The organism is Nonomuraea phyllanthi (assembly GCF_006334985.2).
Taxonomy (GTDB): domain Bacteria; phylum Actinomycetota; class Actinomycetes; order Streptosporangiales; family Streptosporangiaceae; genus Nonomuraea; species Nonomuraea phyllanthi.
The window spans coordinates 110,809-164,646 of sequence record NZ_VDLX02000023.1 but is presented as its reverse complement, the minus strand read 5'-3'; the positions used below and the strand labels follow the sequence as shown (position 1 = coordinate 164,646).

58 protein-coding genes, 1 tRNA gene and 1 pseudogene (1 of these 60 only partly in view) are annotated in these 53,838 nt (G+C 69.7%); 17 read left to right on the top strand and 43 right to left on the bottom strand.

What is annotated here, in order from left to right:
* From FH608_RS43110 to FH608_RS43095, 4 genes are all read right to left on the bottom strand, one after another.
* Positions 1–205 (bottom strand): hypothetical protein (locus FH608_RS43110; RefSeq protein WP_139629872.1); only part of this gene is annotated, 205 nt, incomplete at its 3' end.
* A gap of 437 nt (positions 206–642) precedes the next feature.
* The gene (locus tag FH608_RS43105; protein ID WP_193318944.1) at positions 643–1,140 is read right to left on the bottom strand and encodes a hypothetical protein; all 498 of its coding nucleotides are present in this window, start codon (positions 1,138–1,140) and stop codon (positions 643–645) included.
* Positions 1,137–1,637, bottom strand: a complete 501-nt coding sequence (locus FH608_RS43100; RefSeq protein WP_139636752.1) for a hypothetical protein — start codon at positions 1,635–1,637, stop codon at positions 1,137–1,139. Before FH608_RS43100 ends, FH608_RS43105 begins: the two co-directional genes overlap by 4 nt.
* A 316-nt stretch (positions 1,638–1,953) precedes the next feature.
* The gene (locus FH608_RS43095) at positions 1,954–2,535 is read right to left on the bottom strand and encodes a TetR/AcrR family transcriptional regulator (protein ID WP_139636750.1); all 582 of its coding nucleotides are present in this window, start codon (positions 2,533–2,535) and stop codon (positions 1,954–1,956) included.
* A gap of 88 nt (positions 2,536–2,623) precedes the next feature.
* Here FH608_RS43095 and FH608_RS43090 point away from each other — a divergent pair, with 88 nt between their 5' ends.
* Positions 2,624–3,019 carry a nuclear transport factor 2 family protein gene (locus tag FH608_RS43090; RefSeq protein ID WP_139636748.1) on the top strand — a complete coding sequence of 132 codons (396 nt, stop codon included), beginning with the start codon at positions 2,624–2,626 and terminating at the stop codon, positions 3,017–3,019.
* A 286-nt stretch (positions 3,020–3,305) separates the two neighbouring features.
* Here FH608_RS43090 and rplL read toward each other — a convergent pair whose 3' ends face one another.
* The 8 genes from rplL to FH608_RS43050 all read right to left on the bottom strand — a co-directional run bounded on the left by rplL (position 3,306) and on the right by FH608_RS43050 (position 8,557).
* Entirely contained in the window at positions 3,306–3,701 is a 396-nt protein-coding gene (gene rplL / locus FH608_RS43085; RefSeq protein ID WP_139636746.1) for a 50S ribosomal protein L7/L12, read from the bottom strand.
* 70 nt (positions 3,702–3,771) lie between these two features.
* The gene (rplJ, locus tag FH608_RS43080) at positions 3,772–4,296 is read right to left on the bottom strand and encodes a 50S ribosomal protein L10 (protein WP_139636744.1); all 525 of its coding nucleotides are present in this window, start codon (positions 4,294–4,296) and stop codon (positions 3,772–3,774) included.
* A 238-nt stretch (positions 4,297–4,534) separates the two neighbouring features.
* Complete coding sequence (locus FH608_RS43075; protein ID WP_226900418.1) at positions 4,535–5,356, bottom strand: LolA-like protein; 822 nt, start codon at positions 5,354–5,356, stop codon at positions 4,535–4,537.
* A gap of 609 nt (positions 5,357–5,965) precedes the next feature.
* Positions 5,966–6,685: a 50S ribosomal protein L1 gene (gene rplA, locus FH608_RS43070; RefSeq protein ID WP_139636742.1), complete on the bottom strand. Its 720-nt coding sequence runs from the start codon at positions 6,683–6,685 to the stop codon at positions 5,966–5,968.
* A 64-nt stretch (positions 6,686–6,749) separates the two neighbouring features.
* Complete coding sequence (gene rplK / locus FH608_RS43065; RefSeq protein ID WP_139636740.1) at positions 6,750–7,181, bottom strand: 50S ribosomal protein L11; 432 nt, start codon at positions 7,179–7,181, stop codon at positions 6,750–6,752.
* A gap of 119 nt (positions 7,182–7,300) precedes the next feature.
* A complete protein-coding gene (gene nusG / locus FH608_RS43060) occupies positions 7,301–8,065 on the bottom strand; it encodes a transcription termination/antitermination protein NusG (RefSeq protein WP_139636738.1) in 765 nt (254 codons plus the stop codon).
* Between the two features lie 95 nt (positions 8,066–8,160).
* Positions 8,161–8,406, bottom strand: a complete 246-nt coding sequence (secE, locus tag FH608_RS43055) for a preprotein translocase subunit SecE (RefSeq protein ID WP_193318943.1) — start codon at positions 8,404–8,406, stop codon at positions 8,161–8,163.
* Positions 8,407–8,484: 78 nt separating this feature from the next.
* Positions 8,485–8,557 (bottom strand) — tRNA-Trp (locus FH608_RS43050).
* A 161-nt stretch (positions 8,558–8,718) separates the two neighbouring features.
* On the opposite strand from FH608_RS43050, the gene FH608_RS43045 reads away from it, so the two are divergent.
* Positions 8,719–9,927, top strand: a complete 1,209-nt coding sequence (locus tag FH608_RS43045) for a pyridoxal phosphate-dependent aminotransferase (RefSeq protein ID WP_139636734.1) — start codon at positions 8,719–8,721, stop codon at positions 9,925–9,927.
* 13 nt (positions 9,928–9,940) lie between these two features.
* Here FH608_RS43045 and FH608_RS43040 read toward each other — a convergent pair whose 3' ends face one another.
* Both FH608_RS43040 and FH608_RS43035 read right to left on the bottom strand, forming a co-directional pair.
* Positions 9,941–10,456: a hypothetical protein gene (locus FH608_RS43040; RefSeq protein ID WP_139636733.1), complete on the bottom strand. Its 516-nt coding sequence runs from the start codon at positions 10,454–10,456 to the stop codon at positions 9,941–9,943.
* 31 nt (positions 10,457–10,487) lie between these two features.
* Positions 10,488–11,024 (bottom strand): hypothetical protein, encoded by a 537-nt coding sequence (locus FH608_RS43035; protein WP_139636731.1) that lies wholly within the window; start codon positions 11,022–11,024, stop codon positions 10,488–10,490.
* Between the two features lie 74 nt (positions 11,025–11,098).
* On the opposite strand from FH608_RS43035, the gene FH608_RS43030 reads away from it, so the two are divergent.
* Positions 11,099–12,121 carry an adenosine deaminase gene (locus FH608_RS43030; protein ID WP_139636729.1) on the top strand — a complete coding sequence of 341 codons (1,023 nt, stop codon included), beginning with the start codon at positions 11,099–11,101 and terminating at the stop codon, positions 12,119–12,121.
* Here FH608_RS43030 and FH608_RS43025 read toward each other — a convergent pair.
* Both FH608_RS43025 and FH608_RS43020 read right to left on the bottom strand, forming a co-directional pair.
* Positions 12,110–12,922 carry a hypothetical protein gene (locus tag FH608_RS43025; RefSeq protein ID WP_139636728.1) on the bottom strand — a complete coding sequence of 271 codons (813 nt, stop codon included), beginning with the start codon at positions 12,920–12,922 and terminating at the stop codon, positions 12,110–12,112. The two genes, FH608_RS43030 and FH608_RS43025, sit on opposite strands and share 12 nt — an antisense overlap.
* Positions 12,909–13,448: an RNA polymerase sigma factor gene (locus tag FH608_RS43020; RefSeq protein WP_139636726.1), complete on the bottom strand. Its 540-nt coding sequence runs from the start codon at positions 13,446–13,448 to the stop codon at positions 12,909–12,911. The genes FH608_RS43025 and FH608_RS43020 overlap by 14 nt, the downstream gene beginning before the upstream one ends.
* A 124-nt stretch (positions 13,449–13,572) precedes the next feature.
* Between FH608_RS43020 and FH608_RS43015 the strand changes: the two genes are divergently transcribed.
* The gene (locus FH608_RS43015; protein ID WP_139636724.1) at positions 13,573–14,316 is read left to right on the top strand and encodes a class I SAM-dependent methyltransferase; all 744 of its coding nucleotides are present in this window, start codon (positions 13,573–13,575) and stop codon (positions 14,314–14,316) included.
* On the opposite strand, the gene FH608_RS43010 is transcribed toward FH608_RS43015, so the two are convergent.
* The 5 genes from FH608_RS43010 to FH608_RS42990 all read right to left on the bottom strand — a co-directional run bounded on the left by FH608_RS43010 (position 14,309) and on the right by FH608_RS42990 (position 20,804).
* Positions 14,309–15,193, bottom strand: coding sequence for a carbohydrate ABC transporter permease (locus FH608_RS43010; RefSeq protein WP_193318945.1), 885 nt, complete (start codon positions 15,191–15,193; stop codon positions 14,309–14,311). The genes FH608_RS43015 and FH608_RS43010 overlap by 8 nt on opposite strands.
* A complete protein-coding gene (locus FH608_RS43005) occupies positions 15,193–16,077 on the bottom strand; it encodes a carbohydrate ABC transporter permease (RefSeq protein WP_226900417.1) in 885 nt (294 codons plus the stop codon). Before FH608_RS43005 ends, FH608_RS43010 begins: the two co-directional genes overlap by 1 nt.
* Positions 16,078–16,146: 69 nt before the next feature.
* Positions 16,147–17,421, bottom strand: a complete 1,275-nt coding sequence (locus FH608_RS43000) for an extracellular solute-binding protein (RefSeq protein WP_226900416.1) — start codon at positions 17,419–17,421, stop codon at positions 16,147–16,149.
* A gap of 200 nt (positions 17,422–17,621) precedes the next feature.
* Positions 17,622–19,493, bottom strand: a complete 1,872-nt coding sequence (locus FH608_RS42995) for an acyl-CoA dehydrogenase family protein (RefSeq protein ID WP_139636722.1) — start codon at positions 19,491–19,493, stop codon at positions 17,622–17,624.
* A gap of 66 nt (positions 19,494–19,559) precedes the next feature.
* Positions 19,560–20,804, bottom strand: a complete 1,245-nt coding sequence (locus FH608_RS42990) for an APC family permease (RefSeq protein WP_139636720.1) — start codon at positions 20,802–20,804, stop codon at positions 19,560–19,562.
* An 81-nt stretch (positions 20,805–20,885) separates the two neighbouring features.
* Between FH608_RS42990 and FH608_RS42985 the strand changes: the two genes are divergently transcribed.
* Positions 20,886–21,341: an Lrp/AsnC family transcriptional regulator gene (locus tag FH608_RS42985; RefSeq protein ID WP_139636718.1), complete on the top strand. Its 456-nt coding sequence runs from the start codon at positions 20,886–20,888 to the stop codon at positions 21,339–21,341.
* Positions 21,342–21,408: 67 nt separating this feature from the next.
* On the opposite strand, the gene FH608_RS42980 is transcribed toward FH608_RS42985, so the two are convergent.
* The 6 genes from FH608_RS42980 to FH608_RS42955 all read right to left on the bottom strand — a co-directional run bounded on the left by FH608_RS42980 (position 21,409) and on the right by FH608_RS42955 (position 27,810).
* Positions 21,409–22,554, bottom strand: coding sequence for an acetyl-CoA C-acetyltransferase (locus tag FH608_RS42980; protein ID WP_139636717.1), 1,146 nt, complete (start codon positions 22,552–22,554; stop codon positions 21,409–21,411).
* Between the two features lie 65 nt (positions 22,555–22,619).
* Positions 22,620–23,393 carry a hypothetical protein gene (locus FH608_RS42975; protein WP_139636715.1) on the bottom strand — a complete coding sequence of 258 codons (774 nt, stop codon included), beginning with the start codon at positions 23,391–23,393 and terminating at the stop codon, positions 22,620–22,622.
* A 33-nt stretch (positions 23,394–23,426) separates the two neighbouring features.
* A complete protein-coding gene (locus FH608_RS42970; RefSeq protein ID WP_139636713.1) occupies positions 23,427–24,191 on the bottom strand; it encodes a class F sortase in 765 nt (254 codons plus the stop codon).
* Between the two features lie 5 nt (positions 24,192–24,196).
* The gene (locus FH608_RS42965; RefSeq protein ID WP_139636711.1) at positions 24,197–25,471 is read right to left on the bottom strand and encodes a hypothetical protein; all 1,275 of its coding nucleotides are present in this window, start codon (positions 25,469–25,471) and stop codon (positions 24,197–24,199) included.
* A 150-nt stretch (positions 25,472–25,621) separates the two neighbouring features.
* Positions 25,622–26,416, bottom strand: a complete 795-nt coding sequence (locus FH608_RS42960) for a class F sortase (protein ID WP_139636709.1) — start codon at positions 26,414–26,416, stop codon at positions 25,622–25,624.
* Positions 26,413–27,810 carry a hypothetical protein gene (locus tag FH608_RS42955; protein WP_139636708.1) on the bottom strand — a complete coding sequence of 466 codons (1,398 nt, stop codon included), beginning with the start codon at positions 27,808–27,810 and terminating at the stop codon, positions 26,413–26,415. Before FH608_RS42955 ends, FH608_RS42960 begins: the two co-directional genes overlap by 4 nt.
* A gap of 86 nt (positions 27,811–27,896) precedes the next feature.
* On the opposite strand from FH608_RS42955, the gene FH608_RS42950 reads away from it, so the two are divergent.
* The 3 genes from FH608_RS42950 to FH608_RS52040 all read left to right on the top strand — a co-directional run bounded on the left by FH608_RS42950 (position 27,897) and on the right by FH608_RS52040 (position 30,716).
* A complete protein-coding gene (locus FH608_RS42950; RefSeq protein ID WP_394367737.1) occupies positions 27,897–29,111 on the top strand; it encodes an RNA-guided endonuclease InsQ/TnpB family protein in 1,215 nt (404 codons plus the stop codon).
* A gap of 226 nt (positions 29,112–29,337) precedes the next feature.
* Positions 29,338–30,483: an acyl-CoA dehydrogenase family protein gene (locus FH608_RS42945; RefSeq protein WP_139636704.1), complete on the top strand. Its 1,146-nt coding sequence runs from the start codon at positions 29,338–29,340 to the stop codon at positions 30,481–30,483.
* A 71-nt stretch (positions 30,484–30,554) separates the two neighbouring features.
* Positions 30,555–30,716 (top strand): hypothetical protein, encoded by a 162-nt coding sequence (locus FH608_RS52040; protein ID WP_193318942.1) that lies wholly within the window; start codon positions 30,555–30,557, stop codon positions 30,714–30,716.
* Here FH608_RS52040 and FH608_RS42940 read toward each other — a convergent pair.
* Positions 30,713–31,141 (bottom strand): MarR family winged helix-turn-helix transcriptional regulator, encoded by a 429-nt coding sequence (locus FH608_RS42940; protein ID WP_139636702.1) that lies wholly within the window; start codon positions 31,139–31,141, stop codon positions 30,713–30,715. The genes FH608_RS52040 and FH608_RS42940 overlap by 4 nt on opposite strands.
* Positions 31,142–31,161: 20 nt before the next feature.
* Between FH608_RS42940 and FH608_RS42935 the strand changes: the two genes are divergently transcribed.
* Positions 31,162–31,509 carry a helix-turn-helix domain-containing protein gene (locus FH608_RS42935; RefSeq protein ID WP_139636700.1) on the top strand — a complete coding sequence of 116 codons (348 nt, stop codon included), beginning with the start codon at positions 31,162–31,164 and terminating at the stop codon, positions 31,507–31,509.
* Positions 31,510–31,561: 52 nt separating this feature from the next.
* Here the strand turns inward: FH608_RS42935 and FH608_RS42930 are convergent, their stop codons facing one another.
* The 3 genes from FH608_RS42930 to FH608_RS42920 form a co-directional block, all read right to left on the bottom strand.
* The gene (locus FH608_RS42930; RefSeq protein ID WP_139636698.1) at positions 31,562–32,335 is read right to left on the bottom strand and encodes an alpha/beta fold hydrolase; all 774 of its coding nucleotides are present in this window, start codon (positions 32,333–32,335) and stop codon (positions 31,562–31,564) included.
* A 16-nt stretch (positions 32,336–32,351) separates the two neighbouring features.
* Complete coding sequence (locus FH608_RS42925) at positions 32,352–34,568, bottom strand: ATP-binding SpoIIE family protein phosphatase (protein ID WP_139636697.1); 2,217 nt, start codon at positions 34,566–34,568, stop codon at positions 32,352–32,354.
* A gap of 123 nt (positions 34,569–34,691) precedes the next feature.
* Positions 34,692–35,396, bottom strand: coding sequence for a metal-dependent transcriptional regulator (locus tag FH608_RS42920; protein WP_139636695.1), 705 nt, complete (start codon positions 35,394–35,396; stop codon positions 34,692–34,694).
* Positions 35,397–35,498: 102 nt separating this feature from the next.
* Between FH608_RS42920 and FH608_RS42915 the strand changes: the two genes are divergently transcribed.
* On the top strand, positions 35,499–36,116 hold the full coding sequence (locus FH608_RS42915; protein ID WP_139636693.1) for a UdgX family uracil-DNA binding protein: 618 nt from the start codon (positions 35,499–35,501) through the stop codon (positions 36,114–36,116).
* A 12-nt stretch (positions 36,117–36,128) separates the two neighbouring features.
* Here FH608_RS42915 and FH608_RS42910 read toward each other — a convergent pair whose 3' ends face one another.
* Together FH608_RS42910 and pdxH are read right to left on the bottom strand one after the other, a co-directional pair.
* Positions 36,129–37,364, bottom strand: a complete 1,236-nt coding sequence (locus FH608_RS42910; protein ID WP_226900414.1) for an MFS transporter — start codon at positions 37,362–37,364, stop codon at positions 36,129–36,131.
* Positions 37,365–37,374: 10 nt separating this feature from the next.
* A complete protein-coding gene (pdxH, locus tag FH608_RS42905; protein WP_139636691.1) occupies positions 37,375–38,028 on the bottom strand; it encodes a pyridoxamine 5'-phosphate oxidase in 654 nt (217 codons plus the stop codon).
* A 255-nt stretch (positions 38,029–38,283) separates the two neighbouring features.
* On the opposite strand from pdxH, the gene FH608_RS42900 reads away from it, so the two are divergent.
* Positions 38,284–39,390 (top strand): citrate synthase 2, encoded by a 1,107-nt coding sequence (locus FH608_RS42900; RefSeq protein WP_139636687.1) that lies wholly within the window; start codon positions 38,284–38,286, stop codon positions 39,388–39,390.
* Positions 39,391–39,410: 20 nt separating this feature from the next.
* On the opposite strand, the gene FH608_RS42895 is transcribed toward FH608_RS42900, so the two are convergent.
* The gene (locus FH608_RS42895; protein ID WP_139636685.1) at positions 39,411–41,996 is read right to left on the bottom strand and encodes an ABC transporter substrate-binding protein; all 2,586 of its coding nucleotides are present in this window, start codon (positions 41,994–41,996) and stop codon (positions 39,411–39,413) included.
* A gap of 143 nt (positions 41,997–42,139) precedes the next feature.
* On the opposite strand from FH608_RS42895, the gene serC reads away from it, so the two are divergent.
* The gene (gene serC / locus FH608_RS42890; protein WP_139636683.1) at positions 42,140–43,252 is read left to right on the top strand and encodes a phosphoserine transaminase; all 1,113 of its coding nucleotides are present in this window, start codon (positions 42,140–42,142) and stop codon (positions 43,250–43,252) included.
* A 39-nt stretch (positions 43,253–43,291) separates the two neighbouring features.
* Here serC and FH608_RS42885 read toward each other — a convergent pair whose 3' ends face one another.
* The 8 genes from FH608_RS42885 to FH608_RS42850 form a co-directional block, all read right to left on the bottom strand.
* Positions 43,292–43,906, bottom strand: coding sequence for a rhomboid family intramembrane serine protease (locus FH608_RS42885; protein ID WP_139636681.1), 615 nt, complete (start codon positions 43,904–43,906; stop codon positions 43,292–43,294).
* Positions 43,907–44,011: 105 nt separating this feature from the next.
* Complete coding sequence (locus tag FH608_RS42880; RefSeq protein WP_139636679.1) at positions 44,012–44,776, bottom strand: crotonase/enoyl-CoA hydratase family protein; 765 nt, start codon at positions 44,774–44,776, stop codon at positions 44,012–44,014.
* A gap of 7 nt (positions 44,777–44,783) precedes the next feature.
* Positions 44,784–45,557 carry an SDR family NAD(P)-dependent oxidoreductase gene (locus tag FH608_RS42875; RefSeq protein WP_139636677.1) on the bottom strand — a complete coding sequence of 258 codons (774 nt, stop codon included), beginning with the start codon at positions 45,555–45,557 and terminating at the stop codon, positions 44,784–44,786.
* A gap of 49 nt (positions 45,558–45,606) precedes the next feature.
* Complete coding sequence (locus FH608_RS42870; protein ID WP_051112646.1) at positions 45,607–45,945, bottom strand: STAS domain-containing protein; 339 nt, start codon at positions 45,943–45,945, stop codon at positions 45,607–45,609.
* A gap of 94 nt (positions 45,946–46,039) precedes the next feature.
* On the bottom strand, positions 46,040–46,777 hold the full coding sequence (locus tag FH608_RS42865) for an energy-coupling factor ABC transporter ATP-binding protein (RefSeq protein WP_226900413.1): 738 nt from the start codon (positions 46,775–46,777) through the stop codon (positions 46,040–46,042).
* Positions 46,771–47,526, bottom strand: a complete 756-nt coding sequence (cbiQ, locus tag FH608_RS42860) for a cobalt ECF transporter T component CbiQ (RefSeq protein ID WP_139636673.1) — start codon at positions 47,524–47,526, stop codon at positions 46,771–46,773. The genes FH608_RS42865 and cbiQ overlap by 7 nt, the downstream gene beginning before the upstream one ends.
* Before the next feature lie 3 nt (positions 47,527–47,529).
* Positions 47,530–48,534, bottom strand: a complete 1,005-nt coding sequence (locus FH608_RS42855; protein WP_139636672.1) for an energy-coupling factor ABC transporter permease — start codon at positions 48,532–48,534, stop codon at positions 47,530–47,532.
* A 93-nt stretch (positions 48,535–48,627) separates the two neighbouring features.
* Entirely contained in the window at positions 48,628–50,442 is a 1,815-nt protein-coding gene (locus FH608_RS42850) for a glycosyltransferase family 2 protein (RefSeq protein ID WP_193318941.1), read from the bottom strand.
* 312 nt (positions 50,443–50,754) lie between these two features.
* Here FH608_RS42850 and FH608_RS42845 point away from each other — a divergent pair, with 312 nt between their 5' ends.
* Both FH608_RS42845 and FH608_RS54770 read left to right on the top strand, forming a co-directional pair.
* On the top strand, positions 50,755–51,096 hold the full coding sequence (locus tag FH608_RS42845; protein ID WP_139636668.1) for a hypothetical protein: 342 nt from the start codon (positions 50,755–50,757) through the stop codon (positions 51,094–51,096).
* Positions 51,097–51,114: 18 nt separating this feature from the next.
* Positions 51,115–51,480: a ClpX C4-type zinc finger protein gene (locus FH608_RS54770; RefSeq protein WP_139636666.1), complete on the top strand. Its 366-nt coding sequence runs from the start codon at positions 51,115–51,117 to the stop codon at positions 51,478–51,480.
* Between the two features lie 174 nt (positions 51,481–51,654).
* On the opposite strand, the gene FH608_RS42835 is transcribed toward FH608_RS54770, so the two are convergent.
* Positions 51,655–52,224: a CGNR zinc finger domain-containing protein gene (locus FH608_RS42835; protein ID WP_139636664.1), complete on the bottom strand. Its 570-nt coding sequence runs from the start codon at positions 52,222–52,224 to the stop codon at positions 51,655–51,657.
* A gap of 72 nt (positions 52,225–52,296) precedes the next feature.
* Here FH608_RS42835 and FH608_RS42830 point away from each other — a divergent pair, with 72 nt between their 5' ends.
* From FH608_RS42830 to FH608_RS42820, 3 genes and pseudogenes are all read left to right on the top strand, one after another.
* On the top strand, positions 52,297–53,055 hold the full coding sequence (locus FH608_RS42830) for a class I SAM-dependent methyltransferase (RefSeq protein ID WP_139636662.1): 759 nt from the start codon (positions 52,297–52,299) through the stop codon (positions 53,053–53,055).
* A gap of 309 nt (positions 53,056–53,364) precedes the next feature.
* A pseudogene (locus FH608_RS54025) lies at positions 53,365–53,511 on the top strand (SRPBCC domain-containing protein); the annotation flags it as partial.
* Between the two features lie 59 nt (positions 53,512–53,570).
* Positions 53,571–53,838 carry the 5' portion of a nuclear transport factor 2 family protein gene (locus FH608_RS42820; RefSeq protein WP_193318940.1) on the top strand. It continues 332 nt past the right edge of the window, so the window shows 268 of its 600 coding nt (coding positions 1–268); the start codon lies at positions 53,571–53,573; the stop codon falls past the right edge of the window.

Sequence of the window (53,838 nt, the reverse complement as noted above, 5' to 3'; positions counted from 1 at the left end):
GGCCCGACTGCGTCGGGACGTCCCTGCGCCCGGCCTGGCGAGCCGCCTCAACCCGGGCCTTCCACTTCTCGTTTCCGAGCAACCAGTCGAAAGACTCGGTCTGCAGGGCCAGAAGATCAGGAACTTCAAGGGGCTCCTGGATGCGCGCGAAAGACACGCGACGGGGACCAGCGGGTACGGCGGAGGCGTTGCGCGAGGCTGCCAACAGATGTCCTTCCGAGGGCTCGCGGCGGACTGACTACACGCACGCCAGACAACCTCGCAACGTGAGCAAGCATCGCGGGTCGTCAAAGGGCAGCGCAAAGGGGCAGTGTAGCCGAACGGCACACGCCTGTCCACTTCGCTCTCGCTGCATGCTCCACGTTGGTCGCAGCATCGCCCGTTCAGGCGGAAACGTCAAGCCCACAAGCCCGACTTTTAGCCGACTAGGGGCCCGGACGCTGGGTTTTCTCCCCTGTGTGACCGGTCGCCTACCGCCAGGCCCCAAGACGATACCCGCGAACGGGGGCGGTTAACGCTCCGTCACACCGGGGGTCGAACCCATGCCGACAACCGGTGTAGCTGTGACTGAGGTACCCGTTCCTTAGGCTTCGCTAAACCTGATTTTTGGTAACAATTGAACGTAGCGGCGCGCCGGGGGCCTCAGGCGGTCCCGAGCAGGGTCGACATGTCGGCCACCAGCCAGCGCGAATCTTGCCGGACCATGACGAACCTGGCCCGGTTCTGGGTGAACTGTTGCTGGAGCCCGGTCTTGCCCGAGGTCTCCTTGACCGTACCCATGTTCACGAACAGCAGAACCTCTACGCGGTCGGGCTCCGCGCGCTCCACCCCGGCACCCGCCACGGCCACGGTCTGCACGATCTTCTGCGCCCTGGCCCTCGACACCAGGGACGTGGTCAGCTGCCTGTAGTGCTCGGTCAGCGCGCCGGTGGTGTGCGTGCCGGCCCGCGCCAGGTCCGCCTCCACCGTGCGGTAGTCGTACGACAGGAGGTCGGGCGCCGCCGCCCTGGCCGCCGCCACCGCCTCGACCGCCGCCGCCTCGGCCGCGCGCAGGTCCCGCAGGTTGAACCACATCGTGGGCACCAGCACACCGCCGACGAGCACGAGGACGCCCAGCAGCACGATCGCGAACGTCCTCACTTCACCTGCACCGCCTTCGACACCAGCCAGACGCCGCCGGCCTTGGTCACCTCCATCGACCACCGGTAGTACCGCTCCTGCGGCGGGCTCTTCGAGCCGTCCCAGCGGATCTCCACATCGGCCACGACCAGCACCTTCGCCGTCGTCCCCGTCATCGAGACCAGCCCTGTCGCGCGCAGCACGCCGTGCTGGACGACCCTGTTCTCGACCGTGGTGGACTTGAGCTTGGCCGCCGTGGCCTCGTACTCCTTCCTCGCCTCCCCCGTCGAGGACTCGATGATGCGCTTCACATCGGCGTCGACGGTCTTGTAGTCGAGCGAGATCAGATTCTTCGCGTGGGCCCCCGCTGCCCGGAGCGCCGCCCGCCTGTCGCCTGCCCTGCCCTGCTCCTCGCGCGCCTGCGCGGCGATCCACACGCCTGAACCGACCAGCACCGCGAGGACTCCGCTGAGGGCGGCGATCAGGATGCGGGCAGGCCGGGCGCCGAATCCTGCCACATCTGCTCCCCTCCCTCGGCCGGTCCGCCGGATCATAACGCGCCATCCGCGTCCGGAGCCCCTCAATCAACCGAGTAGGAATCGGTCAGGGAGTCTCCATCGCCGCAAACGCCTCCAGAAGGCTCTCAGAGGCCCGCTGAGCGTGCGTCACGCCACCGTGGGCGCCATGGACCGACCCCGAGGCGTCCGGGACTCAGCCGAGGCCGTGGAGGTGGAGGCCGGGCCGGGTCACGAGCCCGTCCGCCCGCGTGCGGCCCCCGGCCGCGGGGTCATGAGCGCGTCCGTACGGCCCTCAGGGGCGCTCCCGGCGGCGGGGTCACCCCGTTCGGTCGCCGGCCACCTGCTCGGCCGTCAGCGCCCGGAGGCTGGGCCGCAGCAGGCGGGCGATCTCGTCCGAGGACACGCCACGCAGCTCGTCGAGCTCCAGCAGCTGGTGGCCGACGGCTACGCCCAGCATGATCGTCGTCAGCAGCGCCGCGCGCAGCCGCGCGTCCTCCGCCGGGATGGCCGCCGCCAGCCGGTCGATCTGCTCGCCGAGCACCTGCCGCGCCGACGCGGCCGCCTCGGGGTGCGTGAGCATCGACCGCATCATGGCCAGGGAGCCCTGGGGCACCTCGCCCATCTTCACGGAGAGCGAGGCGAGCACGTGCTCGACGACCTCCTCCGCGGTCAGCTCGCCGTCCGCGACGGGCGTGACCCGCGCGGCCTGCTGGAAGAGCTCCTGCTTGGTGCCGAAGTACTGCATCACGAGGGCCGGATCGACCCCGGCCGCCCTGGCGATGGCCCTGATGGTGGCCCGCTCGAACCCCACTTCCGCGAAGAGCGTACGGGCCGCCCCCAGGATCTTCTCCTCGGTACGGCGCCGCCGCTCGGCCCGCGGAACCCCTCTCTCGCCCACGGCCCTGACTCTACATGCGTTGACCGAATCGCCTCCTTCGCTCTACGCTCGTTGAGTCAACGCCTGTTGAGCGAATGAGAGGTTCTCCATGTCCATCGACGAGATCGTCACCGCGTACCACGCGGCCATGCTGCACAAGTCGCCCGACGAGCTGGCCGACCTCTACGCGGAGGACGCGCTGCACGAGTTCCCGTTCGGGGGGCCGCCGCCGTTCGAGGGGAGGGAGGCGGTCCGTACGGGTTACCGCGCGATGTGGGGCGGGTCCGCGTTCGAGGCCGAGGAGGTGCGGCGGGTCGCGCTCCATCGGACGACGGATCCGGAGGTCGTGGTGGTGGAGCAGAACACGCACGTCGTGGCGGCCGGGCAGCGGGTCACGGTCCCCGGCCTGCTCGTGCTGCGGATCAGGAACGGCCGGATCATCCACACCAGGGACTACATGGACACCAGCGCCATCAGCCAGGTGAGAGCCGCAACCGCCCCCTGACCCCTGCGCGCCTTCAAGCGCCCCACGCCTCCCCCGCGCCTGCCGCCGGAGGGCTCCATCGCGGCCTCAGGCGCATCCGGCCGGCGTGCGCAGCGGGCGGCCGAGCGGCTGCCGCCGCGGGGCCCGGCGGGGCAGGTCGGCCTCTCGCACACGTCGGGCGCCCGGCCCACGCGGGCCGCTCAGACCCGGCCGGCCCCTAAAGGCTCCGGACATGCGAAAAGAGGCGGCACACCCGGCACCAGGGTGTGTCCGCCTCTTCCCGTAAGAGCTGTCGTGAAGGGGAAAGTTACTTCACGGTCACGGTCGCGCCGGCGCCCTCGAGGGCAGCCTTGGCCTTCTCCGCCTGCTCCTTGTTGACCTTGCCGTCGAAGACCGGCTTGGGAGCGCCGTCCACCAGGTCCTTGGCCTCCTTGAGGCCCAGGGACGTGAGGGCGCGGATCTCCTTGATGACCTGGATCTTCTTGTCGCCGGCAGCCTCGAGGACGACGTCGAACTCGTCCTGCTCCTCGACAGCGGCGGCCTCGGCGCCGGCGCCACCGGCCGCGGGGGCGGCGGCGACCGCGACGGGGGCGGCGGCCTTGACGTCGAAGACCTCTTCGAACTGCTTCACGAACTCGGACAGCTCGAGGAGGGTCATCTCCTTGAACGCGTCGAGCAGCTCGTCGGTGCTGAGCTTCGCCATGATGTTTTCCTTACGTTTAGGACTTGCAGAAAACTAGGAACGGGACCGCGGTGTTGCGGCAACCCCCGTGCTACTCGCCCGCCTCGTCGCGCTTGGCGCGCAGGGCGTCGGCCAGCTGAGCCATCTGCGTCGGCAGCGCGGCGAACACAGCGGCAGCAGCGCTCTGCTTCGCCTTGAGCGCACCAGCCAGCTTCGCGAGGAGAACCTCGCGGGACTCGAGGTCGGCGAGCTTGGTGATCTCAGCGGCGTCGAGGGTCTTGCCCTCGAGAACGCCACCCTTGATCACCAGAAGGGGATTGGCCTTGGCGAAGTCGCGCAGACCCTTGGCCGCCTCGACAACGTCGCCGTTGACGAAGGCGATCGCGGTCGGACCGGCGAGCAGGCCGTCGAGGCCCGCCAGACCGGCCTCGTTGGCCGCGATCTTGGTCAGGGTGTTCTTCGCCACGGCGAACTTCGCATTCTCACCGAGAGAGGTGCGCAGCTCCTTGAGCTGCGCGACGGTGAGACCGCGGTACTCGGTCAGAACGGCGGCGGCGCTGCCTTCGAACTCACGCTTGAGCTCGGCAACCGCTGTCGCCTTATCCGCCCTCGCCATGGGCCTCCTTCCAGATGTGCCACCGGGGGAAGGCCCAGAAATGAGAACAGCCCCGGGCGCAGGGCGCACACGGGGCTCGCACATGGATCACACCATGCAGGAAACTCGCATCACACCTGCGCGGGCCGTCCACGTGACGTGGATCCTTCGGTCGCCGGGCTTTGAGGCACCCGACGACGACCGGCGGTCTTCGGCAACGACCAGAGTACGGGCTGGCCGCCGAGTTTCCAAATCGTTCTCAGTTGGTTGTGCCCTTGGGCAGCTCTCCGACCTGGTCCGCGGGCGGGGTCTCGATGGCGACCTGCTCGTTGAAGTCCTTGAAGAGCAGGGTGGCGTCGAGCGTCGCACCCTCCTTGGAACCGTTCAGGGCGAGCTTGCGGGGGAGGCCGTCGGCGGCCACCCAGATGTCGAACTTGACGTCCTTGAGCTCGGCCAGGTTCGTACGGGCCTGCTCCTGCCTGTCGGCGGGCAGCAGCTGCACGGCCGCGTCGACCGGGAACGAGCCGCTGTAGTGGGTGGTGTCCTCGCCGTTGACGCTCTCGTTGCCGACCGACTTGACGTCCTGGGACGCGGTCACCAGCTTGGTCACGTTGCCGAGGTCGAACTGCTGGATCTGCGTCAGGTACTGGTTCACCTGGCCGGAGTCGCCCATGTCGCTGAGCGAGACCTTGATCCACGGCTTCGTGGCCCCGACGAGGTCCTTGAGGGCGTCGACCTTGACGTAGACGGTGTCGCCCTGCAGCACGGCGCGCGCACCGCCCGGCAGGCTCCTGCCGCCCATGTCGACGGTGTCCAGCGTCAGGTCCACGGCGAGCTGGGGCTTGCTCTGGTAGAGCATGTGCCCCTGCACCTTGCCCGAGCCCTCCTGCGGGTGCGTGACGTCGACCACGGCGTCGACCGTGTAGCTGGTGACCTCCGCGGTCTTCTGCGCGGCCTGCGCGAGCACCTCTGAGGCGGCCAGGTTGACCTGGATGGGCTGTGCGTTCGATCCACAACCGGCGACCGCCGCTACGACGAGCGCGGCACCGGCCGCGGTGAGTCCTATCGTGCGCTTCAGCATGTCTTGACCCTACGTTTAAGTTTCACCGCCGTAGCGACTTCCCCGCACATTTAGGGGAAAACCCAGGGTTATCCCCCACACACTCCACACATTCCCTTCACAACCCCGATTCCCACTGCGGGGCGACGGGACACGGGTGGGTGCCGGTGCCGGTCACCCACCCCGGCGCCGGCGGAACGCGAACGAGCTGCCGGCACCCGTCACACGGCCCGGCGACGACCGAACCCGAGCGGGCTGCCGGTGCCGTTCGCACACCGCGGCGTGGGCGGAACGCGAGCGGGCTGCCGGCAGTCGCACGGCCCAGCAGCAGCCCGACCCGGGCGGAAGGCGGGCACCGCTCGCACCGCCCAGCGGCGGCGAGGAAAGGCGGGTGGGGTGCCGGTATCGGTCTGCCGGGCTACCGTGCGCACGTCACGGCGGCCGGCCACGTGCGGGTCAGAGGCCGTTCTCCTGGAGGCCCTCAGCCCCGTACGGCGGGTGGCGGTCGCCACGGCTTGCCGTAACGATGAAAAAGGGGGGGCGGTCGCCTCAGCCTGCCGCAACGGGCAGAAAGGGAAGCGAAAAGCCCCGCCCGGAGAACCGGACGGGGCTCTGGTGCCGCTGGATCTGCTACTCGGCGGTCTCCGAGGTCAGGCCGCGGGTGATGTTGGGGTCGACCGGGACGCCCGGCCCCATCGTCGTGGAGAACGTGACCTTCTTCAGGTAACGCCCCTTGGCCGCGGACGGCTTGAGACGCAGCACCTCGTCAAGGGCGGCGGCGTAGTTCTCGATGAGCTGGCGCTCGTCGAACGACGTCTTGCCGATGATGAAGTGCAGGTTGGCCTGCCGGTCGGTGCGGAACTCGATCTTGCCGCCCTTGATCTCCGTCACGGCCTTGGCGACGTCGGGCGTCACCGTGCCGGTCTTCGGGTTGGGCATGAGACCGCGCGGGCCGAGCACGCGGCCCAGGCGACCCACCTTGCCCATGAGGTCGGGCGTGGCCACCACGGCGTCGAACTCGTTGAGCCGGTTGCCCTTGGAGATCTCGTCGATCAGCTCGTCGGCGCCGACGATGTCGGCGCCCGCCTCGCGGGCTGCCTCGGCACGGTCACCGGTCGCGAAGACCAGGACCCGGGCGGTCTTGCCGGTGCCGTGCGGGAGGTTGACCGTGCCGCGCACGATCTGGTCGGCCTTGCGAGGGTCGACGCCGAGGCGCAGCGCGACCTCGACGGTCGCGTCGAACTTCGTGGTCGAGGTCTGCTTGGCCAGCTTCGCGGCGTCGGCCGGCGAGTAGAGCTTGTCGCGGTCGACCTTGGCGGCCGCGTCCTTGTGCGCCTTGCTGCGCTTCATTGCTTTGACTCCTGAGTGGTACGGCGAGCCCGTGCGACGGGCCCTCCCACGGCTTGCGGAAAACCTAGTCGGCGACGGTGATGCCCATCGACCGGGCGGTGCCGGCGATGATCTTCTCGGCCGCCTCGATGTCGTTGGCGTTGAGGTCGGGCATCTTCGTCTCGGCGATGCTGCGCAGCTGCTCGCGGCTGAGCTTGCCCACCTTGTCGCGGTGGGGAACCGCACTGCCCTTGTCGAGGCCGAGAGCCTTCTTGATGAGCTCGGGGGCCGGCGGCGTCTTCGTGATGAAGCTGAAGCTGCGGTCCTCGAAAATGGTGATCTCAACGGGGATGATGTTGCCCCGCTGGGCCTCCGTCGCGGCGTTGTACTGCTTGACGAAGTCCATGATGTTGACGCCGTGGGGACCGAGCGCGGTACCCACGGGCGGCGCCGGGGTGGCTTGTCCAGCGGGGAGCTGGACCTTCACCAGGGCGGCGATCTTCTTCTTCGGAGGCATGTGTCCTTCTCCGGGTCCTGATTGCGATGCCTGTCAGGGCCGCGGATTGCGACCCGGACATGTCGGAGGCCGCCCTCGCGACAGGCGGCCAGCCGAACGTCTAAGTGTAGGTGATGGTCCTAGATCTTCGAGACCTGGTTGAACGAGAGCTCGACCGGCGTCTCGCGGCCGAAGATCGAGACGAGCACCTTGAGCTTCTGCGACTCGGGGCTGATCTCGCTCACCGACGCGGGCAACGTGGCGAACGGGCCGTCCATGACGGTGACGGACTCGCCGATCTCGAACTCGACCGTCGGACCCGTGGTCGTCTTGGCCGCGGCCTTCTTGGTCTCCTCGGTCGGCTCGGGCGCCAGCAGCTTGGCGACCTCGTCGAGGCTGAGCGGGCTCGGCTTGTTGGACAGGCCGACGAAGCCGGTCACGCCGGGCGTGTTGCGCACGGCGGCCCAGGACTCGTCGGTGAGCTCCATGCGCACCAGCACGTAGCCGGGCAGCACCCGCTCCTTGACCGGCACCTTCTTGCCGCTCTTGAACTCCTGGACGGTGTGCGTCGGCACCTCGACCTGGTAGATGTAGTCCTCCATGTTGAGCGACACGTTGCGGCTCTCGATGTTGGACTTCACGCGGTTCTCGTAACCGGCGTAGGAGTGGATGACGTACCACTCGCCGGGAAGGCCGCGCAGCGAGCTCTTGAACTCCTCGACGGGGTCGACGTCGGGAAGCACCGCATCGTCCTCGACGGCGGTAGCCTCGGCATCGGCTGCCTCGTCGCCCTCCGCGACCTCGGCCTCCTGGAGCGCCGCCTCGGCGGCCTCCTCGGTGGCCTCTTCCAGCTCGTCGCCCCACTCCTCGCGGGACTCGTCCGCCGGAACTGAAGACTCGGACACGGTGACTCTTCCTCTTTCGTCTCTTCGATCTGGAACGTATCGAATGGCGACTCCGTCAAGCGACACCGGCGGTGCCCGGGATCAATCGCCCGGGATCATTCGCCGCCGAAGACCTTGAGGACCGCCCATCCCAGGGCGCTGTCCAGCCCGTACACGACCGCGACCATGATCAGAACGAATATCAGCACGACCGTGGTGTAGGTGATGAGGTCCTTGCGGGTCGGCCAGATGACCTTGCGAAGCTCGTTGACGACCTGCCGGTAGAAAAGGGCAGGTGAAGTTCTGGTCTTCTTCTCGCCACCCGGCTTGCCTGCGGTCTCGCCGCGCGTGTCGATCGCCACAGTCCTCACCTGAAATCGTCGTATCCAACGCAGTTTTGCGGCGCGCTTACACGCCCATTATTGCGCGGACCGCACTCGCAGGGCACGAGGGACTCGAACCCCCAACCGCCGGTTTTGGAGACCGGTGCGCTACCAATTGCGCCAGTGCCCTATGTCGTCAGATCAGACTACCCTGATCGACTCACTGCTTGGACCGAACCGCTCGCCGACATGCTGTGCGGAAGGACCGAGCGAAAGCATACGGGGGATTGCCTGGTACGTCGAACCCATTCCTGATCCCCCAGGTCACCGAGCACATGCGAGCATGGACGCATGTCCGACCGACCCCGCATCTCCGCGAGAATTTCCGCGATCTCCGAGTCCGCCACGCTCGCCGTGGACGCCAAGGCCAAGGCGATGAAGGCGGCGGGCCGCCCCGTCATCGGCTTCGGCGCGGGCGAGCCAGACTTCCCGACGCCCGGCTACATCGTCGAGGCGGCGATCCAGGCGGCCCGCGAGCCGCGCTTCCACAAGTACACGCCGGCGGGCGGCCTGCCGGAGCTCAAGCAGGCCATCGCCGCCAAGACGCGGCGCGATTCGGGCTACGCCGTCGAGGCGTCGCAGGTGCTGGTCACCAACGGCGGCAAGCAGGCGGTCTACGAGGTGTTCGCGACGCTGCTCGACCCGGGCGACGAGGTCCTGGTCGTGGCGCCCTACTGGACGACCTATCCGGAGGCGGTCAAGCTGGCCGGCGGGGTGCAGGTCGACGTCGTGACCGACGAGTCCACGGGCTATCTGGCGAGCGTCGAGCAGCTGGAGGCGGCGCGCACGGAGCGGACGAAGGTCCTGCTGTTCGTCTCGCCGTCCAACCCGACGGGCGCCGTTCACTCCCGCGAGCAGACGGTCGCGATCGGCCGCTGGGCGGCTGAGCACGGCCTGTGGGTGGTCACCGACGAGATCTACGAGCACCTCGTGTACGGCGGCGCCGAGTTCACCAGCATCGCCACGGCCGTCCCCGAGCTGGGCGACCGGGTGGTGATCCTCAACGGCGTGGCCAAGACGTACGCGATGACGGGCTGGCGCGTGGGCTGGCTGATCGGCCCGAACGACGTCGTCAAGGCGGCCACCAACCTGCAGTCGCACGCGACCTCCAACGTCTCCAACGTCTCCCAGATGGCCGCGCTGGCCGCCGTTTCCGGCGACCTGTCGGCGGTGGCGGAGATGCGTTCGGCGTTCGACCGGCGGCGGCAGGCGATGGTCAGGATGCTCAACGAGATCCCGGGCGTGTTCTGCCCGGAACCGAAGGGGGCGTTCTACGCATATCCATCGGTGAAGGAGCTGATCGGCAAGGAGCTGCGCGGCAGGCGGCCGGGCTCGTCCGCCGAGCTGGCCGAGCTGATCCTGGAGGAGGCCGAGGTGGCGGTGGTGCCGGGCGAGGCGTTCGGCACGCCGGGCTACTTCCGCCTGTCGTACGCGCTCGGCGACGACGACCTGGCCGAGGGCGTCAGCCGCATGGGCAAGCTGCTGTCAGAGGCGCACTGAGGCGCACTGAGAATCAGTGAGCCGACCCGGCCGAGCGCGCCGGGCTGGGGGTGACGCCCGCGGCGATCTGCCTGATCTGGGCGGCCCAGCCGGGCGTCGCGGCGATGTAGACGGCGGTGCCGGGCCGCTCCAGCCACATGAAGTTGCTCAGGCCGGTGCGCGTGGTCCAGCGCAGCGCCGGCCTGCCCTTGTACGCCGTGAGCGTAGATCTGGCGACCAGCGTGGCGAACTCCTCGGCCCTGCGCACCCCGCACACCACGCCGACGTACACCCGTTCGTCGCTCTCCCGCCAGATCAGCCCCTTGACCTCCAGCGGCTGCCTGAGCGAGTCGAGGCGGCCGAACGAGCCCGCCCGGGTGAGCGCGCCCGGCATGGCGGGCAGGCGCACCCCGGAGCTCTCACAGGCCAGCGAGGGGCCCCTGAGCGGCGTGGGCGGCGCGGCGGGCGGCTCCTCCACGGTCACCGGCAGGTCGCCGCCGCGGCAGCCCGCCACCGCGCACATGAGGAGCACCGCTGCCAGACGCCGCATCGACCCCCCAGGAAACGCGTGGAAAGGGCTCCTAGTCTCCTACAGGACCTTTGACGGAGGCGGCAATAGGCACCAGTTCGCCGGCGAGCGAGTCGCTGACCCGGATCCAGGCGCCCGTGCCCGCGCGTTCGAGCCAGACGATCAGGCGGCCGCCGCCGGGCGCGCGACCGGCCACCGCGGGCCTGCCGCGCACGACGGTGGAGCGGGGGTCGAGCACGGTGGCCCGCCTCTGGTAGCTCGCCCAGTCGGCGGCCGGCTCCACCTGCGCCTCGACGAACCGGCCGGCCGTGCCGAACCTGGCCCACGCCCCCGACGGCTCGACCGCTCCCCCGCCGCTGCGTTCCAGCCCGGCGGGCAGGTAGGTGAGCCAGAGGTCGCCGGAGACCACGGCGAGCGCGGCCCTCTGCGGCGCCGGCACGGCCGCGGGGGCGGCCACGGCGGCGGGCCGGGGACGGCCGAAGCCGGAGGCGAAGAGCAGATAGATGATCAGCGCCGTCACCGCGAACGCCAGCAACGCGAGCACCGCCCGCCGTCCCTGCCCGGCACCGGGTGGCTCCTCGGGGATCATGCCTTCTTGATCCCCCGTTCGGGGTTGTCCGTACCACCGGATGTTCCCCCGGGGTGAAGTGGCAAGATATGCGAATGGCAAGGCCTCTGATCGCGCTTCCCAAGGCCCATCTGCACCTGCACTTCACCGGATCGATGCGGCATTCCACGCTGATCGAGCTGGCCAGGGATCAGGGGTTGCACCTGCCCGACGCGCTGGAGCAGGACTGGCCGCCGCGGTTGCGGGCCACGGACGAGCGCGGCTGGTTCAGGTTCCAGCGGCTGTACGACATCGCGAGGTCGGTGCTGACCCGCCCCGAGCACGTCTACCGGCTGCTGCGCGAGTCGGCCGAGGACGAGGCGGTGGCCGGGTCGCGGTGGCTGGAGATCCAGGTCGACCCGTCGGGTTACGCGCAGCGCTTCGGCGGCCTGACCGCCACGCTGGAGCTGACGCTGGACGCGGCCCGCCAGGCGTCCGAGCACGCGGGGGTCGGGATCGCGATCGTCGTGGCCGCCAACAGGACCCGCCACCCTCTCGACGCGAACACGCTGGCCAGGCTCGCCACCCAGTACGCCGGCAAGGGCGTGGTCGGCTTCGGGCTCTCCAACGACGAGCGGCGGGGCGAGGCCAGGGACTTCGAGCGGGCGTTCAGGATCGCCAAGCGGGGCGGGCTGCTGGCCGTGCCGCACGGGGGCGAGCTGATGGGCCCGCGCAGCGTCGCGCAGTGCGTGGACGACCTGGGCGCCGACCGGGTGGGCCACGGGGTGCGGGCGGCGGACGACGACCGGCTGATGCAGCGGCTGGCCGACCGGCAGATCTGCTGCGAGATCTGCCCCACCTCCAACGTGGGGCTGGGCGTGGCGGAGCGGCCGGCCGACGTGCCGCTGCGGCGGCTGTTCGACGCGGGGGTGCCGATCGCCCTGGGGTCCGACGACCCGCTGCTGTTCGGGGCGCGGCTGTTGCGGCAGTACGAGCTGGCCCGGGAGGTCCTGGGCTTCAGCGACGCGGAGCTGGCCGAGCTGGCCCGCCAGTCCGTACGGTCGTCGACGGCCCCCGAGTCGGTGCGCAAGGAACTGCTCAAAGGCATCGACGACTGGCTGACGAGCTCATTCGAGTGATTCGGCGACGCGGACGGCCTCGTCGCTGGTCTTGAGCCCTTCCAGGCGGTAGCCCGTCGTCCCCTGCTGCCAGACGAGGGTGGGCCCGGCCTGGCGGAGGGGCAGCTCGGTGCCGTCCTCGCGGGTGAGGTAGCCGAGCGGGTGCGCGCCGGGGATCCACCAGGCGGTGCGGCCGGCGACCTTGACGTAGTCGGGCCAGGGCGGGCCGAGCTTCTTGAAGAAGACCGGGTCCAGGGTGCCGTCGAACTGGTCAAGCCGGACGCCGCCGGGCCAGAACATGGACACGACCCTGCCGTGGTCGGCGACGGTGGTGCGCTCGGGCGGCCCGAGCGCCTTCGGCGTCCTGACCGGGAACGGCGCGGTGTCCGCAGGATGCTCGCCGGGGATGGGGGCGGTGGTCCGCACGGGCGGGGGCGGCGTGTCGCCGATCTGGAACTCGACGCCGGCGAAGCGCAGCACCCGCACGACGGCGGCCCGGCCCTGGGGGGTGGCGGCGGTGATGGCGACGACGGCGATGACGACGGCCGCGACCACCTTCCACCTCGCTTTCCACCTCGCACGCCGGCGCACCGGCGCATGGGGCTCGGGGGCATGGGGTGCAGGGGCAGGGGGCGCGGCAGCGAGGCGGGCGCGTACGGCGGCGGCGACGTCGGCGGGCGGCGGGGCGGGCACGTCGAGGTCGTCCCCGAGCGCCAGCAGTTCGGCCTCCAGCGCGTCCAGGCCGCCCGGCCCGCTCAGCTCGCCCGGCACACCCGACTCGTCCGGTCCGTCCGGCTCGTCGAAAGGCTCACGCGAACTCATTGCCCACCTCCTCCCTCAGCCGGGCCAGCCCCCGATGCGTCCTGGACTTGACGGTGCCGACGGGCCAGTCGAGCACCTGTGCCGTCTCCGCCTCGGACAGCTGTAAGAAGTACCGGCAGACGACGGCCTGGCGTTCCCGCTCGGGCAGCCGGCGTACGGCGTCGAGCAGGCGGGAGCGCCGGTCGGTGGCCAGCGCCGCGCCCTCGGGGTCGTCGGGCGCGGCCACGGGAGCGGTGGCGCCGAGCCGCAGCGCGAGCTCCGAGCGGCGCCCCCGCGAGCGGGTGAGGTTGTGGGTCTCGTTGGCGACGATCCGCAGCAGCCACGGCCGGAACGGCGCGTCCCTGCGGAAGCTCGCCAGGTGCCGGTACGCCTTGACGAAGGCCTCCTGCACGACGTCCTCGGCCTCGTCGCCCGCGCCGAGCATGGCGGCGGTACGGTGGGCGAGCGCGCTGTAGCGGGCGACCAGCGCCTCATAGGCGGAAAGGTCACCGGCGAGCGAGCGCTCGACAGCCTCGTCGTCGTCCATGGCGAGTCAGATTCCACCCCATGAGGGCCCTCGGGGGGAAGGCTCTTTCCGCATGATGTGAACCCTGCCGGTGATCGGGGCATTAGACTCGGGCAATCCATGAGCCCCTTGAAGGAACGGGACTATGTCTTCTGGGTATGACCGTGTGGTGCAACCGGCGGCCGGTGACGAGGCCTTGGAGAACCACCTCGGTGGCGACGAGGCCAGGAACTATCGGCAGTACGAGTTCGACATGGTCGCCCCGCACGTCGGGCGGTCGATGCTGGAGATCGGCTCGGGCCTCGGCCACTTCGCCGAGCAGTTCCTGCCGCGCCTCGACCGGCTGGTCGTGAGCGATTTCGACCCCTACTGCGTCGAGCAGTTGGAGAAGCGGTTCGCCGGTCGCGACGAGATCGGCGTGCTGCAGTTCGGCCTGCCGACCGACATCCCGCTCGAGGACAAGGTCGACACGGTCGTCATGATGAACGTCCTGGAGCACATCGAGGACGACGCCGAGGCGCTGCGCTCGCTGGCGCGGGTCACGCTGCCGGGCGGGCGGATCATCATCTGGGTGCCCGGCTACATGCAGCTTTACGGCGACTTCGACCGCAAGGTGGGGCATGTCCAGCGCTACACGCCCAAGACGCTGGGCGCGACGGTGGCGCGGGCGGGCCTCGACGTCGAGGTGCTCAAGCCGATCAACTTCCTGGGCGGCATCGCCTGGTGGGCGGCGGTGCGCCGGGGCGGCGTCGGCTACCCTGACCCGCGTCTGGTCAAGATCTACGACCGCACGGTGGTCCCGACGACCCGCCTGATCGAGCGGTTCATCAGGCCACCGTTCGGCCAGACCGTCTTCTGCGTGGCCAGGGTGCCGAGGCCGCTCACTTGATGGACCCGGCGGTGAGGCCGCCGACCACCTTCCGCTCGATCAGCGCGAAGAGGATGATCACGGGGATGGTGGCGATCACGGAGCCGGCGAACAGGTTCTGCCAGTCGACCTGATACTGGCCGATGAACGAGTTGAGCGCCACGGTGAGCGGCTGGTTCTCGGGCGTCGTGGTCAGCGTCAGGGCGACCACGAACTCGTTCCACGCGGCGATGAACGTGAAGATCAGCGCCGTGATGACGCCCGGCATGGCCAGCGGCAGCGTGATCCTGAACAGCGCGCCGAAGCGCCCGTTGCCGTCGATGAACGCGGCCTCCTCCAGCTCGCGCGGGATGGAGGCGAAGTAGGCGTTCAGGATCCACACCGCGAAGGCCAGGTTGAACCCGGCGTTGACCAGGATGAGCGACCAGACCGAGTCGACCAGCCCGAACTGGTAGAACTCGCGGTAGATGCCCACGAGCATGGCCGTCGGCTGGAACATCTGGGTGATCAGCACGAGGATCAGGAACGCCGTGCGCCCCCTGAAGTTGTGCCTGGCCGAGTAGTACGCGGCGGGCAGCGCCACCAGCAGCACCAGCACGGTCGAGCCGCCGGCGACCTTGAGCGTCACCCACAGGTTGCCTGCCAGGCCGCTGGTCCAGAAGTTGGCGAGGTTGGACCAGACCCACTCGTCCGGCCAGAACGCCACGTCGCGCAGCGACTCCTGGGCGCGCAGCGAGGTGAGCAGCATCACCACGTACGGGAACAGGAAGATCAGCGCGATCACGTACGCGGCGGCCGCGACGACGACGGTCCGCAGCCGCGGCATCCGGCGCCGCGCGACCGGCCTGGCGTGCTGTTTCGGCCTGGCGGGTGCGGTCCGTACGGTGTTGACGGCCATCACGCCACCTCCTTGTTCCAGCGCGAGACCTTGAGGAAGATCGCTGTCAGGACGATCACCATGCCGAAGTTGACGACGGACATGGCCGCGGATTCGCCGATGTCCGAGCTCTTGAGGATGAACATGAGGATCGTCGAGGTGGCCGTGGAGTAGCCGGGCTGGCCGTGCGTCATGGCCCAGATGATGGGGAAGCTGTTGAAGACGTTCATGACGTTGATGAGGGCCGCCACGGTGAGCGCGGGGCGCAGCAGCGGCAGGGTGATCGACCAGTAGGTCCGCAGCCGCCCGGCCCCGTCCATCTTGGCCGCCTCATAGACGTCGGCGGAGATCGTCGACAGCCCGGCCAGCAGCGCGTACGTCGTGAACGGCACGGACACGAAGACGGCCACGAACACCAGCCACGGCATGGCGGTGGAGGCGTTGCCGAGTTGGTCGGCCGCGGCCCCGCCCATCGCGTCGATCAGCCCGAGCTTCAGCCGGATCTGGTTGATCACGCCGACCTCGGGGTCGAGCATCCACTTGAAGATGATCGCGGTCATCAGCACCGACGCGGCCCACGGCGCGATGAGCGCCCAGCGGGCGACCTTGCGCAGCGGGAAGCGCTGGTTGAACAGCTGGGCGAGGGCCAGCGAGATCAGCACGGTGAGCGCGACGACCGCGACCACCCAGATCACGCTGCGGACCATGATGTCGGCGAAGTCCTTCTCGCCGAAGAGCTTCTCGTAGTTGGCGGCGCCGTTGCTCCCCTGGACGATGCCGAACCGACTGATCTTGAGGAACGACGACCTGATCATCTCGATCACGGGCCAGAGCACGACCACCGCGATCAGCACCACGGCGGGCCCGACCCACGCGAGGGGCTCCAGGGCGCGCAACCTTCTCATGAGCAACCTTCCCAAGACGGTGCGGCCGGCGCGCGGGAGAAGGCGCCGGCCGCACGGACCCCCGACGGATCAGCCGGCCGCTTCGGCGGTCTTCTGCAGATCACCGAGGACCTTGGCGGGGTCGTCGGACACGGCCCCGCCGATGGTCTGCTTCACCTGGGCGCTGACCGCCTCCCATTTGGGGTCGGTGAAGGGGTAGAAGCTGGCGTTCGGCAGCGCGTCGAGGAACGGCTTGAGCTTCTCGTCGCCCTCCAGCTTCTTGATGCCGCCGTTGGTGACGGGCAGCAGCTTGTAGGTGTCGGAGATCTTCTGGGCGGCGCTGCCGGTGTAGAAGAAGTCGAAGAACTTCTTGATCTCGGCGGCGTGGCCGTTCTTGTTGAACGCCATGATCCAGTCCATGACGCCGAGCGTGGTGTCGAGCGGCCCTGCCTTGCCGGGGATGGGCGCGACGCCGTAGTTCTTCAGCCCGGCCGCGTCGAAGATCGGGATGGACATGGGGCCGCCGTTGACCATGCCGACCTTGCCGGCGCCGAAGTCCTCCCAGACCGTCTTGCGGTCCTTGGTGCCCGGGTTGGGAGTGGTCAGGCCCGCCTCGACCAGGCCCTTCATGTACGTGAACGTCTCGACGTTCTGCGGCGAGTTGATCGCCCACTTGCCGGAGGCGTCCTGGTAGCCGCCGCCGTTGCCGAGCATCCACAGGAACGACTCGGCCTGGGCCTCCTCCTGGCCGAGCGGCAGGCCGAACGGCTGCGTGACGCCGGCCTTCTTCAGCTTCTCGGCGTCGGCCTTGAGCTCGTCCCACGTCTTCGGCGGCTCGGCGATGCCGGCCTTCTCGAACAGGTCCTTGTTGTAGAACAGGGCGCGGGCGGAGGAGACGAACGGGATGCCGTACGCGGTGCCGTCGACCTTGCCGAAGTCGGAGAACTTCTGCAGCATGTCGCCCGAGACCTCCGGCGACAGCACCTCGTCGACCTTGTAGAGCAGGCTGTCGTTGACGAAGCCGGAGTAGCCGCCGGTCTGCAGGATGTCGGGCACCTGACCGTTCTGGATCATGGTGGCGACCTGCTTGTCGATGTCGTTCCAGTTGATGACCTGGACGTCGACCTTGATGTTCGGGTTGGCCGCCTGGAACTCGTCCACGACGCCCTTCCAGAAGTTCTCGCCCGAGTCGGGCTTGCCGGGGCCGCTGCCGTAGTCGGCGGCGACCATCTTCAGCGTGACCTGCCCGCCGCCGGACGCCTGGTCATCGCCACCGGAACCGCCCGAACCGCCGGATCCGCAGCTGGACAGGACCAGCACCGTGGCAAGGCCGAGAGCGGCGCCGCCCACAAGCTTGATGTTCACTGGTGATACCGCCTTCTCGTGGGGCGGGCCGCTGGTCCGTACCAGCTGACGGGCCACGCCCGGGGGATGAGGCGCGCGAGCGCGCGGCTCGACGCGTTTGCGCCAGCGTAAGCCTGGGCCGCGGAGCCGGTCTATACCGGCTCGTATCAGTTTGGCAACACCAAGACGGCTGAAAGGCGACGACCGGTCTAGACCGGACGTCAGAGGATTTTCCTCCGCACGCTCTCGCCACCCTCGGGCGTGCCGATCCACGGCCCCTCGATGCTGGGGTCGAGGATGCCCTCCTCCAGGAAGTCGTAGCGGCCTTCGAGCACGTAGCCGGCCAGGCGCACGTCGCCGGCGTCGCTGTTGTCCCAGAGCTCGTCGAACAGCGATTCGACGCGGCGCCGCGCCTGGTGGCAGAAGGTGTCGGCCAGCTCGTACGGCCGGCGCCCCAGGTCGCCCGCGTCCTCCTCCGCCTTGACGCAGGCGGCCGTCATGGCGAACAGCTCGGCTCCGATGTCCACGATCCGGCCGAGGAACGACTGCTTGTGCTCCAGCCTGCCCTGCCAGCGGGACATGCCGTAGAAGGTGGACCTGGCCAGTTTCCTGCTGGTCCGCTCCACGAAACGCAGGTGCTGGGCCAGCGGGCCGAAGGCGGCGTACGAGGTGGGCAGGTTGCCGGTGCCGGCCACCAGCGTGGGCAGCCACTTGGCGTAGAAGCGGCTGGCCCGGCCGAGGGCCTGTGCGCGCTCCTGGGCGGAGGCGTCCGGGTTGATCAGCTCGCCGGCGGCCGACAGGTGCGCGTCCACCGCCTCGCGCGTGATCATCAGGTGCATGATCTCGCTGGAGCCCTCGAAGATCCGGTTGATGCGGGAGTCGCGCAGCATCTGCTCGGCGGGCACGCCGCGCTCGCCGCGCGCCGCGAGCGACTCGGCGGTCTCGTAGCCGCGCCCGCCCCTGATCTGGACCAGCTCGTCGAGCGCCCGGTACGACAGCTCGGAGGAGTAGAGCTTGGCCAGCGCCGCCTCGATCCTGATGTCGTTGCGCTGGTCGTCGGCCAGGCGGGCGGTGAGCTCGCTGACGGCCTCCAGTGCGTACGCGCTGGCCGCGATGAATGCGATCTTGGTGGCCACGGCCTCGTGCTTGCCGACCTTGCGTCCCCACTGGACCCGCTCGCAGCCCCACTCCCGGGCGATCTTGACGGCCCACTTGGTGCTGCCCGCGCAGGTGGCCGGGAGCGACAGGCGGCCGGTGTTGAGCGTGGTCAGGGCGATCTTCAGGCCCTGGCCCTCCTGGCCGATCATGTTCTTGGCGGGCACCCTGACCTGGGTGAACTCGGTGACGCCGTTCTCGATGCCGCGCAGCCCCATGAAGCCGTTGCGGCGCTTGACCGTGATGCCGGGAGAGTCGGCCTCGACCACGAACGCGCTGATCTTCTTGCCGGTCCGGGCCATGACGACGAGCAGGTCGGCGACCACGCCGTTGGTCGTCCACAGCTTGACGCCGTCGATCACGTAGTCGTCGCCGTCGCGGACCGCGGTGGTGGACAGCCGGGCTGGGTCGGAGCCGACGTCGGGCTCGGTCAGCAGGAAGGCGGAGATCTCGCCCCGCGCGCACCTGGGCAGGAACTCCCGCTTCTGCTCCTCCGTGCCGAACAGCTTGAGCGGCTGCGGCACGCCGATCGACTGGTGCGCCGACAGCAGGGTGGCCAGCGCCGGGCAGTACGACCCGACGAGCATGAGGGTGCGGCAGTAGTACAGGTAGGGCAGCCCGAGCCCGCCGTACTCCTCGCCGATCGTGATGCCGAACGCACCGAGCTCCGCCAGGCCCTTCACCACCTCGTCGGGCACCTGCGCGGTCCGCTCGATGAGCGCGGGGTCCACGCTCGTGTCGAGGAAGCGCCGCACCGCCCTGACGAACTCCTCGCCCCGCGTGGTCGCCTCGTCGGAGAGCCGCGGCACGGGATGGACCAGGTCCAGCCGGAAGTCGCCGAGGAAGAGCTGCTTGGCGAAGCTGGGCCGCGTCCACTCCTGCTCGCGAGCCTGCTCGCCGACCTCTCTGGACTCCGCGTACTTGGTGTGCTCGGTCATGGCACCTCCCGACGATGCGCCGTCATGTGCTAGGAGTACTGCCCCTCCGACGGCACCATGCGCCGTTTATAACCGGAATTTGTACGAACGGCGAGCATTCGCTTTCAGCACCACGACCGCCACCAGCGCCAGCACGGCGGGAACCACGAGGTAGACGCCGCAGAACGCGAGCGCCGCGAACGACATCCCGGCCCCCACGACGGCGGTGTTCCTGTGCCGCCCGGCGGGCAGCATCCGCACGGCCGCGGCCACGCCCACCGCCGTCACGGCGGCCAGGCACGCCGACGTGGCCCGCATGAGCAGGTCAAGATCCACTCCCCACATCACCACGGGCCAGACCAGCACGGGCACGCTCAGCACGACCAGCAGCCCGAGACTCCGGTACGGCGTCTCCCCCGGCGCCCCTCCCCTGGCGAACCAGCCGGGCAGCGCGCCGTCCCTGGCCAGCGCCGCGCCGAGCCGGGCGGCCCCGGCGACGTAGGTGTTGACGGCCCCGAACGTCAGCAGCACCGCCACCACCCCGGTCACCGGCCGCGCGGCGGGACCGATGCCGATCTCCAGCATGTCGCTGAGCGGCACGCCGCCCATGTCGGCGCCGAGCACGGCGACGGAGGTGACCGAGACGCCCGCGTACAGGACGGCGATCACGGCGAGACTCACCACGGTGGCCCTGACCAGGCCGTTCTTCCCGCTCCCGAACTCCGCCGACAGGTGGCTGGCCGCCTCCCAGCCGACGAAGGCGAACATGAGCACGCCGGCCGCGCCCGCCACACCCGCGGCGCCGTACGGGGCGAACGGGGTGAAGTTGGCCGGGTCGGCGTGCGGCGCGGCGGTGACCACGGCGGCGGCCAGCAGGGCGACGAGCAGGCCGACGAGGACGATCTGCAGGCGTCCCGAGGTGCGCAGCCCCACGGCGTTGGCGCCGAAGGCGGCCAGCAGGATGAAGCACGCCACCAGGACGGCGGGCACTCCGAGGGTGGCCTCGACGTATCGGCCGCCCACCAGCGCGCCCGCGACGGTGCCGATGGGCACGGCGCCGTAGAACCACCAGCCGGCCACGGCGGCGGCCGGCCGGCCGAACGCCAGCCCGGCGAAGCTCGCCACGCCGCCGCCGTCGGGGTACCTGGCGCCGAGCGCGGCGAACGTCAGCGCGACGGGCACGCTCAGCGCGAGCAGCCCCGCCCAGGCCAGCACCGACGCGGGCCCGGCGGCCTCGGCGGCGAGGTGCGGCAGCACCAGCATGCCCGGCCCCAGCACCGCTCCGACCAGCAACGCCGTGCCGTGCCCCGCACCGATCCGATGTTCCGACATGCGGCCGAAACTAGTGCACTCATTCGGTCACCATGGGGGCATACCGAACGAACGGCCGGAATCACATGCGAACATCGCACCATGGACGAACTTGATTCGGAGATCGTACGGCTGCTCCAAACGGATGCGCGACAGTCCAACCGGGAGCTGGCGCGGCAGCTCGGCATCGCGCCCTCCACCTGCCTGGAGCGGGTCAGGTCGCTCACCCGGCGCGGCGTCATCCGCGGCTACCACGCCGACATCGACCCGGCCGCGCTCAACCGCGGCGTGCAGGCGCTGGTCTCGGTCCAGGTACGGCCGCTGAGCCGGGCGGTGATCAACTCGTTCAAGTCGTCGGCGGCGGCGATGCCGGAGGTGCTCAGCCTGTTCGTGCTGGCGGGCGGTGACGACTTCCTGCTGCACGTGGCGGTGCCCGATCTGGACCATCTGCACTCGTTCCTGCTCGACCGGCTGAGCAAGCGCAAGGAGATCGTCGGCTTCCGCACATCGATGATCTTCCAGCAGGTGCACAACGCCGTCCCTGAGCGGCTGACCTGACACCCTGATCCCGCACGACGACACCGGCGGCGCCCTGGGGCCCGCCGGTGTTACGACAGTGCCGGTGTCAGAGCCTTTCGATGACGGTGACGTTGGCCTGGCCGCCGCCCTCGCACATCGTCTGCAGGCCGTACCTGCCGCCCGTGCGCTCCAGCTCGTACAGCAGCTTGGTCATCAGGATCGCGCCGGTCCCGCCGAGCGGGTGGCCGAGCGCGATGGCGCCGCCGTTGGGGTTCACCCGGGCCGGGTCGGCGTCCAGCTCCTTCATCCAGGCCAGCGGCACCGGCGCGAACGCCTCGTTGATCTCCACGACGTCGATGTCGGCCATCGACATGCCGGCCTTCTTGAGCGCCCGCCGGGTGGCGGGGATGGGCGCGGTCAGCATGTAGACCGGGTCGTCGCCCATGAGGGCGAGCTGGTGGATGCGGGCACGCGGCGTCAGGCCGTGGTCCTTGACCGCCTGCTCCGAGGCGATCAGCACCGCACCCGAGCCGTCGGAGATCTGCGAGGAGGTGGCGGCGGTGATCTGGCCGCCCTCCTTCAGCGTCTTGAGCGAGGCCATCTTCTCCAGCGTCGTGTCGGCCCGCGGGCCCTCGTCGTCCTCGACGCCGTTGATCGGGGCGATCTGGTCCTTGAAGTGGCCGTTCGCGATGGCCTTGGCGGCCCGCTGGTGGGACTCCAGCGCGTACTGCTCCAGCACGTCCCTCGTGTAGCCCCACTTCTCGCACATCAGCTCGGCGCCGCGGAACTGGGAGATCTCCTGCTTGCCGTACCGTTCGCCCCACTTCTGGCCGAACGGGAAAGGCATGCCCTTCTCCAGCGCCGCCGTGATGGAGGCGCCCATGGGGACGATGCTCATCGACTCGACGCCGCCCGCCACGACGAGGTCCTGCGTGCCGGACATGACGCCCTGGGCGGCGAAGTGGATCGCCTGCTGCGAGGAGCCGCACTGCCGGTCGATCGTGACACCGGCCGTGGTCTCGGGCAGACCCGCCGACAGCCAGGCATTTCGCGCGATGTCCATGCTCTGGGGGCCGAACTGCATGACGCACCCCAGGATGACGTCCTCGACCGCCGCGGGGTCGACGCCGGTGCGGTCGATCAGCGCCTTGAGCGTGTGAGCGGCCAGGTCAGTGGGGTGGACGGTGGAAAGCCCGCCCTTCTTCTTGCCGACCGGGGTGCGGACCGCCCCGACGATGTACGCCTCTGCCACAGTGCCTCCTGAAACCGAGCATTATTCGGTTACTAGGTGCAGACTACAACAGAACGACGTTCTACTCACGCGGGCGTGGCGCCGGGAGCCTCCTCACTCTCGCCGCCTTCCTCGGAGCCATCGGCGGGGCTTTCCCCGGCGCCCTCCTCGGTGTCCTGACGTCCCTCGGGTTCCTCGCGTCCCTCCCGCTCCGGCGGGACCAGATCCTCCGCCGCGTCGAACCTGAACCGCCAGCGATCCACCGCCAACCCGTTCAACGCCTCGGCCAGCTCCAGGGCCAGCGCGCCCAGCTTGGCCGGATCGTCACCGCGCAGCTCGATCGCGGTCAGCTCGGTGGCGAACGGCAGCAACTCCTGTACGGACGGAGGCTGCCCCTTCTGCGGCACGATCGCGGCCCTGATGTCGCCGGCCGTGAAGGTGAACTCGTCGTCCTCGTCCTGCTCCAGCAGCGGCGACAGCTCCTCGGCGCCGGGCCGTACCGGAAGGATGACCGCCGGGCCGCTCTCCTGGTCGTCGGCCGGATCGCTCACCTCCGCCCGGCACACCGCGAGCCCCTTGAGCCGGAAGGCCAGGCCCTCGGCGAGGTAGCGGTCGAAGAAGTCGAGCGGCAGCGGGCCCTCGGCGGCCACCCGCACCGCCCACACCTTCTCCAGCTCGCCGCCGGTCAGCGCGGCGTCGGCCTCCACGGGCGCGCACACCCGCACGTCGCTGGCCACGATGTCGTCACCCTCGGCGCGTGCGCCGGGATCCGCCAGGCGCACGATCCGCAGCAACTCCGCCTGGGACGGCTTCGCGGGCAGCGCCGCCGTCGGGCCAGTACGCAGTCTCCGCTTCGCCATCCAGCCCATAGCCCGCCTCCGCGCCTCGGCTTCTCAGCTTCTGTAGGAGCTCGTCATCGTCGCGTAGACGATGATGTTGTCCGCGTAGTGCCCAATGCTGCGATCGTACGTGCCGCCGCAGGTGATGAGGTGGAGCTGGGCGTTCTCCTGGGCGCCGTAGACGCGCTGCGTGGGGAAGGTCTTCTTGCTGGCCTGCTCCACACCGCCCACGGTGAAGACCGCGGTCGTCTTGTCCTGGCGCTTGACCTCGATGGTGTCGCCGTTCTTGATCTGGTACAGCTTGCTGAACACCGCGGTGCTCGTCCTCGTGTCCTTGTGCCCCAGCAGCACGGCCGGCCCGGCCTCCCCCGGAGTGGACATGTTCCGGTACCACCCGACCAGGTTGGCGTCGTCCAGCGGGGGCACCTCGATCGTCCCGTCCTTCGCCAGCCCGACCGACTCGATGGGGGCGTTGATCCCCAGCCGCTTGATCACGATCCGCAGCGGCGTCGACGGCATCATGGGAGGCGCCGGGGTGATCTGCGGCAGCGGCGGCGGCACGTCGGGGCCCGCCTGGAACAACGCCTGCTCCGGCTTCCCGCTCGGCTGCTTCTGCAGCGCCAGGGCGTCGCGGTTGCTCGCCAGGCCGTACTCGTCGGGGGACTTGAGCACGATCAGCAGCCCGGCCACGACGGTGACGACGCCCGCGATGGCCGCCACGATCAGCACGGTCCTGAGGGCCGTGCTGCCCTTGTCGTCAGGCGGTGGCACCGCCCCGCCGCCGCCATACGGATCGCCGTACGGATAGTGCCCCGACATGCCCGTCACCCCCGGATGGTCCGACGACGCATGATCAGCCCACCGGCGGCGGCCGCCACGATCAACGCGGTGCCGGTCACGATGAACAACCGCCCGTCGGGCCCCATCTCACCGCCTCCACCGGTGTCGGCCCCGGCCTTGGGCGTCTGGGACTTCTTCTGGGTGGGGGTGACGGTCACCGTGTGGGTGGCCGTTCTGGTGGGCCTGGGGGAGGTGTTGCTGGGAGTGGGACTCGGGCTCGGAGTGGGGCTGGTGGAGGCGTTGCCCACCGCGAAGGTGTAGGTCTTGAGCTCGCTCTCGTTCTGCACCGTGCACTCGATCTTCGGCTGATTGCCGGTCGCGGTGTCCGAGCCGAAGTTGACCTTCGCAGGCTTCACCGTCGCCGTTCCAGCGGCGTTGGCGGTCGACTTGAGGTCGATCTGTGTTGTCGGCAGCGTGACGATCTGCCCGGCGGTGATCGTGCCGGTGCTGCCCTCCCCCGTGGCGGAGGTCAGGCCGCTGATGCCGGTCAGCGACGCATAGGCGAAGACCTTCGCGGTGATCGTCTGACCCGTGGTGGGGGCCTTCAGCTCCTTGCCGGCCGTGTAGGTGCCCTTCCACTTGATGGCGAACTGCTGGCCCACCCTGGCGGAGGTCGGCATCGTCATCTCGACCTTGATCTCGACGTCCTGCGTGTCCGTGGTGGCGGGGCCGACGCACTTGTACTCCACGACGTCGGTGTTGGTCCCGTTGCCGCTGCCCGTTCCGATCGGGACATCGAGCACGTCGGTGGTGGAGGTCGGCGGCCTGCACGTCGTCACGCTGCTCACGTTGCTCGCGAAGGCCAGCTTCAGGTCGCCGGGCTTCACGCTCACCTTGGTCGTGGTGCCGGCAGTCACCGTGATCCTGTAGGTCACGCTGCTCGCGGTGACGGACGTCTGAGTGGTCGTGATCTGCGGCCCCGTCTTCACACCCGTGGCAGCCGTGCCGCCGGTCACCGTCATGTCCAGATTGGCCTGCAGGGTAGTGGCGCTCGTGGGGTGCGTCGCAATCGTCAGCGAGGGGATGTTCACCGTCAGGTCGAAGCCCTGGCCCACCGTCACCGAGTCAGGAGCGCTGAGCCCGACACTTATCGAGGTGTTGCTGAAGGGCCCACTCGAACACGTGTAGTTGAACTGCTTCGTCGCAGCCGCCTGGGCCGGGGCGGGCAGGGCTAACAGGGAGCCGGCGAAGATGACAAACGTGCTGACAAGCCCCACGGCCGACGTCTTCTGGGCGAGGCGGCGCCACGCCTGGGACATAAGCACGGGTCTATCTCCGTTTCACATGGTTCACAGCAGCATCAACAGCTCTGCCAGAATTCCAGCCGTTGGTCACGGTTAGGTAGAGATCCTACGGACTGTCCCTGTCAACTTCCCGTAAACCACCAAATCGGCGGTCACTTTACTCTCTCAGCCCTTCTTCTTCGAGAGCGTCGCGTACACCACGATGTTGTCCGTGTAGCTGTGCGCCTTCTGGTTGAAGACTCCGCCGCAGGTGATGAGCCTCAACTGGGCATCCTTCGTGTTCCCGTACACACGGGCCGACGGGAAAGCCGTCTTGCTGGCCTGCTCGATCCCGCTCACCGTGAACCGGGTCACCTTGCCGTCCGACCGGTACACGTAGATCTGGTCGCCCTTGGCCAGTTCGCGCAGGCGGTCGAAGACGGCGGGGCCCTTGCGGGTGCTGACGTGGCCGTTGATGATCGCGGGGCCGATTTCGCCCGGTACGGGAGAGCCGGTGAACCAGCCCGTACGGCCGGCCTTGCTCAGCGGCGGGGTGCCCAGCTTGCCCTTGCTGTCCATCGCGACGGTGCCCACGACGGCGTTGACCTTGATCTTGGGGATCTTGATGCGGGTGGGCTTGGCGCGTCCCGTCTTGACCTGGGCCTTGGGGATCGGCGGCACGGTCGGGACGGCCGCCAGGGGCGGGGGCGCTTCGAGGCGGGCCGGGGTCAGGGGGACGTCCTTGCCCCCGGGCCCGACCGTCGGCGAGAGGACGAATGCGCCCGCGTTCTCCATCTGCACGGGCGTGGGCGCCTCCTGCGGCGCCGCTGCCGCCGTGAGCGAGCCCGAGCCGTCGTCCACGGTCGGCGCGAACGAGAGCAGAGTCACCATGACCAGGCCGACGCCCCCCAGCGAGCCGGCGATCAGCAGTCCGGGCAGCGCCCGTTGCGTCGGCGTCGGCGCCTTCTGCTGCTCCGTCATGCGTCCGCTCCTCCCGCGTGCGCGGCCCGGCGCCGGCGCAGCAGCAGCCCGCCGCCCGCGCTCCCCATCACCAGGGCCATCCCACCGGTCAGCAGCCCGTGCGGCTGGTTCTCCTCCGGCGCCTCACCGGTGTCCACCCCGCCACTGGGCGTCTTGGGCACCTGCGCCCTGTAGTACTTGGTCGCGGTCGGCCCGGTGGACCTGGGCGTGACCGTCTGGGTCGCGGTGGCGGTGGGCCGGACGACCACGTGCCCCAGGTTGAGGTCGTCGTTGTCGTTGTTCGGGGGGTTGTCGGTCTCGGAGTCGCTCGGATCCGGGTCCGGGCTCTCGTCCGTGGGCGGGTTGTCGGTCGGCGGTGTCTCGCTGGGCGTCACGGTAGGGCTGGCCTTGTCCCGTACAGTCACAACGATCGAGGCCGGAGAGTTGATCGGTTTGCACGTCGCACCGTGATAGCCGGTGGGGATTTTGGAGGTGTTCGTGATCACCCGAAAGGCGTCCAGCCAAGCCCGCTTGGGCGATGCATTCTCGATCTTGATGGTGTGCTGACCATACTTCAGCGGTGCCGACGTCCACAGTGTGTGACCACCGTCGAGGTCGTCGTTGACAGGCACATCATTGTCGGCGCGCGATGGATCAACCGTGGCCCGCTTCTTGCCGTCGATGTAGATATCGACCGGGCCTGCGTCCTTGTCATGAGGCCCAATGTATTCGACGCCGGTCCCTATGAAGGTCAGCTCCGCGGTAGCGTCCTCCTGCATCGTCTGATGCAGGTCGTTGTGTATGTGGTGCTCAGAGGCAGGGCGGTCGTCTAATGAGAGCCAGCCACTGCTGTAGACGATCCCCATGCCGCTGGGGTTGTCGGCATCGCCCCCGTCGTTGACGATGGCGCTGCCGTCCGGAGGGGTGAAGTCGAGCTCGATGTTCTTGGGCGTGATCGTGATCGTGCCAGGCTTATCGATCAGGCCGGGGTCGTTCATGGTCTCGGGAAGGGAGAGAGGAGAGTCAGGGCGGAGCTCTTTTTCAGCATCGGCACTACCCTTTGGCTGCAGGATGCCCTGCCAACTGCTGAGGAGTTGCACGTTGCCGGTGGCGTGCACCTGGCCCCCTGCCGGGAAGTAGCCGGGGGACTGCAGGCGGCTGCTGTCGGCGTAGTTCAGCTTCCAGGTGAAGTTGAGCGGGTCGCCGACCACCAGGTCCGTGGCGAAGGTGAGATTGGTGGTCAGTCGTACGGGACCGTTCCTGACGATGCTGTTCGGCCCAGACGCCGTGCAGTCGTACTCCACTACGAGATCCGCCAGCGCTGCAGCGGCAGGTACGTCAGTTAACGCCACCATGCCTAAAGCCGCCACCGATCCGACCGATGCGGCGATCAACGCCTTGCGCCACTGATTCACCAGGCACCTACAACGTGGATGCCCCGTCCTTCACGACGGGGAGAAAACGCGGAAGGGTCGAACACTGTGGTCTCCCGGTTTTGTCGGTGGCTGTCGGTAGGTTGGCCAGCGTGTCCCGCTATCGGCTTCAGCCCACGCCTACCGAGGAGGCGGCGTTGCTGGAGCATTGCGCCCACGCCCGCTTGGTCTGGAACCTGGCGGTAGAGCAGCACGCTCACTGGAGGCCGGGGCGCCTGAGCGCACCCGGCTTTGCCGAGCAGTGCCGTCAGCTGACTGAAGCACGCGCGGAGTTCGCCTGGTTGCGGGCGGGCTCCGTCATCGTGCAGCAGCAGGCGCTGAAGGACTTCGCCCAGGCGATGGCGAACTATTTCATCGGGACGCACCGCAGGCCAACCTGGCGCAAACGTGGACGAAGTGAGGGCTTCCGGATTGTCGCCGTGCAGGCGGATGATGTACATCGCCTGTCCCGCAACGTCGGAGAGGTGAAGATCCCCAAAGTGGGGTGGGTACGCTTTCGCTGGTCCCGTGACGTACCGGAGGGCGTCAAGTCCTACCGGGTTACCCGGGATCGAGCTGGCCGCTGGCATGTCGCCTTCGCGGCGATTCCCGAGCCCATCCCTGCACCAGGCACAGGTGGGGTGGTCGGCGTGGATCGTGGCGTGGCCGTGTCTGTTGCACTTTCCACCGGAGAATTGTCGCATGCGCCCCGGCTCCTGGAGGCCGAAGAGACGCAGCTTCGGCGGCTGCTGCGCAAACTTGCCCGCGCCAAGCCCGGATCGAACCGGCGCACCTCGGTGAAACACAAGATCGCAAAGGTGAAGGCACGTGAGAGAGATCGGCGCAAGGACTGGGTAGAGAAAACCAGCACTGACCTGGCGCGTCGCTTCGACGTGATCGCCGTCGAGGACCTGAAGATCCGCAACATGACCCGGTCGACGCGAGGAACACTCGCCGAGCCGGGGCGGAATGTCCGAGCCAAGTCGGGGCTCAACCGGTCGATCCTCGCGGCAGGCTGGGGACAGTTGGTCGAGCGACTGGAGCATAAGGCTCCTGGCCGGTTGGTGAAGGTGAGTGCCGCGTATACGAGCCAGCGGTGTTCGGCGTGCGGAATCGTGGATGCGAAGGCGCGCGAGAGCCAAGCCGCCTTCGCCTGCCGATCCTGCAGTTACGCCGGCAACGCTGACGTAAACGCGGCCAGGAATATCAAACTGGCGGCAGGGCATGCCGTCTCTGCGCGGGAAGGGCCACGGGTTGCCGAGCCGGTGCACCGCGAACCTCAACCTGTCCTCCTCTCCGTGTGAGACGGGTTGAAATCCTCCACCTTCGAGTGGGGGAGGATGCCAAGGGAGACTCCGATCAGCCATAAAGAGACCGAAGGTAGATCTTAGAGTTGAAAACCCCGTAACACATGCCGAATGTGACTACGTACGGCACTTGTGATGAACCCGTGTCCACATGCTGCCCGACGTACCAGAAAGGGGATATACCTACCAGTAACAGAACCCTGTTCGGGAAGCGAGGCGACGGATGCGGCGAGACCTCTTCGACGACGAGCACCTGCTCTTCCGCGAGACCGTGCGCGAATTCCTGGCCCGCGAGGTCGTGCCGCACCACGCGCAGTGGGAGAAGGACGGCATCGTCCCGCGCGAGGTCTGGAAGAAGGCCGGCGAACTGGGGATGTTCGGGTTCTCGGTGCCCGAGGAGTACGGGGGCGCGGGCATCAGGGACTTCCGTTACAACGCGGTCATCGTCGAGGAGATCATCCGGCATGGCGCCTCCGGGCTCGGGTTCTCGCTGCACAACGACGTGATGGCGCCGTACCTGGTGGATCTCACGAACGACGAGCAGCGGCAGCGGTGGCTGCCCGGCTTCGCCGGCGGCGAGCTGATCACGGCGATCGCCATGAGCGAGCCGGGCGCCGGGAGCGACCTGCAGGGGATCAGGACCACGGCCGTGCGCGACGGCGAGCACTACGTGGTCAACGGGCAGAAGACGTTCATCACGAACGGCATCAACGCCGACCTGGTCGTCGTGGTGGCCAAGACCGATCCGGGGGCGGGCGCCAGGGGGATCACGCTGGTCGTGGTGGAGCGCGGCATGGAGGGGTTCGAGCGGGGGCGCAATCTCGACAAGATCGGAATGAAGGCGCAGGACACGGCCGAGCTGTTCTTCGAGAACGTCCGCGTGCCCGCCGCCAACCGCCTCGGCCCGCGCGACGGCGAGGGATTCGTCCAGCTCATGAACAACCTGCCGCAGGAGCGCCTGTCGATCGCCGTGGCGGCGGTGGCCGCGGCGGAGGCCGTCCTGGAGGAGACCGTCGAGTACTGCAGAACCCGCCAGGCGTTCGGCCGCAGCATCGGCTCGTTCCAGAACACCCGGTTCGTGCTGGCCGAGCTGGCCACCGAGACGGAGATCGCCCGCCACTACGTCGACAAGTGCGTCCTGGCGCTCAACGCCGGGGAGCTCACGGCGGTGGACGCGGCCAAGGCCAAGTGGTGGACGACCGAGCTGCAGACCAGGGTCATCGACCGCTGTCTCCAGCTGCACGGCGGGTACGGCTACATGACGGAGTTCCCCGTGGCCAAGGCCTGGCTGGACAGCCGGGTCCAGACCATCTACGGCGGCACCACCGAGATCATGAAGGAGATCATCGGGCGTTCCTTCGGATTCTGACCGCGCGGGAAGCCGCTCTTGTTCGGCTTCCGGCCGCGCGGGACGGGCCGTCCGCGCGCATACTGGGGACCATGGACGGTGGCCTGATCCTCCTGGTTTTCCTGGCGTTGTTGTTCGCGTGGGGCCTCAACCGCGTGCGCCGGGCGTTCCGCATGGGCCCGGTCGGCTACGCCGGGGTGATGATCGTCTTCATCATCGCCATGCTGCTCGTCTGGGGCCAGACCAAGGTCTAACCCGGCATCGCCGCGACGAACCTGCTGAGCAGCCGGGCGAACTCCGCCCGCTCCCCGTCCGTCCACCCCTCCATGGCCGTCGCGAACGCCGCCCGCCGGCCGCGATGGATCCGCTCCAGCGCGGCCCGCCCGGCCTCCGTCGGGGCCAGCCACGCCCGGCGCCCGTCGGCCTGGTCGGCCTCGCGCCTCACCAGGCCCGCCGCCACGGCCGCCGCCACGAGCCGGCTCGCCCTCGGCTGGTCGACGCCGAGCGCCCGCGCGACCGTCGACACGGTGACCGGCTCTCCCGCCCCCTCGATCACGTCGAGCACGTCCAGCTCGGGCCGCACGCCGCCCTGGGCCCTGGCCAGCGCCCGCCTGCTCTGCCGGCGCCTGATCGTGATCATCGCCTGCTCGATCGCGGCGATATTGTTGTCTTCATACATATAGTTGCTATTGTACATCCATGGACAAGCCCATCGGCCACTGGCTGAAGCTCCTCGACAACCAGCTGGAAGGCGCTATGGACCAGGCGCTCAGGACCACCACCCGCCGCGAATGGCAGGTGCTCAATGCGAAGGCCCAGGGCCTCACCGGCCCGCTGCCGTTCGACGGAGTGGAGGGGGCCGAGGAGCGGCTCGCCGCCAGGGGGTGGCTGGCGGACGGGCGGCTCACCGACGAGGGCCGGGCCGAGCACGCGCGGATCTCCACGCAGGTGGCGGAGTTCCGGCGGAAGGTGCTCGACGGCGTGAGCTCTCAGGAGTATCTGGCGACCGTGGACGTGCTCCGCCGCATGTCGGCGAACCTCACGTGAGGGCTGCGATCCTCAAGCGAAAGCCGCGGGCCTCACGTGAGAGCAGCGGGCCTCACGTGAGAGTGGCGGGGTCCAGGTATCTCGCCCCCGCCTCCAGGATCACGCGGGCCACGAGGTCGGGATCGTCGCTCATCGGCACGTGACCGCAGCCCTTCAGCAGCTTGACCCGCTCCCCCGACCAGCGGGCCGCGCGCACGGCCTGGCGGCGCAGCAGGAGCCGGTCGTGCTCGCCCCACGCGATCGTGATGGGCGTCTTGGGCGGCGCGGGCGGCATCAGCCCGGAGAAGGACGCCAGCGTCTCGTCGAAACCGGCCGCCGTCCCCAGTGCCCGCGTGGCCGCCGCGAGCGCCCGCGGCTCCAGCCTGGACGGGTGGGCGACGAGGATGCCGGTGGACAGGACGCCCAGCACCGGCGGGACGCCGGATCTGGCGCCGGCTCGCAGCGCGCGCAGCGCGGTCTGGCAGTAGAGCAGCTCGGGCCGGTTCCAGAAGCCGGCGGGCGAGAACGCGGTGGCCGTGCGGACGACCCCGCGCGAGGCCAGCTCCAGCGCGATGTAGCCGCCGAGTGAGTTGCCCGCGATGTGGGGCTCGCGGAACCCCAGCCGGGCGCAGAACGACTCGACCGCGTCCGCCAGCGACTCGGCGGTGTAGGGGACGCCGTCGGGCAGCCCCGGCGAGGCCCCGAAGCCGGGCAGATCGAGGGCGACGACCGTGCGGGCCGCGGCGAGCCGGTCGAGCACGGGCGACCAGGCCTGCCAGTGATGCCCGATGCCGTGGATCAGGATCAGTGGCGCGCCGGTGCCCCGTCGTTCGAAGGCCAGCTCCATACTGCCAGCTAACCACTCACCTGCCGCGAGTGGGAATCTCGAACCAGACGGCTTTGCCTTCCCTGGTGGGTCGCGACCCCCAGCGCCTGGCCAGCTGGTCGACGAGATAGAGGCCGCGCCCGCCCTCGTCGTTCTCCCCCGCGCTGCGGATGCGCGGCAGGCGCAGGTCCTGGTCGAAGACCTCGACCCAGACCGACTCCTCGCCCCGGCGCAGCCTGAGCGTGAACTCCTTGTCGCCGATCACTTCGTCCTCGAAGCCCGGAGTGTCCCAGGACTCCTCGAACGGCAGCGGCGGCCCCTCCACGACCAGCTCCCTGCGCGGCACGCTGGCGGTGGCCGCGTGGAGGACGACGTTGGTCACGACCTCGGAAACCAGCAGGCAGGCCAGCTCGCCGCGCTCCTCCGGGACGTTCCAGCTGGAGAACGCCTCCGAGGCCATGCGGCGGGCCTCGCCGACCATGATCGGCTGGGCGGGGAACGTGCGCTCCTCGACGTCGAGGTCGGCGTCGCTGGAGCGGACCACGAGGATCGCCATGTCGTCGTCGATCTCGCCGGGCACGGCCACGGTGGCGGTCTCGGCGATGCGCTCGACGTCGGCGCCGGAGATCTTGGCGAGCTCGGAGCAGAGCACGCCGAGCGTCTCCTCCTCGCTCGGCATCCGGCCGTCGCGGCCCGGCCGCCGGTCGACCAGGCCGTCGGTGTAGAGCAGCAGCGCGGCGCCGGGCGGGAGGGTGCGGGTCTCCTCCTTGTAGACCAGGTCGGCGTGCAGGCCCTTGGCGCGTACGCCGAGCGGCTGGCCGACCTCCTCGATGTCGAGCTCCACGCACTGGCCGTCGACCAGCAGCAGCGGCGGCGCGTGGCCCGCGTTGGCGAACGACAGCTGCCGCGACCAGGCGTCGTAGACGAGGTATTGGCAGGTCACGATGGGCGGGATGCTGACCTCGGTGCCGTTGTCGTCGTGCTCGGGGGTGGCGATGATGCGGGTCCACTCGTCGAGCCTGGCAAGGATGTCGGCCGGCGACTTGTCGTCCTGGGCGAAGGCCCGCAGCGCCGCCCTGAGCTGGCCCATGATGGCCGCCGCCTTGGCGCCCCTGCCCTCGACGTCGCCGATCACGATGCCGACCCGGCCGGCCGAGAGGGGGATCACGTCGTACCAGTCGCCGCCGACCTGAGTCTGGATGCCCTGCCCGTGGGAGGCGAGCGGGGCCGCGGGGTAGTAGCGCACGGCGATCTGCAGGCCGTCGAGCTGCGGCAGCGCCCGGGGCAGCAGGTATTTCTGGAACGACTCCGCCGTGTGACGCTCCTCCTCGAACAGCAGCGCGTTGTCGATGGCCAGCGCGACCCTGGTGCCGATGGCGCCGACGAAGTCACGGTCGAACGCGTCGTAGTGGGGGCTGCGCCGGTCGGTGAGGTTGGACAGCCCGAGATACATCAGCCCGAGCGTCTCGCCGCGCACCAGCAGGGGGGCCACGATGGCGGAGGTCATGCCGATCTCGCCGCACAGCTGGGCGCTGCCCTCGCTGGGGGCGGGGAAGCTGGTGGAGGCGAAGCTCTCGACCAGGATCGTCTCCTGGCGGCGCAGCGCCGTGTCCGCGTAGTGGCCGGTGGGGTAGCGGATCTCGGCGCCCACCGGCTTCCATGTGCCCGACGGGGGCGCCCACCCCTGCACGTGCTGGGAGACCCGGCGGACCAGCCGGTCGCCCTCCATGAGCTCGATGAAGCAGTGGTCGGCGAACTGGGGGACCAGCATCTCGGCGACCCGCTTGAGCGTCTCCTCGACGTAGAGGGAGCCCGCCAGCCGCTCGCCGATGCGCTCCAGCAGCCCGAAGCGGTCCTTCTCCCGCTCGTTGCTGCGCAGCGCCTCGCGGGCCGTGATGACGACGCCCGTCACCCCGCCCGTGGGGTGGCGCAGAGGAACGGCCTGGGCGCGGACGTAGACGATGGTGCCGTCGGCGCGCCTGACGTCGAACGTGCCCTCCCACACGCCGCCCTTGAGCACGTGCTTGGCCAGCTCGACCGCGAGCGGGTGGTCCTTGTCCATGAGGGACAGGCCGGACGAGTCGCCCGAGGGAGACCTGCCCTGGTGACCGAAGAGTTTCTCAGCGAAAGGATTCCAATAGAGGACGTTGCTGAAACGGTCGGTGACGACCACCGCCATCTCGGCGTGATCGAGCACGGAGCCGGCATTAAGGTGATCAGCCGTTTCCTGTGACAGATCCCCCCAACGATTCATCCGGAGACCACTCCTCGGGGTGGCATGCACGCAAAGCGGACCACGGGCGCTCCTGCAACAGTCTTGGCCAGGGGAGAGTGGCGGGCCTCCCAGGAGGGATTCAACCAAGCAGCTGCGCGCGCGTCAGCGCTTGGAGACAAAAACGTGCGCGGCGACATCGCGCGGAAGCTCCGCGGGAGTGTCGTTCGCGTCACCGTCACCTGTCACCCGCACACCGTCGTCGCTCGCCGCGAGCGTCACCTCGCGTCCGGGTTGTATCCCAACTTGCTTGAGTTTAAGCATCACAGCAGGATCGCTTTGCACTTGTTCGCTAATTCGGCGTACGACTACGGATGTGTCTCTCGGCCCCGCCACGTCCGACATCGAGGTCAGCGCGTTGGCGCCGCCCTCCACGGCCTCCGCCGCACCCAGCTCGGCCAGGCCGGGGATGGGGTTTCCGTGGGGACAGACCGTCGGGTTGTCGAGCAGGGTCAGCAGCCGCGCCTCGACCGACTCCGACATGACGTGCTCCCACCGGCACGCCTCGATGTGGACCTCCTCCCAGGGAAGCCCGATCACCTGGGTCAGCAGGCACTCGGCGAGCCGGTGCTTGCGCATGACCCGCGTCGCCAGCGTGCGGCCCAGGTCGGTCATCGACAGGTGACGGTCGCCCTCAACCCTGACGAGCCCGTCGCGCTCCATGCGGGCGACGGTCTGGCTCACGGTGGGCCCGCTCTGCTGCAGCCGCTCCGCGATGCGAGCACGCAGGGGGACGATGCCCTCCTCCTCGAGCTCGTAAATCGTGCGGAGGTACATCTCCGTGGTGTCGATCAGGCCGTGTGCGGTCAAGGCAGTCCTCCCAATTGAATGGTACGCCGGTCGGGGTGGGGACTGAGCCCGTCCGCAGCGGGCACAGGAGTCACAGGAACCCTATTGGGAGAGCGACCGGCAATGGTTAAGGACGGAAACAAAGGAGCGGCCGAGTTCCTTCCCGACCAGCTCGACCTCGGCTCGCTGCGCCGTGCGGCGGCCGGCTGCGAGGGCTGCGACCTGTTCAGGAACGCGACGCAGACCGTCTTCGGCGAGGGGCCGCAGCAGGCCAGATACATGCTCGTGGGCGAGGAGCCCGGGGACCAGGAGGACCGCCAGGGTCACCCGTTCGTGGGCCCGGCGGGCCGCGTTCTCGACAAGGGGCTGGTCGAGGCGGGCATCGAGCGCGAGGACGTCTATCTCACCAACGCCGTCAAACACTTCTCCTTCACGCTGCGCGGGAAACGGCGGATCCACCAGAAGCCCACGGCCGCCGAGATCACCGCGTGCCGGCCGTGGCTCGACGCCGAGCTGGCGCTGGTGCGCCCCGAGGTGGTCGTGGTGCTCGGGGCGACGGCGGCCAGGGCGCTGCTGGGGCGGGAGTTCCGGGTGACGCACCACAGGGGCGAGCCGGTGCCGCTCGGGGACGCGCTGGCCGTGGCGACCGTCCACCCGTCGTCCGTGCTGCGCGCGCCCGACCGGGACGAGGCGTACGCGGGCTTCCTGGCGGACCTCCGGGCGGCGGCCCGGGTCGCCTGAACCTCTATCCGTTCAACGGGCCCGGTAATTACGGAAGCCGGCCACGGACAGGCCGACGATCACCACCGTGACGACGCAGGCCAGGCCGCCGCCGACCCACGCCCCCGTCAGCCCGATCACGCCGGCCGTGGCCCCGGCCCGCAGCTCGCCGAGGCGCGGCCCGCCGGCCACGACCACCATGAACGCCCCCTGCAGCCGCCCCCGCATCTCGTCGGGCGCGTACAGCTGCAGGATGGACTGTCGCCACACCGACGAGATCACGTCCGCCACCCCGCCCACGGCCATGAACGCCACCACCAGCCAGAGCTCGTGCGCGAGCCCGGCGGCGGCCACGGCCAGCCCCCAGACCGCGATGACGACGACGAGCGCCACGCCCTGCCGGGTGACGCGGCTCACCCAGCCGGAGAACAGCGCCCCGACGACCGAGCCGAAGGCCATGGAGGAGATCAGCAGGCCGAGCGCCACGTCGTCGCCGCCGAACCGCTCGGCGGTCAGCTCCGGGAAGAGCGAGCGCGGCATGGCGAACACCATCGCGATGATGTCCACGACGAACGACATGAGCAGCACAGGGCTCCTGACGATGAACCTGAGCCCCTCCAGCACCGCCCGGGCCCCCGGACGCGTCACCTCGCCCAGCGGGGGCAGTGAGGGCAGCCTGAGCGCCGCGTAGAGGCTGGCCGTGAAGAGCACGGCGTCCAGCGCGTACGCCGCCGCGAATCCGCCGGTGGCCAGCGCCGCCGCACCCACCATGGGACCGACCACCGCGCCGATGCTGAACACCAGCGAGTTCAGCGCGTTGGCCGCGGGCACCAACTCCCTGTCCAGGATCCTCGGGATGATCGCGCCCCGGGTCGGGCTGGTGATCGCGAAGCCGGTGGCGTTGAGCGCGACCGCGCCGAAGATGAGGTAGACGTTGCCGATCCCGAGCAGTGCCTGGGTGAGGATGAGCAGCGTCGCCGACCAGGCGACGATCGAGCCGACGATGAGCAGCCTGCGCCGGTCCACCGCGTCGGCGACCGCCCCGCCCCACAGGCCGAAGACGACCAGCGGGACCAGGTTGGCCATGCCGATCAGGCCGACGTGGAAGGACGACTGGGTCAGCTCCCAGACCTGCTGCTGGACGGCCACCACGGTCGCGCCGACACCGACGTGGGATACGGCCTGGCCCAGCCACAGCCGCCGGTATTCGGGCACGCCGAGTGGCCGGGTGTCCACCAGATGACGTTTGACCAGGTCCGCGATCGCCACTCAAGGAACATTAAGGCGCGAGCCTTTCCAGGGCCCACCCGGGTCTCGTGCGCCTGTAGCGGAGCCGGTCGTGCATGCGGTCGAGCTGCCCCTGCCAGAACTCCACCTCGATCGGGCGTACGCGGAAGCCGCCCCAGAAGTCGGGCACCGGCGGATTCTCCGGCCAGCGCGCCGCCAGCTCCGCGTAGCGGGCGTCCAGCTCCTCCCGGGACCGCACGACGGCCGACTGCCGCGAGGCCCAGGCCCCGATGCGGGAGCCGTAGGGGCGGGAGTTGAAGTACTCGGCCGACTCCTCGTGGGAGATCCGCGTCACCGTGCCCTCGACGCGCACCTGGCGGCGGATCGGGTGCCAGGGGAACAGCAGCGAGGCGCGGGCGTTCTCGGCCAGGTCGCGGCCCTTGCGCGACTCGTAGTTGGTGTAGAAGACGAAGCCGCGTTCGTCGAAGCCCTTGAGCAGGACCGTCCTGGCGCTGGGCCGGCCGCCCGCGGAGGCGGTGGCCAGGACCATGGCGTTGGGTTCGGGCAGGCCGGCCTCGATCGCGTCCTGGAACCACGCGGCGAACTGGTCGACCGGGTCGGCCGCGAGGTCGGATTCGAGCAGCGGCTCGCCCTCGTACGTACGGCGAAGCTCCGCCAGCACGGGCGGGCGCGGGGTGGCATCCACGAGACGGTATTCTTGCGCGCTTGCGTGTCAGATCCCACGCACCCCCCTCGACCAGCGGGTTTGTCTTTACGGCGGGTCCCGGGACCGACCACGACGTGAGACGGGGTTAAATTGACCCGCCGGTATCTCGACATCAACAGAGCGGAGGCGCTCGGGGGGAGAGAGCGAGGCAACGATGCCAACGACCCCCGAAGCGGCCGCGACCATTGACACAGGATTGCCCAAACATGGCAACGGAAAGGGAGGCGGCCGAGCATGTCCGACTTCAAACCCGGGCTCGAAGGCGTCGTAGCTTTCGAGACCGAGATCGCGGAACCGGACAAAGAAGGGGGCGCCCTTCGATACCGGGGCGTCGACATCGAAGACCTGGTCGGCCGTGTCCCGTTCGGGGCGGTCTGGGGCCTGCTGGTCGACAACAAGTTCCAGCCGGGCCTGCCGCCGGCGGAGCCGTACCCCATTCCTGTCCACTCCGGTGACATCCGCGTAGACGTGCAGAGCGCTCTGGCCATGCTGGCTCCCGCCTACGGCTTCAAGCCCCTGCTCGACATCAGTGACGAGGAGGCCCGCGACCAGCTCGCCCGCGCCTCCGTGATGGCTCTTTCCTTCGTGGCGCAGTCGGCGCGCGGGCTCGGCCTGCCGATGGTGCCGCAGAGCCGGGTCGACGAGGCCAAGACCATCGTCGAGCGCTTCATGATCCGCTGGCGCGGTGAGCCTGACCCCAAGCATGTCAAGGCCATCGACGCCTACTGGGCCTCCGCGGCCGAGCACGGCATGAACGCCTCCACCTTCACCGCCCGCGTCATCGCCTCCACCGGGGCCGACGTGGCGGCGGCGCTGTCCGGCGCCGTGGGCGCCATGTCGGGCCCGCTGCACGGCGGCGCCCCGGCCCGCGTCCTGCACATGATCGAGGGTGTGGAGCAGCTCGGCGACGCCAAGAAGTACGTCCAGAGCGAGCTCGACAAGGGCAACAGGCTCATGGGCTTCGGGCACCGCGTCTACCGCGCCGAGGACCCGCGCGCCCGCGTGCTGCGCCGTACGGCCAAGGAGCTCGGGGCGCCTCGCTACGAGGTTGCCGCGGCGCTGGAGCAGGCGGCCCTGGACGAGCTGCACGCGCGCAAGCCCGACCGGGTGCTGGCCACCAACGTGGAGTACTGGGCGGCCGTGGTGCTGGACTTCGCCGAGGTTCCCTCCCACATGTTCACCTCGATGTTCACCTGCGCCCGCACGGCCGGTTGGGCCGCGCACATCCTGGAGCAGAAGCGCACGGGACGGCTGGTCCGTCCGAGCGCCAACTACGTGGGCCCGTCCTCGCGTCCCCTGAGCGACGTGCCCGGCGCCGACCAGGTCACCGGCGCCTACTGACGAGAGCGGCCCCGGACACGTCAGCCGAACGAGCACTTCACCTCGAGCGCGGCGTCGCCCGGGGCCTTCTCGTCCACCGTGCACGCCCCCTGCGGCACGGGACCGTTGGAGTCCGTGGAGAACAGCCACAGGCCGCGCGGGAGCGCGGAGTGCGTCTCCGCGTCCTCCGAGAAGTAGAACTTCCCGCTGGCGCCCTGGATGGGGCCGTCCACGCCGAGCCCGCGCAGGTTGTACGGGACGCTCTCGGCGATGTTGACCGACTCGTCGACGTCCGAGGCCTTGATCTTGTTGATGGCCGAGGTGACGGCCAGCAGCGCGTCGTAGCTCATCCAGGCGTGCACCCGTGACACGCTGCCCGCCTTGACGTCCTTGATCCAGTTCTCGATCTCCGCCTGGGTGCGGTTGCCCTGCACCTGCCGCATGTCGTTGAGCGCGACGAACGAGATCGCCGGCTTGTTGACGAAGCCCTTCGTGGCGAGGAGTTCCACCAGCTTGTCGGTGACGTCGTCGCCCGCCAGGACCCGCACCGTGCCGGCGCACTGGTGCTCGCGGATGTCGGCGACGGTGTTGAGGAAGGTGGCCCTGCCGGTGTAGAGCAGCACCTCCGCGCCCTTCTGGCAGGCCAGCTCGACCTTGCCGGCCAGCTCGTCCAGGTCGGCGAACTCGTACGTCGGGGAGCTCGCGTACGGGCCGCCGCCGAGCCCGGCGGCCAGGTCCCTGCTGTAGAGCTCCCGCTTGTCCGCGTCGGCCTCGACCAGGACGGCGACCCGCTTCGGATCGACCGGCCCGCCGCCGGGCAGCCCGTGCTGAAGCCACAGCTCGAACGCCCGTGCCTGCGCGGAGTTGGGGGCCGACATGCGGAAGAAGTACGGCGAGGGGTTGTCGTTGTAGACCAGTGGCGTCATGTCGGCCGAGTTGGTGGTGCTGAGCATCGGGATGTGCGCGTCGCCGAGCACCCGGATGGCGTCCTGCGTCTCGGACCGGCTCCACGCGAGCCCGATCACCCCGCCCACGTCCGGGTCGCCGGCCGAGCGCTGCCTGATCATGCGGGCGGCGAACTCGGCGTGGCGGTAGTCCTGCCCGGTGTTGGCCAGCTCCACCTTGATCTGCCAGCTGCCGAGCCGGTTGTAGGCGCCCTGGCGGGCCGCGATGCCGGCCAGCTCGCCCGCCGAGCCGGCCATCTGGTCCTCGGCCGGATGGGACGTGGTGAGCGGTCCGAGGTAGAAGACCGTGATGACCCGCTGCTTGGTGTCGATGTCCGCGTTCTGCTGCTTGATCTGCTCCAGGATGGGGCGCAGCGCGGGGTTGGGGTCGATCTCGGCAAGGTCGTCGCTCAGCCCGACGCACTGCTGGTCGGCCCACATCATGCCGGGGCCGCAGCCGAACCAGTTGCTGCCGTAGACGACCATCGGCGGCGCGACGAGCAGCGCCAGCATGACGAGCCAGTAGCCGACGGCGCGGACCTTGACCCTGCCGAGCCGCGCCCGGTAGCCGTCCCGCAGCTTCACCCTGTCGCCCGCCAGGCGCAGCCGCGGCTCCGGGCCGCGCAGCGCCACCCGCGAGCGCCAGTCCTCGACCTCGTCGGCGACGGTCCTGCGCTCCCCGCCCGCTGCCGGCGGGCCGGGCAGCCCCACCAGGCCGGACGGCTCGGGCCCCTCGACGATCAGCAGCAGCGGCGGCACGATGCCGGTGTCGTACAGGACCTTCTCCAGCACCTGCAGGAACCGCGCGTGGTGCGGATCGCCCGCGTTGAGCACCAGGAGGGCGTACAGCCCGCGCCCCCAGCTCGGCCACGGGATGCGCGGCCACTTGCGGTACGCCTGGCGCAGGTCCTCCAGCATCGCGTAGACCAGCAGCCGCTCGATCTCCGGCTCGGGCATCTCCATCAGCCGCAGCGCGTACCTCGCGCGGCTCTCGCCCACGGCGCGGCGTAACTCCTCGTACCGGTGGCGGCGGAACCACCGCGAGAAGGCCGAGCCGCGGATGAAGCGCACGGCCTGCAGCCCGATCGCGCCTGCACCCAGCAGCAGCGCCAGCAGGCCGGGCGCCAGCGGGATCAGGTCGGTGATCCCGGCGTCCAGCCACCAGGCGAGCACGGTGGCGATCGGCACGAAGAAGATCGCGGCCCGCACGAGGAAGTCGCCGGCCGCCCACCGCTTGCGGCTGTCGGACTGCAGGCTCTGGCGCACCCCGAACCTGGCGCCGATCCGGTGCCTGAGCTCCTCCTGACCGAGGCGCGAGTCGTGGTCGGGCGGCCACTGCTCCGGCCAGTTCTCCGGCTTGGCCGTGTCGAGCCTCTGGGCCCACGCCCACAGCACGAACTCGGTCAGCGGGAAGCGCGGCGCGGGCAGCAGGGTGTTGCCCACCTGGTTGTTGCCGAGCGCCCCCTTGGGCCCGGCCAGCGCGTCGACGAGCTCGGCGATCGACCCGCACGCGCCTTCGAGGGGTTTCGCGTACGGCAGGTGCCCGCTGAAGCGCTCCGCCAGCTGCTCGGCCGTGCCCGCCGGCGCGCCGGTGAGGACGAGCACGGGCAGGGGGAGGTCACGCCAGAGGGGCCGCAGCAGCAGGCCCTCCACCACCTCGCGCGTGTCCTGTTCAGGGGGCATGGAGCACCGCCGCTCTCACGTCACGGACTGGACAGATCCCCGGTGTCCCCCATTCTGCGGTACGCGCGATCTTAGGATGTGGATTATTTCTCAGATCGTGGACCCGGTCGGAACCACGGGCGCGGGCTCAGTACCCTGGTCACGTGGCTGACATCGTGATTCCCGCTGACATCAAGCCCGCCGACGGCCGATTCGGCTGCGGCCCATCGAAGGTGCGCACGGAGCAACTGGCCGCGCTCGCCGCCTCCGGCGCGAGCGTCATGGGCACGTCCCACCGCCAGAAGCCGGTCAAGAACCTCGTCGGCCGCGTACGCGCCGGGCTGGCCGACATGTTCTCGCTCCCCGAGGGCTACCAGGTCGTGCTGGGCAACGGCGGCACCACCGCGTTCTGGGAGATCGCCGCCTTCGGGCTGATCCGCGACAAGTCGCAGCACCTGTCGTTCGGCGAGTTCTCCTCGAAGTTCGCGGCCGTCACCAGGAAGGCCCCGTGGCTGGGCGACCCGAGCGTCGTCAAGGCCGAGGTCGGCACCTACCCCGAGGCCGTGGCCGAGGAGGGCGTCGACGCCTACGCGCTCACCCACAACGAGACCTCGACCGGCGTCGCCATGCCGATCAGGAGGGTGGGCTCCGCCGACTCGCTCGTGCTCGTGGACGCCACCTCCGGCGCCGGCGGCCTGCCCGTCGACCTCGCCGAGACCGACGTCTACTACTTCGCCCCGCAGAAGAGCTTCGCCTCCGACGGCGGCCTGTGGATCGCGATCATGTCGCCGCGCGCGCTGGCCAGGGTCGAGGAGATCGCCGCGACCGGCCGCTACGTGCCGGAGTTCTTCAGCCTGCCGGTCGCCATCGACAACTCCGCGAAGGACCAGACCTACAACACGCCGGCCGTGGCCACGCTGTTCCTGCTGGCCGACCAGCTCGACTGGATGAACTCCAACGGCGGCCTGGCCTGGACCACCGCCCGCACCGCCGAGTCCAGCCAGCGCCTCTACACCTGGGCCGACAAGTCGCCGTACGCGACGCCGTTCGCCGCTCCCGAGTTCCGCTCGCAGGTGGTCGGCACGATCGACTTCGCCGACTCCGTCGACGCCGCGGCCGTGGCCAAGGTGCTGCGCGCCAACGGCATCCTCGACACCGAGCCCTACCGCAAGCTGGGCCGCAACCAGCTGCGCATCGCGATGTTCCCGGCCATCGACCCGGCCGACATCGAGGCGCTGACGGTCTGCGTCGACCACGTGGTCGAGCGCCTCGGCTGAGCAGGCCCCGGCCGGCGGCCCGTCGCCGCCGGCCGCCGGTCAGTAGGCGGGGAGCTCGCGCTTGCGGCGCAGCACCCATGCGGCCACCACGCCGCCGATGAGCCCGAACAGGTGGCCCTGCCAGGAGATGCCCTCCTGGTTGGGCAGCAGGCCGGCCAGGATCCCCCAGTACGCGAAGCCCACGCCGGCGGCGATGACGAGGTCGAGCAGGCGGCGGTCGAACAGGCCGCGGGCCAGGATGTAGCCGAAGTAGCCGAAGATCAGGCCGCTCGCCCCGACCGTGTAGACGCGCGGGCTGGTCAGCCACGTGCCGAGGCCGCCGATGAGGATGATCAGCACGCTGGCCCACAGGAACTTGCGCAGGTCACGCATCCCGGCCAGGAAGCCGAGGATCAGCAGCGGCAGCGAGTTGGCCATGAGGTGGCCGAAGCCGACGTGCAGGAACGGCGCGAACACGATGCCGATCAGCCCGTCAGGGTCCAGCCCGACGATGCCGAACTCCCGGTCGAGCGTGCCCCCGAGGAAGAAGTCGACGCCCTCCACGACCCACATGACGGCGAGCATGCCGATCACGATGATCAGCGCGCTCAGCGCGCCTGACAGGAGAGCTCCGGCGCCGCGCTTGACCGAGTCGAAGCTGGAATGGTCGCTCATGCGCTCTCCCGGTGCGTCGCGTTTTCCTTTCTTTACCGTAACCGGGAACGCTCATGCGCGCGCTCATGGCGCCCCCGCCTTCCGCGGGGGCGCCCTACCGTCCGATCACTCGCCCTTCCAGCGGGGCGGGCGCTTCTCGGCGAAGGCGGCGGCGCCCTCCATGGCGTCCTTCGAGCCGAAGACGGGCCCGACGATCTCGCTCTGCTTGGCGAACATCTCCCCCAGCGACCAGTCCTGCGACTCGATGACCACCTTCTTGGTGGCGGCGAGCGCCAGGGGCGCGTTGGCGGCGATCTTGCGGGCCAGCTCCAGCGCGCCTGCCAGCGCCTCGCCCGGCGCGGTGACGCGGTTGACCAGACCCAGCTCGTACAGGCGCGCGGCCGGGTAGTGGTCGCCGGTCAGGGCGATCTCCATGGCCACGTGGTACGGGATCCGGCGCGGCAGCCGCATGACGCCGCCCGCGCCGGCCACCAGCCCGCGCTTGGGCTCGGGCAGGCCGAACCTGGACTCCGAGGAGGCCACGATGACGTCGCACGACAGGGCGAGCTCGAACCCGCCCGCCAGCGCGTACCCCTCCACGGCGGCCACGAGGGGCTTCTTCGGCGGCGACTCGGTCAGCCCGCCGAAGCCGCGCCCCTCGACCACCGGGAAGTCTCCGGACAGGAACCCCTTGAGGTCCATGCCCGAGGAGAACGTGCCGCCGGCTCCGGTCAGGACGTAAGCGGAAATGTCGGGACGAGCGTCCAGCGTGTCCAGCGCCTCGGCGATCCCCCGCGCCACCGCCCCGTTCACCGCATTACGCGCTTGAGGGCGATTTATCGTGATGATGGCGACGTTCTCGGACTCCTCGACGAGCACTTCGTCAGACAACGAGACCTCACTTGGGCTGGAAGCGGATGCCGCCGTCGAAGCGGACGACCTCGGCGTTCATGTAGTCGTTCTCGATCAGCGAGCGCACCAGGTGCGCGAACTCGTCGGCCCGCCCCATGCGCTTGGGGAACACCACCGGCGCCACCAGCTTGGCCTTGAACTCCTCCGCGTTGGCCGAGAAGCCGTAGATCGGGGTGTCGATGATGCCGGGGCAGATCGTGTTGACCCGCACGCCGATCGCGGACAGGTCGCGCGCCGCGGGCACGGTCATGCCCACGATGCCGCCCTTGGAGGCGGAGTACGCGAGCTGCCCCGTCTGGCCCTCCAGCGCGGCCACGGAGGCCGTGTTGATCACCACACCGCGCTGCCCGTCGGCGTCGGCCGGCTCGGTCCTGGCGATCGCGGCGGCGGCGATGCGCATGAGGTTGAACGTGCCGATCAGGTTGACCTCGATGACCTTGCGGTAGGAGGCCGGGTTGTGCGGCTGGCCGTCGCGGTTGACCGTGCGCTCGGCCCAGCCGATGCCGGCGCTGTTGACCACCACGCGCAGCGGCCTGCCGGTGGCCACGGCCGCGTCCACGGCCGCCTGCACCTGCTCGTCGTCCGACACGTCCGTCTTGGCGAACACGCCGCCGATCTCGTCGGCGACGGCCTTGCCCCGCTCCTCGTTGAGGTCGGCGACGACCACGGTGGCGCCCGCGCGGGCCAGCTCGCGGGCCGTGGCCTCGCCGAGGCCGCTGGCGCCGCCGGAGATGATTGCTGCAGATCCGTTCACGTCCATATCCCGGACCCTAACCCGCCGACCGAATGAAGTTCTACTCGGGGGGCGGTCAAATCTCGCCCACGGCACTGTCCACGTCGGAGTAGACCTTGATGCGCCGGTCGAGCCCGGTCGTGCGGAGAATGCGCGCCACGGGCGCCTGGGGAGCCGCCAGGGACACGCCGCCGCCCTCGCCCGTCGCCAGCCGCCAGGCCTCGATCAGCACCGACAGGCCGCTGGAGTCCATGAACGACAGCTGCTGGAGGTCGAGCACGAGCTTGGCGCCGTCCTGCTTGATGGCGTCGCGCACCTCGTCACGCAGGAACGGCGCGGTGAACAGGTCGAGCTCGCCCTCAACGGCCACCACCACGGCGTCGCCAAGAGCGTGTCGCGCAAGCCGCAGCTTCATTTGGCCCCTCCTCGATGAGCCACTGTACTTCGACATCCCCGGATAGCAGGCACGCACAAACTATGAAGATGCTGACAAGGCGCCTAAAACGGTCTCACACCGCAGGGATCGCGAAGCCGTACGGAAGCTCCAAACGGTGCTCGGCCAGGAGTTCGGCGTCGGAGAGCAGCTCTCGCGTGGGGCCGTCGGCGGCGATCACGCCGCCGGAAAGGATCAGCGAGCGCTCGCACAGCTCCAGCGCGTACGGGAGGTCGTGCGTGACCATGAGCACCGTGACGTCCAGGGAGCGCAGGATCTCGGCCAGCTCCCTGCGCGCGGCCGGGTCGAGGTTGGAGGAGGGCTCGTCGAGCACCAGGATCTCCGGCGCCATGGCCAGCACCGTCGCGACCGCCACCCGGCGCCGCTGGCCGAACGACAGGTGGTGCGGCGGCCGGTCGGCGGCCTCCAGCATGCCGACCCGCTCCAGCGCGTCCTTCACGACACGGTCCAGCTCCTCGCCCCGCACGCCCGCGTTGGCGGGCCCGAAGGCCACGTCGTCCTTGACCGTGGGCATGAAGAGCTGGTCGTCGGGGTCCTGGAAGACCAGGCCGACGCGCTGCCTGATCTCCTTCAGCGTGTCCTTGCGCACGGGCGTGCCGGCCACGGTGACACTGCCGTGACCGGCGGTGAGGATGCCGTTGAGGTGCATGACCAGAGTGGTCTTGCCGGCGCCGTTCGGGCCGAGCAGGGCCACCCGCTCGCCGCGGGCGATCGACAGGTCCACGCCGAACAGCGCCTGCGTGCCGTCGGGATAGGCGTAGGCGAGCTGCCGGACGTCGAGAGAGTTCACCACGAAAGTCCCCATACTGCGAGGGCCACGGCCGGGAGGGCCAGGGCGATGCCCCATTGGCGTACGGATGCCGAAATATCGTGAAGAATTGGCATCTGTCCTGAGTATCCCCTGCTCAGCATCGCCAGGTGCACCCGCTCCCCCCGTTCGTACGAGCGGATGAACAGCGCCCCCGCCGACCGGGCGATCACCGGGACCTGCCGCAGGTCCCGGGCCTCGAACCCGCGCGACTCCCTGGCCACCCGCATCCGCCGCATCTCGTCCACGATCACGTCCATGTACCGCAGCATGAACATGGCGATCTGCACGAGCAGGGCGGGCAGCCTCAGCCGCTGCGCCCCGATGAGGATCACGCGCGGCTCGGTGGTGGCCGCGAGCAGGATGGAGGCGATCACGCCGAGCGTGGCCTTGGCCAGGATGTTCCAGGCCGCCCAGAGCCCCGGCACGCTCAGCGACATCCCGAGGATCGTGGTGCGCTCCCCCAGCCCGATGACCGGGATGAGGAAGGCGAACAGCACGAACGGCACCTCGATCGCCATCCGCCGCAGCACGTACGTCCCCGGCACCCGCGCCACCAGCGCCACGGCGCCCAGCAGCACGGCGTAGGCAGCGAAGGCCCAGAAGCGCTCGCGCGGCGTGGCCACCACGACGATCGCGAAGGCGAAGACGGCCAGCAGCTTGCACTGCGGCGGCAGCCGGTGCACCACCGAGTCGCCCGGCAGGTAGAGCTGGTGATGGTGCCCCGCGCCCACGTCTCAGGCCTTCACCTTGGCACGGCCGCGAGCGGCGTAGGCGACGGCTCCCGCGACGAGCAGCACGGCGCCGACGCCGATGATCCCGGCCACCCCGACCGGGATGCCGCCCACCTCGCCGTAGTCGGCCAGCGCCCACGAGCCGAACAGGTGGTCGCTCGCCTGGTCGATGAAGCCCTTGTTCTCCGCGACCGCCTCAAGACCGTCGGGCGAGGAGGAGGCGAAGAACGACACGATCCCGGCCAGCACCAGCGCCAGGCCGAGGCCGCCGAGCAGGAACGGCCGCAGCTTGCCGGGCGCCGCCGCCGGCTCCGGCTGCTCGTCCACGGTCGTGCTCGTGCCCTCCGCTCCGCGCAGGACCAGCGGCTTGGCCAGGCCGCGCGCGCCGTACACGAGGTCGGGACGGACCGCGAGCACCGCGCTGACCGTCACGGCGGTGATCACCGCCTCGCCTACCCCGATCAGCACGTGCACGCCGCCCATGGCCGCCGCCACCGCGCCCACCTCGATCGGCGCCGTGCCGCCGATCCAGAACAGCACCGTGAACACCAGCGCCGCCGCCGGCACGGAGACCAGTGAGCCGAGGAAGGCCGCCAGCGCGACCTTGCCCCCCGCCAGCCTCGTGACCAGCCGGAAGACCCCCCAGCCGACCAGCACGGTGACGATGCCCATGATCGTGATGTTGATGCCGAGCGCGGTCAGCCCGCCGTCGGCGAAGAACACGCCCTGCACGAGCAGGACCACGGCCATGCACAACACTCCTGTGTACGGCCCGACGAGTATCGCGGCCAGGGCACCGCCCAGCAGGTGGCCGCTGGTGCCGGCGGCGACGGGGAAGTTGAGCATCTGGACGGCGAAGATGAAGGCCGCGACGAGCCCGGCCATGGGAGCGGTCCGGTCGTCGAGCTCGCGGCGCGCGCCACGCAGGCACACCGCGACGCCGGCGGCCGCCACCGCCCCCGCCGAGACGGACGTCGCCGCGTTGAAGAAGCCATCGGGTACGTGCACGGCAAACCTCCTGCAAGAGCCAAACGCCCCTACTTTAGGACATGGACTTGCACCTGCATATAGGTGGCAATTAGCAGGGGGCCCTCCCCCTGATCAGCGCAGGATCCGCTTGATGATCGTCCTCGCCGTCAGCCGCCGCACCACCGTGCTCAGCCGCCCCTTCCCGGAGGTCGCGTACGGCCGCACGCTCCTGAGCAGCGCCACCCCCCACCACCGGCGCGGCGCCGCCAAGGTCTCGGCGTCCGTCTCGATCCTGAACCGGGCGGGCGGCCCGCCCAGATCGAGCTCCAGGTACGCGTCCCAGGTGCCGGGCGGCAGCCGCCCGATCCCCACCCTGGCCGCGAAGCCGCCGCCGGGCAGCGCCAGCACCCGCTCGCCGCGCTCGCACCCGCTGCGCCGCTCGCGCCAGACGATGCGCTTGAGCGCGGAAGCCGCCGGCGCCGTGCCGACCACGCTCACCTCACCGTCGACGAGCAGCCGGTGCCCCAGCGCCCACCGGGTCCTGATGAGCCGCGCCGCGCCGGGCACCGCGACCACGTGGCCGCCGACGTCGATGCTGAGGTTGCCGTTGTCCCTCGTGAAGTACGGCAGCGCCACCACGCCGCCGATCAGCCGGGGCTGCGGCCGGGTGACGCCGCCGTCGCGCTCGGCGCCGAGCCTGGCGAAGCGCACCACGCCCTCCAGCTCGACCGCCACCCGCACGTCCCAGATCCCCGAGCCGAGCGCGGGCACGTCCACCCGCACGGCGAAGTCGCCGCCCTTGCGCTCGGCCGGGACGACCACCTCGTGCTCCGGGTCGTGCCGCGACCGCAGCACCACGGCCAGGCCGTCGTCCTTGCTGATGCCGTCGAGCCCGGCCGAGCCCGTCACCACCAGGCGGTCGCCTTCCCAGCGCAGCCCTGTGAGCCTGCGCCGCACGGCGGCGTTCTCGACGCGGGCCAGGCGCACCAGCCGGTCGATGTCGTCGAGCGCGCCCACCCGCTGCCTGTCGATGCTGTCGAGCCGCTCGTGCACCCCGGGCGTGTACCACTCCTCGCACAGGGCGGCCACCTCCCGCGCGATGTCCTTGCGCCGCACGTCGTCGCTCTCCAGGAACACCGACCCCAGCTGCGCGAACGCGTCCAGCCTGAAGTGCCTTCTCAGCAGGTGGTCGCGGAGCGGGCCGGGCGTGATGTGGTCGGCCATGAGCCGCATCGGCTTCCTGATCATGGCCAGCCAGGCGAGAGGGTCCCTGCTGCCGCTCTGCTGCATGATGCTGCTGCCGTCGGGCCTGGACACGAGGTGGTAGCAGTCGTAGTCGGCCACCACGGAGATGACGTCGGCGTGGCAGTAGGCGTGGACGGTGAACATGATGTCCTCGCCGATGAGCATGCCCTCGCCGAACCTGATGCGGTGGCGTTCGAGCAGCTCCCTCCTGAACAGCTTGAAGCAGCACAGGCTGTTGTAGACGTTGCTGTCGCCGAGCTCCACCCGGTCGGCGCTGTGCTGGAACATCGACGCCGGCGCCCTGCGCCCGTGGCCGACGATCTTGCCGAGGACGATGTCGGAGCCGTTCCTGTCGGCCATCGCGACCATGCGCTCCAGCGCCTCGGGGCCGAGGTGGTCGTCGGCGTCGCAGAAGAACACGTACCGGCCGGTGGCGTGGAAGAGGCCGACGTTGCGCGGCCGGCCCGCGCCGCCGCTGCCCGCGATGTGCACGACCTTGACGACGTCGGGGTGATAGACGGCGTAGAGGTCGAGCAGCTCGGCGCTGCCGTCGGTGGAGCCGTCGTCGACGACGACGATCTCCTTCTTCACGCGCTGCACGAGCGCGGCGGTCAGACATCTGTCGAGGTAGGCCCGGCAATTGTGCACGGGGATGACGACACTCACGTCGACCGCGTCGTCCTCGTTATCCCTTGCCGACATCGCCGCCCCTTGAGAGTCACGTTGCGCTGCCATCCCGCTTCAGTATGTGACGATCCACGTGCTCCATGGGGCCGATCGAGCGTCTTCATCATGCCTTTTCCAGGCACCGGAGATTTACGGCATTCCGCTAATAGATGCTGGCAGTAGCACATTCAGCCTGGACCGAATGAGTTTCAGGAACGAGGTTTTCCTACCCGGTAATAGAAACCTCCCCACCAGGAACATTCAGACACCCCCCGAAGCGAGGTGGTGATCCTTGACGCGCGGCCCCGCGTCTACAGTTAGGCATCCTTGACCGGGAGGTGGCGGTAAATGGGATCGGATCTCCGCAGGCGGGCGCCGCACGAGTCGTCCGCGCACTCAGCCGAGTTCATCGCGTCGGCGGCTCGACTCAAAGAGCTGCACGAGTGCTCCGCGGTGCTTCGCCGTACGAGGATGCGGGCCGAGGAGATCGTGGACGAGGCACGTGCCCTCCTGGCGGAGGCCGAACAGCACGGCGACACCGGGCGCGCGCTGGAGCTGACCGGGCAACTGGAGCAGGCGCGCGGGATGTACCGCACGGTGCTGGACGCGTACGTGACGATCTGCCGGAAGATCACCCGCGAACGCCACGAGATCCTGCGGGAACATCTGGGGTTGTCAGGTGTGGCCTGACGAGAGTACTGTCAGGCCATGCCTGACTGGATGGAAAACCTCCGCTGCTCTTTCTGCCACAAGGCAGCAGCGGAGGTGAGCAAGCTGATTGCCGGCCCTGGCGTGCACATTTGCGACCAATGCATCGGGCTGTGCAATGAAATCCTCGAGAGTGAACGCCTCGCGTCCACCACCGAGCCCCGGCTCCCGGCATGGGAGTCGATGACCGACGAGCAAATACTCGAGCACCTTCCGAAAATCGCCGCCGTGCAGGCACAGGTCGACGACAATCTGCGCGACTGGGTCGGCCACCTGCGCGGCAGGGACGTCAGCTGGGAACGCATCGGCAGCTCACTCGGCATGACGCGGCAATCCGCGTGGGAGCGATTCAGGACCGACAGCTGATCGGTGAACCGACGGGGCGCGTGAGACGTCCTATAGATGAATGAGCGGGCTCCAGCTCCCCGCGGCCACCACCGGGCCGCCGCGGGGAGCTGGAGCAGGGGGCTCACGACCGGCCCCGCCCCCGGCTTTCAGCCGGGCCCACCTCCGGCTTTCAGCCGGCCTTTCCCCTGGCTTTCAGCCGGCCTTGCCCCTGGCGCGGAAGGCCGCCGTCTTGACGCGGTTCTGGCAGGCCGTGGAGCAGAACCTCCGGGTGCCGTTACGTGACACGTCCACGTAGACGCGGTCGCAGTGCGGTGCCGTACAGACACCCAGGCGGTCGCTGAACTCGCCGCCCAGCACGATCGCGAGGCCGGTGGCGCAGCTCGCCCCCCAGTCCGCTGCCACGGAGCCGTCGCGGCCGTGGAAGTGCAGGTGCCACGGCTCGCCGTCGTGGCGTTGCAGCATGGGCCTGGCGCGGGTCTCCGCGAGCAGCGCGTTCACCCGCGCGGCGGCGGAGTCGAGGTCGCCGGCGGCCACGGCGGCGAAGACCGCGCGCAGGCGGGCCGCCAGCTCGGCCAGCTCGGCGCCCTCCGGCTCGGTGATCTCGCGGTGATCCGGATAGACCGCGCGCAGCCCCTCGGTGGCGGCGGCGCCCAGGCCCTCGGGGCGGGGCCACTCGCGTCCTCGCCGCTCACCGGGGGTCAGCGCGTTGACGAGCGCCACCGCGGCCCTGACCACCCCATCTGTGTGACTGTTGAAGTCCAATTGACCGGTTACACCTTCGTGTTCTAGCTTGTAACTGTCCAAAGTCTAAACGACGGTCACAAGGAGACGTTCGTGCTCACTCACGATGCCGCATTGGAGTGGATCGCGCGCTGGGATCGCCAGCAGGAGGGCTACCTGCCGGACCGCGAGGAGCGGTTCACCGCCCTGATCGACGCCGTCGAGGCGCTGGGGCGGCCGGACCCGGTGGTGATCGACCTGGGCTGCGGCCCCGGCTCGCTGTCCGCGCGGCTGCTCGACCGCCTCCCGAAGGCGACGGTGGTCTCGGTGGACGCCGACCCGCTGCTGCTCGGGCTCGGGCGGGCCGCGTACCCGCGGCTCAGGTTCGTCTCGGCGGACCTGCGTGCCGGCGGGTGGTCGGAGCTGCTCGGGCTGGACGGGCCCGCCGACGCGGCGATCAGCACGACGGCGCTGCACTGGATCTCCGCACCCGAGCTCAAGACGGTGTACGGGGAGGTCGCAGCCGTCCTGCGGCCCGGCGGGCTGCTGCTCAACGGCGACCACATGGACACCTCCGACGCCACCCCCGCGCTGTCACGCCTGGAGCACGCCGTGCACGACCGGGAGACGGAACGGATATTCGGCGCGAACCCGCCGGAGGACTGGCGGGCCTGGTGGGACGCCGTCGCGGCGGACCCCGCCTTCGCCGCGCTCGCCGAGGAGCGGCGCACCACGGCCGGCGCCTCGCACCACGGCTCGGAGTCGCAACTGCTGTCGCAGCACGTCAGGGCGCTGGAGGAGGCCGGCTTCTCGGAGATCGGCACGCTGTGGCAGCGGGGGAACAACCGGCTGCTGTGCGCCGTACGAGGCTGACCCGACCGGACGGCCCCGCACAACACGATCCGTAGCGCCCCCACCGAATACGGCGGAAACAGGCCACTGGACGACATAACCGCAGGTCAGCGTTGAGCCAGTGCTTCGTACGCAGTGGAGCGACCGATCTCGAGCGTGCGGGCAGCCTCAGTGACCGAGTCACCGTCGGCGACTTCCACGGGGCTGGGGACCCTGCGGACAGCGGTAATCGCTGAGCATGATCCTGGTCAGGGGTATTGGTGATCCGTCGGTTCATCGCCCGGCGGCTCGGCGTCGTCGGGCTGCGCGGCCAAGAGCGAATACCACGACATCGTCCCCGACGAGCGCATCGTCTACACCACGGCGCTGTTCATCGACGAGGTCCTGTCGACCGTGTCGCTGACCACCGTACGGTTCGTCCGCGACGGCGACGGGACCCGCCTGGTGCTCACCGAACAGGGCACCTTCCTGGACGAGCAGGAACAGCCCGAGTGGCGCGAGCAGGGCACCGGCGACTGCCTGGACGCCCTCGGCTCGTGCTGTACGACGCGGTCGGCCCGTTCGTCCGCCGCGGAGAGGACCCGGCCGGCCGGTTGGAGCGGTGGATCGCGTCGTACCGCACCGGGATCGGGCACGAGATCCGCGACCTGGAAATCACCGCCGGAACCGATCTCGCGTTCCGCCACTTCCTGGTCCGGATCAGCAGGACGATGCGGGACGGCACCGAGGTCGGCATGTGGGTGCGCGCGACGAGTTGCCTGCGCCGGCAGGGCGGCGCCTGGACGATCGCGACACTGGCCGGCT

Coding starts and splice junctions, on each gene's coding strand:
- FH608_RS43090 (WP_139636748.1), top strand. CDS start 2,624: ATGTCCATCGACGAGATCGTCACCGCGTACCACGCGGCCATGCTGCAC.
- rplL (WP_139636746.1), bottom strand. CDS start 3,701: ATGGCGAAGCTCAGCACCGACGAGCTGCTCGACGCGTTCAAGGAGATG.
- rplJ (WP_139636744.1), bottom strand. CDS start 4,296: ATGGCGAGGGCGGATAAGGCGACAGCGGTTGCCGAGCTCAAGCGTGAG.
- FH608_RS43075 (WP_226900418.1), bottom strand. CDS start 5,356: ATGCTGAAGCGCACGATAGGACTCACCGCGGCCGGTGCCGCGCTCGTC.
- rplA (WP_139636742.1), bottom strand. CDS start 6,685: ATGAAGCGCAGCAAGGCGCACAAGGACGCGGCCGCCAAGGTCGACCGC.
- rplK (WP_139636740.1), bottom strand. CDS start 7,181: ATGCCTCCGAAGAAGAAGATCGCCGCCCTGGTGAAGGTCCAGCTCCCC.
- FH608_RS43045 (WP_139636734.1), top strand. CDS start 8,719: ATGTCCGACCGACCCCGCATCTCCGCGAGAATTTCCGCGATCTCCGAG.
- FH608_RS43040 (WP_139636733.1), bottom strand. CDS start 10,456: ATGCGGCGTCTGGCAGCGGTGCTCCTCATGTGCGCGGTGGCGGGCTGC.
- FH608_RS43035 (WP_139636731.1), bottom strand. CDS start 11,024: ATGATCCCCGAGGAGCCACCCGGTGCCGGGCAGGGACGGCGGGCGGTG.
- FH608_RS43030 (WP_139636729.1), top strand. CDS start 11,099: ATGGCAAGGCCTCTGATCGCGCTTCCCAAGGCCCATCTGCACCTGCAC.
- FH608_RS43025 (WP_139636728.1), bottom strand. CDS start 12,922: ATGAGTTCGCGTGAGCCTTTCGACGAGCCGGACGGACCGGACGAGTCG.
- FH608_RS43020 (WP_139636726.1), bottom strand. CDS start 13,448: ATGGACGACGACGAGGCTGTCGAGCGCTCGCTCGCCGGTGACCTTTCC.
- FH608_RS43015 (WP_139636724.1), top strand. CDS start 13,573: ATGTCTTCTGGGTATGACCGTGTGGTGCAACCGGCGGCCGGTGACGAG.
- FH608_RS43010 (WP_193318945.1), bottom strand. CDS start 15,193: ATGGCCGTCAACACCGTACGGACCGCACCCGCCAGGCCGAAACAGCAC.
- FH608_RS43005 (WP_226900417.1), bottom strand. CDS start 16,077: ATGAGAAGGTTGCGCGCCCTGGAGCCCCTCGCGTGGGTCGGGCCCGCC.
- FH608_RS42995 (WP_139636722.1), bottom strand. CDS start 19,493: ATGACCGAGCACACCAAGTACGCGGAGTCCAGAGAGGTCGGCGAGCAG.
- FH608_RS42990 (WP_139636720.1), bottom strand. CDS start 20,804: ATGTCGGAACATCGGATCGGTGCGGGGCACGGCACGGCGTTGCTGGTC.
- FH608_RS42985 (WP_139636718.1), top strand. CDS start 20,886: ATGGACGAACTTGATTCGGAGATCGTACGGCTGCTCCAAACGGATGCG.
- FH608_RS42975 (WP_139636715.1), bottom strand. CDS start 23,393: ATGGCGAAGCGGAGACTGCGTACTGGCCCGACGGCGGCGCTGCCCGCG.
- FH608_RS42970 (WP_139636713.1), bottom strand. CDS start 24,191: ATGTCGGGGCACTATCCGTACGGCGATCCGTATGGCGGCGGCGGGGCG.
- FH608_RS42965 (WP_139636711.1), bottom strand. CDS start 25,471: ATGTCCCAGGCGTGGCGCCGCCTCGCCCAGAAGACGTCGGCCGTGGGG.
- FH608_RS42960 (WP_139636709.1), bottom strand. CDS start 26,416: ATGACGGAGCAGCAGAAGGCGCCGACGCCGACGCAACGGGCGCTGCCC.
- FH608_RS42945 (WP_139636704.1), top strand. CDS start 29,338: ATGCGGCGAGACCTCTTCGACGACGAGCACCTGCTCTTCCGCGAGACC.
- FH608_RS52040 (WP_193318942.1), top strand. CDS start 30,555: ATGGACGGTGGCCTGATCCTCCTGGTTTTCCTGGCGTTGTTGTTCGCG.
- FH608_RS42940 (WP_139636702.1), bottom strand. CDS start 31,141: ATGTATGAAGACAACAATATCGCCGCGATCGAGCAGGCGATGATCACG.
- FH608_RS42935 (WP_139636700.1), top strand. CDS start 31,162: ATGGACAAGCCCATCGGCCACTGGCTGAAGCTCCTCGACAACCAGCTG.
- FH608_RS42930 (WP_139636698.1), bottom strand. CDS start 32,335: ATGGAGCTGGCCTTCGAACGACGGGGCACCGGCGCGCCACTGATCCTG.
- FH608_RS42925 (WP_139636697.1), bottom strand. CDS start 34,568: ATGAATCGTTGGGGGGATCTGTCACAGGAAACGGCTGATCACCTTAAT.
- FH608_RS42915 (WP_139636693.1), top strand. CDS start 35,499: ATGGTTAAGGACGGAAACAAAGGAGCGGCCGAGTTCCTTCCCGACCAG.
- FH608_RS42900 (WP_139636687.1), top strand. CDS start 38,284: ATGTCCGACTTCAAACCCGGGCTCGAAGGCGTCGTAGCTTTCGAGACC.
- FH608_RS42895 (WP_139636685.1), bottom strand. CDS start 41,996: ATGCCCCCTGAACAGGACACGCGCGAGGTGGTGGAGGGCCTGCTGCTG.
- FH608_RS42885 (WP_139636681.1), bottom strand. CDS start 43,906: ATGAGCGACCATTCCAGCTTCGACTCGGTCAAGCGCGGCGCCGGAGCT.
- FH608_RS42875 (WP_139636677.1), bottom strand. CDS start 45,557: ATGGACGTGAACGGATCTGCAGCAATCATCTCCGGCGGCGCCAGCGGC.
- FH608_RS42870 (WP_051112646.1), bottom strand. CDS start 45,945: ATGAAGCTGCGGCTTGCGCGACACGCTCTTGGCGACGCCGTGGTGGTG.
- FH608_RS42850 (WP_193318941.1), bottom strand. CDS start 50,442: ATGTCGGCAAGGGATAACGAGGACGACGCGGTCGACGTGAGTGTCGTC.
- FH608_RS42845 (WP_139636668.1), top strand. CDS start 50,755: ATGGGATCGGATCTCCGCAGGCGGGCGCCGCACGAGTCGTCCGCGCAC.
- FH608_RS54770 (WP_139636666.1), top strand. CDS start 51,115: ATGCCTGACTGGATGGAAAACCTCCGCTGCTCTTTCTGCCACAAGGCA.